Origin of the sequence: Streptomyces sp. NPDC048291, from assembly GCF_043201715.1 — a bacterium.
Lineage (GTDB): Bacteria > Actinomycetota > Actinomycetes > Streptomycetales > Streptomycetaceae > Streptomyces.
On sequence record NZ_JBICZC010000016.1, the window covers coordinates 57,040 to 112,067 of the forward strand.

At 71.9% G+C, this 55,028-nt stretch carries 54 protein-coding genes, 1 tRNA gene and 1 riboswitch (2 of these 56 only partly in view); of the genes, 22 read left to right on the forward strand and 33 right to left on the reverse strand.

Features of this window, described 5'->3' with window-relative positions; genetic code table 11:
- From ACGF5O_RS38130 to ACGF5O_RS38150, 5 genes are all read right to left on the reverse strand, one after another.
- Nucleotides 1-1,083: the 5' portion of a hypothetical protein gene (locus tag ACGF5O_RS38130; protein WP_393814718.1), read on the reverse strand. Its footprint begins 18 nt before the window's first position; only the first 1,083 of its 1,101 coding nucleotides appear in the window; the start codon lies at nt 1,081-1,083; the stop codon falls past the left edge of the window.
- Nucleotides 1,084-1,100: 17 nt separating this feature from the next.
- Entirely contained in the window at nt 1,101-1,979 is an 879-nt protein-coding gene (locus ACGF5O_RS38135) for a hypothetical protein (protein ID WP_393814512.1), read from the reverse strand.
- Between the two features lie 28 nt (nt 1,980-2,007).
- A complete protein-coding gene (locus ACGF5O_RS38140) occupies nt 2,008-2,727 on the reverse strand; it encodes an LPXTG cell wall anchor domain-containing protein (protein WP_393814513.1) in 720 nt (239 codons plus the stop codon).
- 222 nt (nt 2,728-2,949) lie between these two features.
- Nucleotides 2,950-3,468, reverse strand: a complete 519-nt coding sequence (locus tag ACGF5O_RS38145) for an ATP-binding protein (RefSeq protein ID WP_393814514.1) — start codon at nt 3,466-3,468, stop codon at nt 2,950-2,952.
- Nucleotides 3,469-3,652: 184 nt separating this feature from the next.
- On the reverse strand, nt 3,653-4,063 hold the full coding sequence (locus ACGF5O_RS38150; protein ID WP_393814515.1) for an STAS domain-containing protein: 411 nt from the start codon (nt 4,061-4,063) through the stop codon (nt 3,653-3,655).
- A 322-nt stretch (nt 4,064-4,385) separates the two neighbouring features.
- Between ACGF5O_RS38150 and ACGF5O_RS38155 the strand changes: the two genes are divergently transcribed.
- Nucleotides 4,386-5,279, forward strand: a complete 894-nt coding sequence (locus ACGF5O_RS38155) for an RNA polymerase sigma factor SigF (RefSeq protein WP_362600197.1) — start codon at nt 4,386-4,388, stop codon at nt 5,277-5,279.
- 169 nt (nt 5,280-5,448) lie between these two features.
- Nucleotides 5,449-6,960: an RICIN domain-containing protein gene (locus ACGF5O_RS38160; RefSeq protein ID WP_393814516.1), complete on the forward strand. Its 1,512-nt coding sequence runs from the start codon at nt 5,449-5,451 to the stop codon at nt 6,958-6,960.
- A gap of 1 nt (nt 6,961) precedes the next feature.
- Here ACGF5O_RS38160 and hutI read toward each other — a convergent pair whose 3' ends face one another.
- From hutI to hutU, 4 genes are all read right to left on the reverse strand, one after another.
- The gene (hutI, locus tag ACGF5O_RS38165; protein WP_393814517.1) at nt 6,962-8,140 is read right to left on the reverse strand and encodes an imidazolonepropionase; all 1,179 of its coding nucleotides are present in this window, start codon (nt 8,138-8,140) and stop codon (nt 6,962-6,964) included.
- A 35-nt stretch (nt 8,141-8,175) separates the two neighbouring features.
- Nucleotides 8,176-9,522 (reverse strand): formimidoylglutamate deiminase, encoded by a 1,347-nt coding sequence (locus ACGF5O_RS38170; RefSeq protein ID WP_393814719.1) that lies wholly within the window; start codon nt 9,520-9,522, stop codon nt 8,176-8,178.
- On the reverse strand, nt 9,513-10,715 hold the full coding sequence (locus ACGF5O_RS38175) for an allantoate amidohydrolase (protein WP_393814518.1): 1,203 nt from the start codon (nt 10,713-10,715) through the stop codon (nt 9,513-9,515). Before ACGF5O_RS38175 ends, ACGF5O_RS38170 begins: the two co-directional genes overlap by 10 nt.
- Nucleotides 10,716-10,876: 161 nt before the next feature.
- A complete protein-coding gene (gene hutU, locus ACGF5O_RS38180; protein WP_393814519.1) occupies nt 10,877-12,541 on the reverse strand; it encodes a urocanate hydratase in 1,665 nt (554 codons plus the stop codon).
- Nucleotides 12,542-12,679: 138 nt separating this feature from the next.
- Here hutU and ACGF5O_RS38185 point away from each other — a divergent pair, with 138 nt between their 5' ends.
- The 5 genes from ACGF5O_RS38185 to ACGF5O_RS38205 all read left to right on the forward strand — a co-directional run bounded on the left by ACGF5O_RS38185 (nt 12,680) and on the right by ACGF5O_RS38205 (nt 16,386).
- On the forward strand, nt 12,680-14,113 hold the full coding sequence (locus ACGF5O_RS38185; RefSeq protein WP_393814520.1) for a diaminopimelate decarboxylase: 1,434 nt from the start codon (nt 12,680-12,682) through the stop codon (nt 14,111-14,113).
- Nucleotides 14,114-14,285: 172 nt separating this feature from the next.
- Nucleotides 14,286-14,675, forward strand: a complete 390-nt coding sequence (locus tag ACGF5O_RS38190) for a hypothetical protein (protein ID WP_046731666.1) — start codon at nt 14,286-14,288, stop codon at nt 14,673-14,675.
- The gene (locus ACGF5O_RS38195; protein ID WP_393814521.1) at nt 14,672-15,463 is read left to right on the forward strand and encodes a transcriptional regulator; all 792 of its coding nucleotides are present in this window, start codon (nt 14,672-14,674) and stop codon (nt 15,461-15,463) included. Before ACGF5O_RS38190 ends, ACGF5O_RS38195 begins: the two co-directional genes overlap by 4 nt.
- Nucleotides 15,464-15,494: 31 nt before the next feature.
- Nucleotides 15,495-15,995 (forward strand): roadblock/LC7 domain-containing protein, encoded by a 501-nt coding sequence (locus ACGF5O_RS38200; RefSeq protein ID WP_393814522.1) that lies wholly within the window; start codon nt 15,495-15,497, stop codon nt 15,993-15,995.
- A gap of 16 nt (nt 15,996-16,011) precedes the next feature.
- Nucleotides 16,012-16,386 carry a hypothetical protein gene (locus tag ACGF5O_RS38205; protein ID WP_355717317.1) on the forward strand — a complete coding sequence of 125 codons (375 nt, stop codon included), beginning with the start codon at nt 16,012-16,014 and terminating at the stop codon, nt 16,384-16,386.
- A 7-nt stretch (nt 16,387-16,393) separates the two neighbouring features.
- Here the strand turns inward: ACGF5O_RS38205 and ACGF5O_RS38210 are convergent, their stop codons facing one another.
- The 3 genes from ACGF5O_RS38210 to ACGF5O_RS38220 form a co-directional block, all read right to left on the reverse strand.
- Nucleotides 16,394-16,996 (reverse strand): hypothetical protein, encoded by a 603-nt coding sequence (locus ACGF5O_RS38210; RefSeq protein WP_393814523.1) that lies wholly within the window; start codon nt 16,994-16,996, stop codon nt 16,394-16,396.
- A 95-nt stretch (nt 16,997-17,091) separates the two neighbouring features.
- Nucleotides 17,092-17,934, reverse strand: coding sequence for a MurR/RpiR family transcriptional regulator (locus tag ACGF5O_RS38215; RefSeq protein ID WP_362600215.1), 843 nt, complete (start codon nt 17,932-17,934; stop codon nt 17,092-17,094).
- The gene (locus ACGF5O_RS38220) at nt 17,931-19,439 is read right to left on the reverse strand and encodes an aromatic amino acid ammonia-lyase (protein ID WP_393814524.1); all 1,509 of its coding nucleotides are present in this window, start codon (nt 19,437-19,439) and stop codon (nt 17,931-17,933) included. Before ACGF5O_RS38220 ends, ACGF5O_RS38215 begins: the two co-directional genes overlap by 4 nt.
- A 141-nt stretch (nt 19,440-19,580) precedes the next feature.
- On the opposite strand from ACGF5O_RS38220, the gene ACGF5O_RS38225 reads away from it, so the two are divergent.
- The 6 genes from ACGF5O_RS38225 to ACGF5O_RS38250 all read left to right on the forward strand — a co-directional run bounded on the left by ACGF5O_RS38225 (nt 19,581) and on the right by ACGF5O_RS38250 (nt 24,113).
- On the forward strand, nt 19,581-20,618 hold the full coding sequence (locus ACGF5O_RS38225) for an ABC transporter ATP-binding protein (protein WP_393814525.1): 1,038 nt from the start codon (nt 19,581-19,583) through the stop codon (nt 20,616-20,618).
- Nucleotides 20,615-21,256, forward strand: a complete 642-nt coding sequence (locus ACGF5O_RS38230; RefSeq protein WP_362600220.1) for an ABC transporter permease — start codon at nt 20,615-20,617, stop codon at nt 21,254-21,256. The genes ACGF5O_RS38225 and ACGF5O_RS38230 overlap by 4 nt, the downstream gene beginning before the upstream one ends.
- Before the next feature lies 1 nt (nt 21,257).
- Complete coding sequence (locus ACGF5O_RS38235; protein WP_393814526.1) at nt 21,258-21,920, forward strand: ABC transporter permease; 663 nt, start codon at nt 21,258-21,260, stop codon at nt 21,918-21,920.
- Between the two features lie 10 nt (nt 21,921-21,930).
- Nucleotides 21,931-22,860, forward strand: a complete 930-nt coding sequence (locus ACGF5O_RS38240) for an ABC transporter substrate-binding protein (protein ID WP_393814527.1) — start codon at nt 21,931-21,933, stop codon at nt 22,858-22,860.
- A gap of 143 nt (nt 22,861-23,003) precedes the next feature.
- On the forward strand, nt 23,004-23,627 hold the full coding sequence (locus ACGF5O_RS38245) for a carbonic anhydrase (protein WP_393814528.1): 624 nt from the start codon (nt 23,004-23,006) through the stop codon (nt 23,625-23,627).
- A gap of 72 nt (nt 23,628-23,699) precedes the next feature.
- Nucleotides 23,700-24,113, forward strand: a complete 414-nt coding sequence (locus ACGF5O_RS38250) for a hypothetical protein (RefSeq protein WP_393814529.1) — start codon at nt 23,700-23,702, stop codon at nt 24,111-24,113.
- A gap of 29 nt (nt 24,114-24,142) precedes the next feature.
- On the opposite strand, the gene ACGF5O_RS38255 is transcribed toward ACGF5O_RS38250, so the two are convergent.
- Nucleotides 24,143-24,904, reverse strand: coding sequence for an SDR family oxidoreductase (locus ACGF5O_RS38255; protein ID WP_393814530.1), 762 nt, complete (start codon nt 24,902-24,904; stop codon nt 24,143-24,145).
- 147 nt (nt 24,905-25,051) lie between these two features.
- On the opposite strand from ACGF5O_RS38255, the gene ACGF5O_RS38260 reads away from it, so the two are divergent.
- Nucleotides 25,052-25,915: a helix-turn-helix transcriptional regulator gene (locus tag ACGF5O_RS38260; protein WP_393814531.1), complete on the forward strand. Its 864-nt coding sequence runs from the start codon at nt 25,052-25,054 to the stop codon at nt 25,913-25,915.
- A 342-nt stretch (nt 25,916-26,257) separates the two neighbouring features.
- On the opposite strand, the gene ACGF5O_RS38265 is transcribed toward ACGF5O_RS38260, so the two are convergent.
- The gene (locus ACGF5O_RS38265; protein WP_393814532.1) at nt 26,258-27,649 is read right to left on the reverse strand and encodes a cystathionine beta-synthase; all 1,392 of its coding nucleotides are present in this window, start codon (nt 27,647-27,649) and stop codon (nt 26,258-26,260) included.
- 335 nt (nt 27,650-27,984) lie between these two features.
- On the opposite strand from ACGF5O_RS38265, the gene ACGF5O_RS38270 reads away from it, so the two are divergent.
- From ACGF5O_RS38270 to ACGF5O_RS38280, 3 genes are all read left to right on the forward strand, one after another.
- Nucleotides 27,985-29,037: an SGNH/GDSL hydrolase family protein gene (locus ACGF5O_RS38270; RefSeq protein WP_393814533.1), complete on the forward strand. Its 1,053-nt coding sequence runs from the start codon at nt 27,985-27,987 to the stop codon at nt 29,035-29,037.
- A gap of 279 nt (nt 29,038-29,316) precedes the next feature.
- Nucleotides 29,317-30,537 (forward strand): acetyl-CoA C-acetyltransferase, encoded by a 1,221-nt coding sequence (locus ACGF5O_RS38275; RefSeq protein WP_393814534.1) that lies wholly within the window; start codon nt 29,317-29,319, stop codon nt 30,535-30,537.
- Between the two features lie 280 nt (nt 30,538-30,817).
- Nucleotides 30,818-31,600, forward strand: a complete 783-nt coding sequence (locus ACGF5O_RS38280) for a hypothetical protein (RefSeq protein ID WP_393814535.1) — start codon at nt 30,818-30,820, stop codon at nt 31,598-31,600.
- A gap of 136 nt (nt 31,601-31,736) precedes the next feature.
- Here ACGF5O_RS38280 and ACGF5O_RS38285 read toward each other — a convergent pair whose 3' ends face one another.
- Complete coding sequence (locus ACGF5O_RS38285) at nt 31,737-32,048, reverse strand: hypothetical protein (RefSeq protein ID WP_362596279.1); 312 nt, start codon at nt 32,046-32,048, stop codon at nt 31,737-31,739.
- A 118-nt stretch (nt 32,049-32,166) separates the two neighbouring features.
- Here ACGF5O_RS38285 and ACGF5O_RS38290 point away from each other — a divergent pair, with 118 nt between their 5' ends.
- Nucleotides 32,167-32,397 carry a DUF4287 domain-containing protein gene (locus ACGF5O_RS38290; protein WP_093502087.1) on the forward strand — a complete coding sequence of 77 codons (231 nt, stop codon included), beginning with the start codon at nt 32,167-32,169 and terminating at the stop codon, nt 32,395-32,397.
- 74 nt (nt 32,398-32,471) lie between these two features.
- On the opposite strand, the gene ACGF5O_RS38295 is transcribed toward ACGF5O_RS38290, so the two are convergent.
- From ACGF5O_RS38295 to ACGF5O_RS38320, 6 genes are all read right to left on the reverse strand, one after another.
- Complete coding sequence (locus ACGF5O_RS38295; protein ID WP_393814536.1) at nt 32,472-33,353, reverse strand: Bax inhibitor-1/YccA family protein; 882 nt, start codon at nt 33,351-33,353, stop codon at nt 32,472-32,474.
- A 195-nt stretch (nt 33,354-33,548) separates the two neighbouring features.
- Entirely contained in the window at nt 33,549-34,727 is a 1,179-nt protein-coding gene (locus ACGF5O_RS38300) for a 4-hydroxybenzoate 3-monooxygenase (protein ID WP_393814537.1), read from the reverse strand.
- Nucleotides 34,728-34,943: 216 nt separating this feature from the next.
- Nucleotides 34,944-35,618, reverse strand: coding sequence for a hypothetical protein (locus ACGF5O_RS38305; RefSeq protein WP_393814538.1), 675 nt, complete (start codon nt 35,616-35,618; stop codon nt 34,944-34,946).
- Nucleotides 35,619-35,670: 52 nt separating this feature from the next.
- A complete protein-coding gene (locus tag ACGF5O_RS38310) occupies nt 35,671-37,581 on the reverse strand; it encodes a hypothetical protein (RefSeq protein ID WP_393814539.1) in 1,911 nt (636 codons plus the stop codon).
- Nucleotides 37,582-37,670: 89 nt separating this feature from the next.
- Complete coding sequence (locus tag ACGF5O_RS38315) at nt 37,671-37,889, reverse strand: hypothetical protein (RefSeq protein ID WP_351710579.1); 219 nt, start codon at nt 37,887-37,889, stop codon at nt 37,671-37,673.
- 75 nt (nt 37,890-37,964) lie between these two features.
- On the reverse strand, nt 37,965-38,180 hold the full coding sequence (locus tag ACGF5O_RS38320; protein ID WP_293994153.1) for a hypothetical protein: 216 nt from the start codon (nt 38,178-38,180) through the stop codon (nt 37,965-37,967).
- A gap of 230 nt (nt 38,181-38,410) precedes the next feature.
- On the opposite strand from ACGF5O_RS38320, the gene ACGF5O_RS38325 reads away from it, so the two are divergent.
- Together ACGF5O_RS38325 and ACGF5O_RS38330 are read left to right on the forward strand one after the other, a co-directional pair.
- A complete protein-coding gene (locus ACGF5O_RS38325; RefSeq protein WP_393814540.1) occupies nt 38,411-38,806 on the forward strand; it encodes a helix-turn-helix transcriptional regulator in 396 nt (131 codons plus the stop codon).
- 155 nt (nt 38,807-38,961) lie between these two features.
- The gene (locus ACGF5O_RS38330) at nt 38,962-39,213 is read left to right on the forward strand and encodes a hypothetical protein (protein WP_393814541.1); all 252 of its coding nucleotides are present in this window, start codon (nt 38,962-38,964) and stop codon (nt 39,211-39,213) included.
- 30 nt (nt 39,214-39,243) lie between these two features.
- Here ACGF5O_RS38330 and ACGF5O_RS38335 read toward each other — a convergent pair.
- Nucleotides 39,244-39,326 (reverse strand) — tRNA-Leu (locus ACGF5O_RS38335).
- A 449-nt stretch (nt 39,327-39,775) separates the two neighbouring features.
- Between ACGF5O_RS38335 and ACGF5O_RS38340 the strand changes: the two genes are divergently transcribed.
- Both ACGF5O_RS38340 and ACGF5O_RS38345 read left to right on the forward strand, forming a co-directional pair.
- Nucleotides 39,776-40,540, forward strand: a complete 765-nt coding sequence (locus ACGF5O_RS38340; RefSeq protein ID WP_393814720.1) for an ABC transporter ATP-binding protein — start codon at nt 39,776-39,778, stop codon at nt 40,538-40,540.
- On the forward strand, nt 40,540-43,068 hold the full coding sequence (locus tag ACGF5O_RS38345; protein WP_393814542.1) for an ABC transporter permease: 2,529 nt from the start codon (nt 40,540-40,542) through the stop codon (nt 43,066-43,068). Before ACGF5O_RS38340 ends, ACGF5O_RS38345 begins: the two co-directional genes overlap by 1 nt.
- Nucleotides 43,069-43,170: 102 nt before the next feature.
- Here ACGF5O_RS38345 and ACGF5O_RS38350 read toward each other — a convergent pair whose 3' ends face one another.
- The 11 genes from ACGF5O_RS38350 to ACGF5O_RS38400 all read right to left on the reverse strand — a co-directional run.
- The gene (locus tag ACGF5O_RS38350; RefSeq protein WP_393814543.1) at nt 43,171-44,469 is read right to left on the reverse strand and encodes a class I SAM-dependent methyltransferase; all 1,299 of its coding nucleotides are present in this window, start codon (nt 44,467-44,469) and stop codon (nt 43,171-43,173) included.
- A 225-nt stretch (nt 44,470-44,694) separates the two neighbouring features.
- Nucleotides 44,695-46,074 carry an NAD(P)/FAD-dependent oxidoreductase gene (locus ACGF5O_RS38355; RefSeq protein ID WP_393814544.1) on the reverse strand — a complete coding sequence of 460 codons (1,380 nt, stop codon included), beginning with the start codon at nt 46,072-46,074 and terminating at the stop codon, nt 44,695-44,697.
- Nucleotides 46,075-46,514: 440 nt separating this feature from the next.
- Nucleotides 46,515-47,456, reverse strand: coding sequence for an exopolyphosphatase (locus ACGF5O_RS38360; protein WP_393814545.1), 942 nt, complete (start codon nt 47,454-47,456; stop codon nt 46,515-46,517).
- A gap of 180 nt (nt 47,457-47,636) precedes the next feature.
- Complete coding sequence (locus ACGF5O_RS38365; RefSeq protein WP_393814546.1) at nt 47,637-48,161, reverse strand: DUF501 domain-containing protein; 525 nt, start codon at nt 48,159-48,161, stop codon at nt 47,637-47,639.
- 29 nt (nt 48,162-48,190) lie between these two features.
- A complete protein-coding gene (locus ACGF5O_RS38370; RefSeq protein WP_393814547.1) occupies nt 48,191-48,667 on the reverse strand; it encodes a septum formation initiator family protein in 477 nt (158 codons plus the stop codon).
- Between the two features lie 107 nt (nt 48,668-48,774).
- Nucleotides 48,775-50,061 (reverse strand): phosphopyruvate hydratase, encoded by a 1,287-nt coding sequence (eno, locus tag ACGF5O_RS38375; protein WP_089102262.1) that lies wholly within the window; start codon nt 50,059-50,061, stop codon nt 48,775-48,777.
- 346 nt (nt 50,062-50,407) lie between these two features.
- The gene (locus ACGF5O_RS38380) at nt 50,408-51,091 is read right to left on the reverse strand and encodes a transglycosylase family protein (protein ID WP_393814548.1); all 684 of its coding nucleotides are present in this window, start codon (nt 51,089-51,091) and stop codon (nt 50,408-50,410) included.
- Nucleotides 51,092-51,095: 4 nt separating this feature from the next.
- Nucleotides 51,096-51,269: riboswitch (cyclic di-AMP (ydaO/yuaA leader) on the reverse strand.
- A 194-nt stretch (nt 51,270-51,463) separates the two neighbouring features.
- Nucleotides 51,464-52,462 carry a transglycosylase family protein gene (locus ACGF5O_RS38385; RefSeq protein ID WP_393814549.1) on the reverse strand — a complete coding sequence of 333 codons (999 nt, stop codon included), beginning with the start codon at nt 52,460-52,462 and terminating at the stop codon, nt 51,464-51,466.
- A gap of 177 nt (nt 52,463-52,639) precedes the next feature.
- Nucleotides 52,640-53,896: a cytochrome P450 gene (locus ACGF5O_RS38390; protein ID WP_393814550.1), complete on the reverse strand. Its 1,257-nt coding sequence runs from the start codon at nt 53,894-53,896 to the stop codon at nt 52,640-52,642.
- Nucleotides 53,893-54,918, reverse strand: coding sequence for a nucleoside triphosphate pyrophosphohydrolase (locus tag ACGF5O_RS38395; protein ID WP_393814551.1), 1,026 nt, complete (start codon nt 54,916-54,918; stop codon nt 53,893-53,895). Before ACGF5O_RS38395 ends, ACGF5O_RS38390 begins: the two co-directional genes overlap by 4 nt.
- A gap of 109 nt (nt 54,919-55,027) precedes the next feature.
- On the reverse strand, nt 55,028 holds a 1-nt sliver of the coding sequence (locus ACGF5O_RS38400; RefSeq protein WP_393814552.1) for a SurA N-terminal domain-containing protein. The gene runs 647 nt beyond the window's last position; only 1 of the gene's 648 nt is visible here; the start codon falls outside the window, past its right edge — the gene reads right to left on this strand; the stop codon is cut by the window's right edge — 1 of its three bases falls inside, at nt 55,028.

The window sequence follows — 55,028 nt, forward strand, 5'->3', positions numbered from 1 at the left end:
CGTCGGAGTCGTCGGCGTCGTCGGACTCGTCGGCGTCGTCGGAGCCGTCGGAGCCGTCGGACTCGTGGAACTGTCGTCGTGCGGTGCGGAGAGCCGGCCGCCCGTCGCGCCCGGACCGGAGTCCGGCGTGAACCACGGCAGGGTCGAGGTGGTGGCGGCCGCCGAGGGCGTGGGCTCCGGGGCGGCGCGCAGGTGCGGCACGCGGAAGACCGGGCGGGGCACTCCCCGGTGCCGGATGCCGCCGGCGCGGGGCGGCCGTACCCGGTCCACCACCGCCATGCCGATCCGGAAGACGGCCGCCGGTACGACCACGCAGAGCAGCAGCCAGAACAGGGTCACGCCCCAGGGGCGGCCGACGCCCCAGGGCTGTTCGGCGAGGACCTTGCCGTCGTACCTCAGGGAGACGGCGTAGTCGCCGTGTGCCCCGGCGGAGAGCTCGACGGGCAGTTTGACCTCCGCCTTCTTGCCGGGTGCGAGGGTGCCGTGCCACTGCTGCTCGTCCCACTCGGGGGCGAACACGCCGTGCGCGGTGCCGACCTGGAAGACGGGGTCCTTCAGGGTGGAGGTGCCCGCGTTGCCGATGGTGAAGACGAGGGTGCGGGAGGGCGGCGCGCCGAACCAGGTCAGCAGGCCCGAGGACCCGTCGAGGCGGGTGTCGGTGAGCATCGACAGGCGACCGCCGGTGGACGCGGGGGGCAGCGCCTTGACGGGGTGTCCGGCGACCTGGAACGCGGCGTCCGCGTCGGCACTGGCCCCGGTCACGGTGGCCACGTGCACCACGCACGGGCAGGGGACCGGCGGTTCGGCGACCGGGAGCTGCTTGCCGAAGGAGCCGTTCGCGTCGGTGGTGACGGCCCGTCCGTCGGCGTTGGCGCAGGAGTTGGTGCCGCCGATCACGCCCCGGGACGGACTGGACTGACCGCAGACCAGCATCATCAGCAGGGTGTGCGGCCGCCAGCCGGTGCCGCTGACGGTGACCGAACCGCCCGTGCCCGCCTGGGACTCGGACACCTTCACGGTCGGCCCGCCGGCGGCTGCCGCCATGGGCGCCGCCAGGAGCAGCGCGCACACCGCCGTCAGCATCAGGAACACCCGCACCCTCACCTCACCGCTCCCGTCAACTCGACCTCCGTGGAGGTGGGTTCGGCCGCCCGGTGGGCACGCCGCCTGCGTAGTCGTACGGCCGTCACGGCGGCCCCCGCCGTCAGCGCGCCCGCGGTCCCCGCCACCGCGTCCCAGGGCACGAACCGGGCCCGCGTGCTCGCCGTGTCCCGTGCGCCGCCCGCCGCCGTCGCCGTCAGCCGGACATCGGCCGCGTCCAGGGCGGGGTGGCCGGGCCAGGGCTCGCTGAGCCGGGTACGGGTGCCCGGGGCGAGGCGGACCGGGAGGGTGCGCGGGGACCGGTCCAGGAGGACCCGGCCGAAGACTCCGTAGGCGTGCACCGCGAGCCTGGGTACGAGCACGGTCGTACCCCGGTTGACCAGTTCGTACGTGATGCGGTCGCCGTGGACGGCGAGGTGTTCGACGGTCAGCGCGGAGAGCGCGGGGCCGCCGACGCGCAGCCGGATCCGGACGGTGGCGGTGCGGCCGGCGCGGTCCTCGGCGACGAGCCCGCCGACCCGGTCCCCGGGCGCGGCACCCGCCGGGACGGTCACGGTGAAGGGGACGTCGGCACGGGTCCGGGCGGGGACGCGCACGCTGTCCTCGGCGAAGGTGACGGGGACGCGGGCGCCGGTGCCGGTGCCTGTGCCTGTGCCTGTGCCGGACAGCCGTAACGTGAGCGGGTGTCGGCCGGAGTTGGTCACCGACACGGTGTCCTGGAGGACCGTCCCGGGGGTGCCCTCGGCGTAGAAGGACGGCCGGCCGCCGCCCGCGGGCGCGAGGGACCAGCCCTCGGCGGCCGACGCGCGCGGGGCGCTGGCGAGCACGGTCAGCGCGGCGAGGCCGAGGACACGGGCGGCGGACTGGGCGGACGGCATGGGCGGCTCCAGCGGTCGGACCCGGAGGTCAGCGGCGTACGGTCTGGTTCCGCCGGGTCAGCCAGAGGGTGCCGGCCGCGCCCGCGAGGAGCACGGTGCCGCCGAGGGTGCCGAGGGCGACGAACGAGTCCTCGGGACCGGTCTTGGGGAGGGTGCCGCCGGAGTCGGTGCCGGTACCGCCGGACGACGACGAGCCCGAACTGCCGGAGCTGCCGGAGCTGCTCGAACCGCCGCCCGCCGCGGTCACGTCCAGAGAGAGGGACGGGCCGGGGTTGTTGGTGGGGGTGCAGGTGGTCGTCGTACCGAGCGCCTTGATGGTGAGCGTGCCCGCCGTGAACGTCACCTTGCCGGACTTCTCCGGGGTGTAGGTGCCGCTCAAGTCGTTGATCTTTATGGGGGTGTTGGCGGGGATCGCGGCCTGGTTGGCGGGGCCGGTGACGTTCAGGGTGCCGCTGTCGGCGCCGCCGAGTTTGATGGTGGCGCTCGGGTTCATCGCGCCCTTGCCGAGTTCGACGGGGCTGGAGGAGACGCCCTTCTGCCAGGACATCGTGATCTTGTAGCCGCTGCCGCTCTTGACGCCCGTGATGTCGATCGGGGAGACGGCGCTCTTGTCGCCGATCGGCGTCTTGCAGTGGTAGTTGACGTTGACGACGGAGGCGTGCGCCGCGGGGGCGGCGAGCAGCACCGCCGATCCGGCCAGGGCGGCGGCGGACGCGAGCACGGCGGTACGTTTCGGGTACGACGACACGGTCGGTCCACCCCATTCGTTACTGACGAGGTATCAGATTCGGCCGTCAAGGTACGCCGGGGCTCATAAGGAGGGAAGAGAAAGGGCGTGGCGGAAGTGTGGGGATGCAGAAGCGCCCCGTACGTCTGAAAGCGTCCGCGACTGAAGCGCCCCGAAAGGGGCGCGGGGAACTGCGCGATCAACCCCCACCGGCCGTCAGCCGAAAACCAACGCGGCGCCCCCTTACGCCGGCGCCCCCAACTCCGCCCACACGGTCTTCCCGGCCGCCCCGGCGGTCCGCACAACCCCCCAGTCCAGACACAACCGCTGCACGATGAACATCCCGTGCCCCCCCGGCCGGCCCGCCCGATGCGGCGTCCGCGGTGCCGGCTCCCCGACCCCGCGGTCGGACACCTCCACCCGGATCACCTTCCGGTCGCAGGCCAGGAACAGCTCGTCCGGCCCCTCCGCATGCAGGCACGCGTTCGTGACGAGTTCGGAGACGACGAGCAGCACATCCTCGGCGGCGGCCCTGCGGTCGGCCGTCGCGGCCGGCAGCCACCCCCACGCGTGCAGCGCCTGGCGGGTGAAATCGCGGGCGAGCGGTACGACCCCGCTCTCGCCGTGGAGGCGCAGACTGCGGACCTGACGACCCCCCGTCGAGGCCGGCAGCTCGTCGGACGCCGCCTCCTCGGACATCCCCGAAGCGCCGCTGGGCTCCGGGCCGCGGTCGCCCGGCGGGTAAGGCCGGGTGGTGCTCATCAGCGCTTCACCTCACCGATTCACCGGTTCACATGGAAAATATCGGGTTGCTGCGGTTCGTACGGACCTGCCTGCGCGCCCGGCTCGAACGGTCCGGGCCGGGCGGCGACAGATCCAGAATCTCTCCTGCCCGAGCGATCCACGGGAACACCCCCCGGTTTCCGGACGCCGGGCCGGCCGGGGCTCAGCCCTTGCCGCCGGTCGCGCCGCCCCCACCGCCACCGTCGTCGTCGGCCAGCGCCGCCTCGACGGAGTCGTGGACGGTGAAGACCGCCTCGGCGCCGGTGATCTCGAAGACCCGGGCGACGACGGGCAGCATCCCGGCGAGGTGCACCCCGCCCCCGGCGGCCTCGGCCCGCAGCCGGGCACCGAGCAGCACGTTCAGCCCGGTGGAGTCGCAGAACTCCAGGCGTGAGCAGTCGACGACAAGGCGCGAGAAGCCCTTGTCGAGGAGATCGTCGAGCGGCTCGCGCAACAGGTCGGCGGTGTGGTGATCGAGCTCACCCGCCGGAATCACGACGGCGCTGGAGCGCTCTTCCCGCACCTCCACCAGCAGCCGGCCCGACTGTGCGCTGCCGACCGTCCCGTGGTCCATTGCCGTCTCTCTCCCGAGGTCGTGACCGCTTTTGCCACCGTCCGGCCGTTGCCCGACGATGCCCACCGATGTCCGCCCGAACGCCGTGCCGACGCCCTCGAACATTACGCCTTCTGCACGCAACCCGACACCCGAACAACCTCTCAGAACAGGACAAACCCTAATAGAACGGACTTGCGACCGGCTCGCCGGAGCGGGTAGGGCTAGTAGGGACACGTACAGGCAGGGACTCGTAACCGACACGGCCGGCTTTGGAGGCGCCGCACACCGCAGTGCACGCACGGCTCCGGCAGCCTCATTGCCGAGAACGATGGAGGACACCATGTCACCCCGGCTCGACGCCTCGCACGCCCACACGGCGACGTCGACACCCCCACCGGAACAACTGGATGCCATCGAGGGATTCTTCGCGGAACTCGGACTTCCGGAGATCCCCCCGTACGACGAGGTCGACGCGGTCGACGCGCGAGCCCTGTCCAAGACCCTCTTCGAGCGGCTGGAGTCGCTGGAGGAAGGCACGCACGAATATTCGTACGTCCGCAACACCCTCGTCGAGCTGAACCTCGCGCTGGTCAAGTTCGCCGCCTCCCGCTTCCGCTCCCGCAGCGAGCCGATGGAGGACATCATCCAGGTCGGCACCATCGGCCTGATCAAGGCGATCGACCGCTTCGAACTCTCCCGCGGCGTCGAGTTCCCCACCTTCGCGATGCCCACGATCATCGGCGAGATCAAGCGCTTCTTCCGCGACACGTCGTGGTCGGTACGCGTCCCGCGCCGCCTCCAGGAGCTCCGCCTCGACCTCGCCAAGGCGGGCGACGAACTGGCCCAGAAGCTGGACCGCGCCCCCACCGTCACGGAACTCGCGGAACGCCTCGGCCTGTCCGACGAGGAGGTCGTCGAGGGCATGGCGGCGTCCAACGCCTACACCGCCTCCTCCCTGGACGCGCAGCCCGAGGAGGACGAGTCCGAGGGCGCCCTGGCGGACCGCATCGGCTACGAGGACCACGGCCTGGAGGGCATCGAGTACATCGAGTCCCTCAAGCCCCTCATCGCCGAACTCCCGGCCAGGGACCGCACCATCCTCTCCCTCCGTTTCGTCGCGGGCATGACCCAGTCGGAGATCGGCGACGAGCTCGGGATCTCCCAGATGCACGTCTCCCGGCTGTTGTCCCGCACGCTCGTGCAGCTGCGCAGGGCCCTGACAGTGGAGGAATGACCCCGGCCGGACCGCCGCACCGCCGGGGCGACGGGGATCCCCCGCCCTCCTTCGCCCCCGCCCCGGCCCCGGTCCGTGACGTCTTTGGCCAAAGCTCCCCCGATACCGCGAGTCACACCCCAAACTGGCCGGTACGTCAGGAAGGACGGCCCGCGAGAAGGGGTGCACGATGGTCGAGGACATCGAGGGCGGTCCGCCCTCGGACACACGCCTGACCGAGCTCCTGCGCACCCCCACCGCCACCGCCTACCCCGCTCTCCAGGAACTCCGGGCCCGCCACCACCCGGCGGTCCTCGGCTACGCCCGCCTCTGCTCGGCCGGCGACGCGGCGGCCCGCCGGCTCACCGCGCAGACCTTCACCACCGCCGCCCGCGACATCGCGCGCGGCGCCGAGCCGGTCGTCCCCCTCCGCCACCACCTGCTCCTGCTCACCGCCCGGCTGGCCGCCGGCTGGTCCGGCGACGAGAACTCCGCCGCCCTCGACCCCACCCTCCTGCTGGTCCTGAACTCCTCGGGCGTCCCCGGCGGCCCGACCCCGCCCCTGCTCCCGGCGTTCCAGTCCCTGCCGTCCCGCACCCAGGGCCTGATCTGGTACGGCGTCCTGGACCAGGAGCCCGCCGAGCGGACCGCCACCTACCTCGGCCTGACCCCCGAGGACGTCCGGTACGACACCCCGCCCGCCCTCCAGTCCCTGGCCCAGGCCTGCCTGCGCGCCCGCCTGGCCGCCTCGGACGACCCGCGCTGCGCGGACTTCCGCCGCCTGATCGAGGAGTCGGTCCGCCCGGAGAACCCCCGGCACAGCCCCGACCTGCACGCGCACATGGCCCACTGCCCGCACTGCACGGCCGCGTTCGAGGACCTCACCGCGCTCCGGGACAGTCCCCGCGAGACCCTGGCCGAGGGCCTGCTGCCGTGGGCCGGCACGGCGTACGCACGCCACGATCCGACTCCACCACCGGCGCCGCCCGCCGCCCCCGGCCCGCACCGGCAGCGCCGCATGCCGTCCCGGCGCCTGCTCCTGACCTCCACGGCGCTGGGCGTGGCCCTCGTGCCGCTGCTGCTGTTCCTCGTGACCCACCAGGACACGGGGACCCCGGACCCGGCCGCGGCCACCCCACCGGCCCCGAGCACCCAGGTGACCGTGACGGCGACGGCGACCGTCTCGCCGGGGCCGTCCCGTGTCTCACCCACCCCCACGCCCAGCGCCAGTGCTATGTCACATACCCCCACCCGGTCCGCCCGTCCGACCCCCTCCCCCAGCCCCACCCCCAAGCCCCCGGGCACGTCCTACGCCCAGGTCGTGAACCTCGCCACCGCCCGCTGCCTGGACGTCCAGGACGCCGACTTCGACAACGGCACCGACGTCGTCACGGCCCCCTGCTCCGGCTCCGACACCCAGCGCTGGCGCGTCGACGAGTCCCGGGGCGTCCTGCAGTCCGCCGCGGACCCCGACTTCTGCCTGGACAGCCGGGGTTCGGTCGACAAGGGCGTCGGCATCTGGAGCTGCGACTCGGTGGACGGCGACCACGGCGACAACCTCCGCTTCACCGTGACCCCCGACGGCGAGATCCGCCCCGAGATAGCCCTCGAAACGGCCCTCACCCCGACCGGCGCCGACCAGCTCTCCCTGACCCCGGTGAACGACGGCACGGGCCAGCGCTGGCGGGCGGGGGCAGGCTGACTCAGCCGACGACCCGGACGCCCTTCCGCCACACCCCGCCGACCAGCGGCACCCCGGGCCGGTAGGCGAGGTGGACGTGGCTCGGGGCGTCCAGCAGGAGCAGGTCGGCGTGGGCGCCGGGGGTCAGGCGGCCGATGTCGGTCCTGCGGAGGGCTGCCGCGCCGCCTGCCGTCGCCGACCAGACCGCCTCGTCGGGGGTCATGTGCATGTCCCGGACGGCCAGGGCGATGCAGAAGGGGACGGAGGAGGTGAAGGACGAGCCGGGGTTGCAGTCGGTGGAGAGGGCGACCGTCGCGCCGGCGTCGAGGAGGCGGCGGGCGTCGGGCCATTCGGCGCGGGTGGAGAACTCGGCGCCGGGGAGCAGGGTGGCGACGGTCCCGCTGTTGGCGAGCGCGTCCACGTCCTCGGGCGTCAGGTGGGTGCAGTGGTCGGCGCTGGCCGCGTCGAGTTCCACGGCGAGCTGGACGCCGGGGCCGTAGGAGAGCTGGTTGGCGTGGATGCGCGGGGTCAGCCCCTTGGCCTTGCCCGCGGTGAGGATCGTCCGGGCCTGGTCGCCGTCGAAGGCGCCCTTCTCGCAGAAGACGTCGATCCAGCGGGCGTAGGGGGCGCAGGCGTCGAGCATCTCGCCGGTGACGAGGTCGACGTAGGCGGCCGGGTCGTCGGCGTGGTCGGGCGAGACGATGTGGGCGCCCAGGTACGTCACTTCGTCGGTGTGCCGGGCCGCGATGCGCAGGGCGCGGGACTCGTCGGCGACCGTCAGGCCGTAGCCGGACTTCGTCTCGAAGGTCGTGGTGCCCTGGCGGAGGGCCTCGGCGAGGTAGTGCGTGAGGTTCCGCTCCAGTTCCTCGTCCGTGGCGGCGCGGGTGGCCGCGACGGTCGTGCGGATGCCGCCCGCCGTGTAGGAGCGGCCGGACATGCGGGCGTTGAACTCCTGGGTGCGGTCGCCCGCGAAGACCAGGTGGGAGTGGGAGTCCACGAAGCCCGGCAGCACCGCCCGGCCGCCCGCGTCGACCCGATTGTCAGTGGCGGGTGCTTTGCTGGATTCACCGGTCCACACGACACGGTCGCCGTCGATGACGACGGCCGCGTCCTGGATCAGACCGAGAGGGGAGTTGTCACCGAGGGAGGGGTCGTTGGTGACCAGCGTGGCGATGTTGGTGATGGCGGTGCTGCTGCTCATGATGGCCTCGTCGGAGTCCTTGTGGGGGCTGGTCGTCAGGTGCGGAGGGCCTCGACGGCCCGCGCGAGGGCCTGCGGCACGTCGGGGACGAGGGTGTGCGCGCCGTCGCGTACGACATGACGGCCGCCGACGACCGTGTGCCGTACGTCGGCCGCCGTCGCGGCGAATACGGCCGTCTCGGCGCCGAGTCGCGGTACCGGCCCCGCCGTTCTGACGGAGTCCAGCGCGATCGTCGTGAGGTCGGCGAGCATGCCGGTCTCGATGCTGCCCGCGTCCTGCCAGCCGAGGGCGGCGTGGCCGTCGGCGGAGGCGGCGCGCAGCAGGGCGGCGGCCGTCCAGTGGCCCCGGGTGCGGGTGCGCAGCCGCTCGTTCAGCTCCATCGCGCGCGCCTCTTCGAGCAGGTCGATGACGGCGTGGCTGTCGGAGCCGAGGGAGAGCGGGGAGCCGGCGTGCTGCAGGGCGACGGCCGGTCCGATGCCGTCGGCCAGGTCGCGCTCGGTGGTCGGGCACATGCAGGTGCCGGTGCCGGAGCCGCCGAGCAGGGCGATGTCCTCGTCCGTGAGGTGGGTGTTGTGGACGCCGGTGGTGCGCGGGCCGAGGACGCCGTGGTCGGCGAGCAGCCGGGTGGGCGTGCGGCCGTGGGCGGCCAGGCAGGCGTCGTTCTCCGCCGTCTGCTCGGACAGGTGGACGTGCAGCGGGGCCCGCCGCTCCTCGGCCCAGCCGGCCACGGTCGCCAGCTGCCCGGCGGGCACGGCCCGTACCGAGTGGATGGCCGCCCCGATCCGTGCGTGATCCCGTTCCTTGAGAACTGAACACCGTTCGGCCCAGGACTCCGCGCTGCCGTCGGAGAAGCGTCGCTGGTGGGCGTTGGGCGGCTCGCCGAAGCCGGAGGAGAGATAGGCGGTGTCGAGGAGGGTGATGCGGATACCGGCGTCGGCCGCCGCCGCGATCAGCGCCTCGCCCATGGCGTTGGGGTCGGCGTACCGGGTGCCGCCGGGGGCGTGGTGGACGTAGTGGAACTCGCCGACGCAGGAGACGCCCGCCAGCGCCATCTCGGCGTACACCGCGCGGGCGAGTGCGTGGTAGGTCTCCGGGGTCAGCTCGTCGGCGAAGGTGTACATCAGCTCGCGCCAGGTCCAGAAGGTCCCCGAGCCGACCTGGACGGTGCCGCGCAGGGCGCGGTGGAAGGCGTGCGAGTGGGCGTTGGCCAGGCCGGGCAGGGTGAGGCCGCGCAGCACCTCGGCGCCCGGCGGCGGCACCGGCACCTCGGTCCGCACCGCCGTGATCCGGCCGTCGGCCACCTCCACGGCGACGCCCGGCTCGACGTGCGTGTCCAGCCAGGCGTGCTCCAACCAGTACGTCGTCCGTGTCGTCACGCGCAGGCCAGCCCTTCCAGTACGTCGGCGAGTGCGCTCACCCCGGCCACGCAGTCGTCCTCGGCCGCGAACTCGGCCGGGGAGTGCGAGACGCCGGTGGGGTTGCGCACGAACAGCATGGCGGTCGGGATGCTCCCCGAGAGGATCCCGGCGTCGTGTCCGGCACCGGTGCCGAGGACGGGCACGGTGAGACCGGTGTCGCGGCCGAGGATGCGGCCCAGCTCGTCGCGCAGGGCGTGGTCGAACTCCACGACCGGCGTGAACGACTCGCGGACCACGTCCAGGTCGATGCCGTGCGCCTCCGCGTACTCCCGGGCCGCCTTCTCGATGCCGCCGACGACGGTGTCGAGGGTGGCCTGGTCGGCGGCGCGGGAGTCGAGCCAGCCGCGCACCAGGGAGGGGATGGCGTTGACGCCGTTCGGCTCGACGGCGATCTTGCCGAAGGTGGCGACGGCACCGGCGAGTTCGGCCTCGCGGCGGGCGGCGAGCACGGTCTCGGCGTACGACAGCATGGGGTCGCGCCGGTCCACCAGCCGCGTCGTGCCGGCGTGGTTGGCCTCGCCGCGGAAGTCGAACCGCCAGCGTCCGTGCGGCCAGATGGCACTCGCGATGCCGACGCGGTCGCCGGACAGGTCCAGCGCCCGGCCCTGTTCGACGTGCAGTTCGACGAAGGCGCCGATGCGGGCGAGCCGTTCGGGGTCGGGCCCGATGGCGTCGGGGTCGTAGCCGGCGGCCTCCATGGCCTGCGGGAGCGTGATGCCGTCGCCGTCGGTGAGCCGGTGGGCCTGCTCGACGGTCAGGTGCCCCGCGGTCAGCCGGGACCCGACGCAGGCGAGCCCGAACCGGGCGCCCTCCTCGTCGCCGAAGTTGACGATGGCGAGGGGCCGGGTGAACGCGGCTCCCCTCCCCCGGAGTTCGTCGAGCGCGGCGAAGGAGGACACGACGCCGAGGGGGCCGTCGAAGGCGCCGCCGTCCGGCACGGAGTCCAGGTGCGAGCCGGTGACGACGGCGTCCCCGGCCGCCGGGTCCCCGAGCCAGGCCCACTGGTTCCCGTTCCGGTCGACCTCGTACGCCAGCCCGCGCCCCTCGGCCTGCTCCCGGAACCACGCCCGGCACTCACCGTCGGCCCCGGTCCAGGCGAACCGCCGGTAGCCCCGGGAGTCGGCGTGCCGGCCGACGGGAAGCAGCTCCCGCCACATGGAATGGAAGGAGGCCGCGCTACTCCCCGAACCCTGTCCAGGCTGTACACCAGGCTGTGGGCAGTCGTTCCGCAGGGCGGAACGACTGCCCACAGCCGCACCCGCACCCGCACCCGCACCCGGCGACGAGAGCTCGGCCCCCACCGAAGAGTCCCCGTTCGTCACGCCGACTCGCCCTCGCGCATCGGCACCCGCACGCCCCGCTCCTCCGCGACCGACTCCGCGATGTCGTACCCCGCGTCCACGTGCCGGATGACACCCATCCCGGGGTCGTTGGTCAGCACCCGGCGGATCTTCTCGCCGGCGAGCTTCGTACCGTCGGCGACGGTCACCTGCCCGGCGTGGATGGACCGGCCCATGCCGACCCCGCCGCCGTGGTGGATGGAGACCCAGGACGCGCCCGACGCCACGTTGACCATCGCGTTCAGCAGCGGCCAGTCGGCGATCGCGTCGGAGCCGTCCAGCATGGCCTCGGTCTCGCGGTAGGGGGAGGCGACGGAGCCGCAGTCGAGGTGGTCGCGGCCGATGGCCAGCGGCGCGGCCAGCTCGCCGCTCGCGACCATGTCGTTGAACCGGTCGCCGGCCTTGTCCCGCTCGCCGTAGCCGAGCCAGCAGATACGCGCGGGCAGGCCCTGGAAGTGGACCCGCTCCTGGGCCATCTTGATCCAGCGGGCGAGGGACTCGTTCTCCGGGAACAGGTCGAGGATCGCCTTGTCGGTCTTGGCGATGTCCGAGGCCTCGCCGGACAGGGCCGCCCAGCGGAAGGGGCCCTTGCCCTCGCAGAAGAGCGGGCGGATGTAGGCGGGGACGAAGCCGGGGAAGGCGAACGCCCGGTCGTATCCGGCCAGTTGTGCCTCGCCGCGGATGGAGTTGCCGTAGTCGAAGACCTCGGCGCCGGCGTCCATGAAGCCGACCATGGCCTCGACGTGGCGGGCCATGGACTCGCGGGCGCGGGTGGTGAAGCCGGCCGGGTCCTTGGCGGCGGCGTCGGCCATGTCCTCGAAGGCGACGCCGACCGGCAGGTACGACAGCGGGTCGTGGGCCGAGGTCTGGTCGGTGACGATGTCGATCGGGGCGCCCTCGGCGAGCATCCGCGGCAGCAGCTCGGCGGCGTTGCCCAGCAGGCCGACGGAGAGCGGGCGGCGGGCGTCCCGGGCCTCGGTGGCCAGCTGGAGGGCGTGCTCCAGGCTGTCGGCCTTCACGTCGAGGTAGCGGTGCTCGATGCGGCGCTCGATGGCGCGCGGGTCGCAGTCGATACAGATCGCGACGCCGTCGTTCATGGTGACGGCGAGGGGCTGGGCGCCGCCCATGCCGCCGAGGCCGGCGGTGAGGGTGATGGTCCCGGCGAGGGTGCCGTTGAACTTCTTCGCGGCGACGGCGGCGAAGGTCTCGTAGGTGCCCTGGAGGATGCCCTGGGTGCCGATGTAGATCCAGGAGCCGGCGGTCATCTGGCCGTACATGGTGAGGCCGAGGGCCTCCAGGCGGCGGAACTCCTCCCAGTTGGCCCAGTCGCCGACGAGGTTGGAGTTGGCGATGAGGACGCGCGGGGCCCACTCGTGGGTCTGCATGACGCCGACCGGGCGGCCGGACTGGACCAGCATGGTCTCGTCCTGCTTGAGGGTGCGCAGGGTGCGGACCATGGCGTCGAAGGAGCGCCAGTCGCGGGCGGCCTTGCCGGTGCCGCCGTAGACGACGAGCTTGTCGGGGTGCTCGGCGACCTCGGGGTCCAGGTTGTTCTGCAGCATCCGCAGGGCGGCTTCCTGCTGCCATCCCAGGGCGCTCAGTTCCGTACCGCGCGGCGCTCGTACGGGGCGGGGTCCTGACATGGTCTGCCTCCTAGCGGATCCGGGATCAACGGCCAGTGAAGTGTTCCTGCGGTTATTCACATCCTGACTCTCTGAATAGAACTAGTCAATACATCCGGTCCGCCAGCACGGCCGCGTTCCGGATGTTTCGCTGGACGTATGGGCCTCAAGGGTGCGGACGATGACAAGTCGGGGGACGTCGTGGACGGGTGCAGGGACCGATACCGGGACGGGAACGGGGACGACGGCGAGCGGGGCGGGCGGCGGGACGACGCCGTGCGGGCGGCGGTGGAGCAGGGACTGCTGGGGCCGGACGCGCCGATCGTAGGCCTGCTGGACGTGGCGGGCATCCGCGCGTCGGCCGCGGCGCTGCGCCGGGCGTTCGGGGCGGTCGCGGCACCGGGCACCGCGATCCTGCACGCCTTCGCGGTGAAGGCGAACCCGCTGGTCCCGGTGGTGCGGCTGCTGGCCGAGGCCGGTCTGGGCGCCGAGGTGGCCAGCGCCGGCGAGCTGGCGCTGGCGCGGGCGGCCGGGACGCCCGCGGAGCGGATCGTGTTCGACGCGCCCGCGAAGACGGCGGCGGAGCTGCGCGAGGCGCTGGCGCTGGGCGTGGCGGTGAACGCGGACAACCCGCAGGAGCTCCGGCGCCTCGACGCCCTCGTGAGCGCGGGCGGCACCTCCTCGCCGCTCGGGATCCGGGTGAACCCGCAGATCGGGGCCGGGACGATCGGGGCCACCTCCACCGCGACCGCGACCTCGAAGTTCGGGGTGGGGCTGCGGGACGAGGGGGCCCGGGAGTGGGTCGTACAGGCGTTCACGGAGCGGCCGTGGCTGACGCGGCTGCATGCGCACACCGGGTCGCAGGGGATCTCGCTGTCGCTGCTGGCGCGGGGCGTGGCGGAGACGTACGCGCTGGCCGAGGAGATCAACGCGCGGGCCGGGCGGCGGCAGGTCGACACCCTCGACATCGGGGGCGGGCTTTCGGTCAACTTCGCGTCGGAGGCGACGGAGCCGACGTTCGCGCAGTACGCGCGGCTGCTGGCCGAGGCGGTGCCGGGGCTGTTCGACGGGCGGTACGGGCTTGTGACGGAGTTCGGGCGGTCGCTGCTGGCCCGGCACGGCACGGTGGTGGCCCGGGTGGAGTACGCGAAGAGCTCCGGCGGGCGGCGGATCGCGGTGACGCACGCGGGGGTGCAGGTGGCGCCGCGGACGGTGTACGTGCCGGGGGCGTGGCCGCTCCGGATCGCCGCGTACGACGCGAAGGGGCGACCCAAGGAGGGGGCGCCGGTGGTGCAGGACGTGGCGGGGCCGGCCTGTTTCGCGGGCGACCTGCTCGCCGAGGGGCGTCTGCTGCCGCCGCTGGAGCAGGGCGACCTCGCGGCGGCGCTGGACACCGGGGCGTACTACTTCGGCAGCCACTACTCCTACAACTCCCTTGCCCGGCCCGGGGTTTACGGCTTCGCGCCGGACGGCGGCGGGGGCGTGGCGTTCGCCGTCGTACGGGAGCCGCAGACGGTCGCCGAGGTCGTGGCCGAATCCGGAGGGGCGCACGTCGACGCGCTCACCACCCTGCACGCAACCGGAAGCCGTTGAGACACCTCGGACAGCACGGATCAACTGGTGCGAAACGCAGCTCAGTTGACCAACACTAGTCTGCCGGGCGCATGTTCCACTGGAAAATGCCAAACGACTCACCCCTCCCGCACACGTTGCGTAGTGTCTGCGTCACTCAACCGGAGAGCCACGCGGCGGGAGGGGAGCCACGGTGCCCGGAATCGACGAGTGCTTACTTGAAGCGATGCGGCTGCCCGGGGCCCGGGGCGCCGCGTTGGTCGACTGGACCAGCGGGCTGGCCCTGGGCACGGTCGGCGAGGCGCCCGGCGGTGACCACGAGACCACCGCCGCGGAGGCCGCCGAGCTGGCCCGGCTGGCCGCCGAGCACGGGGCGTTCAGCACGGAGGACGACACCGAGGTGAGTCCTCCGGTGGAGGACCTGATCGTCAGCAACCGGGACAGCTACCACCTGCTGCGGTTCGTGGTCACGTCCTTCGACGCCACCGTGTTCCTGCATCTGTGGCTGACCCGCGAGGACGGCAATCTCGCCCTCGCCCGGATCCGTCTCGGCGAGATGGCCGAGCGGCTGGTGCTGGGATGACCGTGGTCGAGACGCCGCCGCCGCTGCCGGTCCGCGACCGGACGGCCCTGCAGGAGAGAGCGCCCGGCGCGCTCTCCCCGATGCTGATACGCCTCGCCGAGGAGCGGGCCACCGGTGTGCTGGTCCGCGAACACGGCACCCTGCACCTGGCCGAGGGCCGCGTGGTGCACGCCGAGAGCCCGCTCGCCCCCGGCCTCGACGTGCTCCTCACGGCCCGCGGCACGCTCGACGCGGCGGCCTGGCCCTGGACCGACGACATACCCGCCGCCATCCGCCGGCTGCTCGCCGCCGGCCTGCTGCCGAGGGGCGCCCTGGAGGTGTGCAGGCTCAACGCCCTGTACGACGCCGGGTACTTCGCGCTGGCGCCCAGCAGCACCCCGGGCCGGTTCCGGTACGGCACCACGGCGGCCGTCAGCCCGCTGAGCGCGGTCCCCGTCACCGCCCTGGAGCGCGAGACCCTGCGCCGCCGCGAGCTGCTGCACCGCATCTGGCCCGACCCGTCGGCCGACGGCACCCCGCTGATCCGCGCCGACCCGGTCGCACCACCGCCGGTCACCCCCCGGCAGCGGGCGGTCCTGGACCGGGTGGACGGTGTCCGCACGGCCCCGCAGATCGCCCGGGAGCTGGGCCGGCCGGCCTTCCACACGCTGGTGGACGTACGGCGGCTGGCGGCGGCCGGACTCCTCGCCCCGAGGAACGCCGCGCCCGTCCCGCCCCCGCTTCCCCCGGTCACCGACCCCGACATCGCGCTGCTGAAGAGGCTCAGGGATGCGCTGGAGGCCCTTTGAACGGCACCGCCCCGCCGAGAGGAGACAGCTGATGGCGGCAGAACCCGGCAGCTCCGACAGAGAGGCCGTCCTCGACGAACTGCGCCGGTTACGTACCCGGATGCCCCAGCTCACCGGAGCCCTCGCGGCCGGGGTCGACGGCCTGGTCGTCGCCCACGACTGCCCGGGCGTCGACCCGGAGGGGCTCGCCGCGCTCACCGCGGCCGAGCTCGGCGTCGCCGTCCGGGTCTCCGACGCCACCGGCAAGGGCGAGCTCAAGGAGCTGCTGGTGCGCGGCGAGGACGGCTATGTCGCCACCTACGCGGCCGGCCGCAGCGCCGTGCTCACGCTGCTCGCCGAGGACCGGGTGAACGTCGGCCGGCTCCACCTGGAGGGCCGCCGGGCCGCCGCCCGGATCGGCGAGGTGGTCGACGCCGCCGAGGCCGCCGCCAAGGCCCTGCGCCCGGCCCGCACCACAGCCACACGGACCAGAACCGCACGCACGCCGCGTACCAGCACCACCACCGACGCGCGCACCGCAACCGACAGTTGAGAGGAACCAGAAAGTCATGGCCAACACCGAAACCGCGCTGAAAGAGTGCCTGACCTCCATCGAGGGCGCCACCGGCGTGGCGCTCGTCGACTACACCAGCGGGATGGCGCTGGGCACGATGGGCGGCAGCAAGTCCTTCGACCTGAACGTGGCCGCGGCCGGCAACACCGACGTGATCCGCGCCAAGATGCGCACCATGGAGCACCTCGGCCTCAAGGGCGACATCGAGGACATTTTGATCACGCTCTCCAACCAGTACCACCTGATCCGGCTGCTCAAGGGCCGGGGCGGCAACGGCCTCTTCCTCTACCTGGTGCTCGACCAGGCCCGCGCCAACCTGGCGATGGCCCGGCACCAGCTGAAGCGGATCGAAGAGGACCTGGAGGTCTGAGCGACCCTCAGACCAGTGCCGCGGTGCGGCGGCGGGCCCCGCCCGGGGCCGCGTCGCCCGCCGCGATGCCGGTACCGCGGTAGGCCCTGACGGCCTTGCGGGCCGGGCCGCCGCCGCGCTTGTCGAGCCAGTCGACGCGCAGCCACACGAGCTGTTCGCCGGTCTTCTCCCGGCGGCCCAGCCAGGCCGCCTTCAGGCGCAGCCCGGTGCCGGTCCCGGCGAGCAGCATGCCGCCCGCCGCGGGCACCACGAAGGCCGAGCCGAGGGCGACGGCGAAGGCCGACAGCAGCCACCAGCGGTGCCCCCGGCGCCAGTTCCGCACGGTCACCGCCCGGTCCTGGAGCACGTCGTGCTTGCCGGCCCGGGCGGCCCCGTGCACCAGGGCGGTGTACCGCTTGCGGCGGGTGAGCGCCACGACGGCGGCGCCGACGACGAACAGTGCGGCCCCGGCCATGACGCCGATGCGGCGTCCGGTGAACCCCGGCGGCAGCACCCCGACGCCCGCGGCGAACACCCCGCACCACCACAGCGGCGCGGCCCCGGCCCGTACCACCACGGCCACCCGGGCCAGTCCCTGTCCGCCGCGCCCTTCCCGTACCCCACGCGCCATGTCCGCGGCCTCCTCGCCGGTGTCGGTCCAGTCCGTACGGCGGGACGCTAACCAGCGAACGTGAGACGAGCCTTAAAGAACCTTTCGGTGCGGATTCACTCCACGAACAGCCCGCGCGCCGCCGCCCGTGTGTCGAACTCCTCCAGGCGGGCCTGCGCGTCCGGCAGGTCGTCGCACATCGCCTCCAGGAGCACCCGGCCGAGCAGCATCGGCGCGCACGCCGTGTCGAAGGCGAGTCCGGTGCCGACGGCGGCCGGCAGCAGCAGGTCGGAGACCTTGGCGACGGGCGCGAAGGCCGAGTCGGCGACGGTGACGACGGTCAGCCCGGCCTCCTTCGCGTACCCGAGGGTGTCGACGACCTCGCGCGGATGCCGGGGCAGCGCGAAGCAGAGCAGCGCCGAGGCACCGGCGAGGACGGCCGCGTCGATCCGGTCGTGGATCATGGTGCCGCCCTCGTTGAGCAGCCGTACGTCCGGATGCACCTTGGCGGCGAAATAGGCGAAGCCGTACGCCTGCGAGGCGGCGGCGCGCAGGCCGAGCACCGGCAGCGGCCGGGAGGCGGCGAGCAGCCGGCCGGCCTGCTGCACCGGACGCGGGTCGGCGAGCACCTCGGCGAGGTGCCGCAGGTTCTCGATCTCGGCCTCGACGGCCTGCTGGTACTCGTTGTACGACCCGTTGCCCGCCGCCTGCTCGGGGGGCACGACCTCGCGCAGGTGCCTGCGCAGTGCCGGATAGCCGTCGAAGCCGAGGGCGACCGCGAACCGGGTGACGGAGGGCTGGCTGACCCCGGCGAGGTCGGCCAGCTCCACGCTGGACAGGAAGGGCACGTCGGCAGCGCGCCGCACCATGCTGTGCGCGATGCGCCGCTGGGTCGGCGTGAGCCGGTGCCCTTCGAAGAGCGCCTGCAAGCGAGTCGCAGGGCTGTCGGTCACGTTCATGACGTGCTCCCCCTCCAGATGTCCGTGAACCGGTCGAGCAGCCCGGCCGCCGCGGTGACGTCGTCCGTGAGCGGCCGGTCGGCCGGGTCCGCCTCCAGCGCCGCCTCGGCGAGCTCCAGCGCCCGCCCGGCCCCGAGCCCGGGGTCGGGACGCAGCTCGCGCTGGCGCAGCGCCCGTACGGCGGCGACGAGTTCGCAGCCGACCACCAGACGGTACGCACGGCAGGCGCGCAGCGTTTGACGGGCGGCGAGCGAGGCGAAACTGGCCTGCTCCTCGACGCCTCGGGAGAGTACAGCGTGCCCGAGGGAGGCGGGCGCGGAGAAGGCGCGCAGATCGCCGAGGGCGGCGCCGGCGGCGTACTCCAGGATCATCACGCCGGAGGAGGCGGGCTCCTGGTCGGCGAGGAAGGGGCGCAGACGGGTGAAGGCGGGCTCGTTGAGGGAGGAGAGGCGGGACGTGGACAGGCGCGCGACCTGGGTGACGGCGAGCCGGAAGTGGTCCAGGGCGAGGGCGAGTTGGGCCTGGTAGAAGCCGCCGTGGTGGTAGGCGGCCAGGTCCTCGGCGGAGATGAGCGGGTTCTCGGCGGCGGCGTTGATCTCGATGGCGAGGACCTGCTCCAGGGCGTCGGCGGCGTCGTGGGCCGGGCCGTGGATCTGGGGCAGGCAGCGGAAGCCGTAGGGGTCCTGGATCCGGCCGAGCGGCGGGGTCGGCCGGTCGGCGGCGCCGATCAGCTCCCGCATCCGGCGGGCGACCTCGACGCTGCCCCGGTGCGGGCGGGCCGCGTGCACGGGCGCCGCGAAGGCCTCGTGGGAGCCGTCGACGGCGAGCAGCGACAGGGCCGCCACCACCTGGGTGGCCTCGATCAGCCCGCGCAGTTCGTGCAGGGCGAGCGCCGACTGGCCGAGGGTGAGGGCGTTGCTGCTGATCAGGGCGAGGGCGTCGTTGTTGTCCAGCGGCTGGGCCTCCGGCGCCCCTGAGCCCCGCCAGGGGTGCTCCCCCACCAGGGCGAGGCCCACCTGGGCGAGCGCCGCGATGTCCCCGGTGCCGACCGAGCCGAACTCGTTGACGACCGGGTACGCGCCCGACTCCAGCGCCTCGCACAGGGCGGTGACCACGCTCGGCCGCAGTCCGGCGCCGCCCGCCAGCAGCTGGTTGGCGCGTACCGCGAGCATCGCGCGCACCTGCCGGGCGGGCAGTTCGTCGCCGATCGCCCCGGCGTGGCTGCGCAGCAGCCGCAGTCCGTGTCCGGCGGCGGCCTCGCTGGGGACGTCCTCGTTCCGGTTGGCGCCGACGCCGGTGGAGCGGCCGTAGACGCGGCCGGTCGCGGCGATCTGCCGGGCGGCGTTCCAGGACTCCTCCGCGCGGCGCATCGCCTCGGTGCCGGGGACCGGGCGGGCGGTGCCGTCGGCGAGGCGTACGACGTCCTCGACGCCCAAGCCGATGCCGTCGAGGACCACCAAGCCGGAATGTGTAATTCCGAGAGCGTCCAAGATATGAGACGACATCACGCCCAAACCTCCCTCAATCCGGACACTCGATCTTGTACACCGGTCATCCGTTACCTCGGATTAACGCGAGACCGTTGACAACCTATTCACCTACCGAGAACTCTGCATGACGTTATACAGCCGGGCAAGGGACATCTCATGATCCAGTTCGATGCGGTCCACAAGCGCTTCCCCAACGGCACGACAGCAGTCCACGATCTCTCCCTGGAGATGCCGGAGGGCGGGGTCACCGTCCTGGTCGGCTCCTCCGGTTGCGGCAAGACCACCACCCTGCGGATGATCAACCGGATGGTCGAGCCGACCTCCGGCACGATCAAGGTGAACGGCAAGGACGTCACCGAGCAGGACGCCGCCGAACTGCGCCGGTCCATCGGGTACGTCATCCAGCAGGCCGGCCTCTTCCCGCACCGCACGGTGCTGGACAACGTCGCCACCGTCCCGCTGCTGCTCGGCTGGAACCGGAAGAAGGCCCGCGCCCGCGCCGCCGAACTCCTGGAGACCGTCGGCCTCGCCGCCGACGCCGGCAAGCGCTACCCGCACCAGCTCTCCGGCGGCCAGCAGCAGCGCGTCGGCGTGGCCCGCGCGCTCGCCGCCGACCCGCCCGTCCTGCTGATGGACGAGCCGTTCGGCGCCGTCGACCCGGTGGTCCGCACCCAGCTCCAGGACGAACTGCTCCGGCTCCAGAAGGAGTTGAACAAGACCATCGTCTTCGTCACGCACGACGTCGACGAGGCCGTCCGGCTCGGCGACCGGATCGCGATCTTCCGCACCGGCGGCCACCTCGTCCAGTGCGCCCCGCCCGCCGAGCTGCTGGCCCGGCCCGCCGACGACTTCGTGGCCGACTTCCTCGGCGCCGAACGGGGCCTGAAGCTGCTCTCCCTGCAGACCCTCGCCGGCGTCCCGCAGGGCCCCGCGCCCCAGGGCGGCACCTGGACCCTCGCCCTCGACGCGGCCGGCAAGCCCCTGCACTGGGCCGCGAAGGACGCCGAACTCCCCGTACGGCCGCTGCGGGACGAGGACTCCCTGCTCGCGGCGCTCGACGAGTCGATCGCGTCCCCCACCGGACTCGTCGCCCGCGTCGACGCGGACGGCAGGCTCACCGGCGTCTCGTCCCGCGACGACATCCACGTGCACGCCGGCCAGGCGCACAGCGCGGCCCGGGAGGTGGCGGCATGACCGTCGACTGGTCGTGGATCGGCGACCACACCGACGACCTCACCTCCCTCACCCTCTCCCACCTCCAGGCGGCGATGACCGCGGTCTTCTTCGGCCTGGTGATCTCGCTGCCGCTCGCGGTGGTCGCCCACCGGGTCCGCCCGCTGCGCGGCTTCCTGCTCGGCCTGTCCAACGTGCTCTTCACGATCCCCTCGATCGCGATCTTCGTGCTGCTGCTCCCGATCAGCGGCCTGACCCGCACCACCACCGTCATCGGCCTGACCGTCTACACCCTGGTCGTGCTGCTCCGGAACACGGTCGAGGGCCTGGACTCGGTCCCCGCGAAGACCAAGGAGGCGGCGAAGGCGATGGGCACCCGCCCGCTGCGCACGCTCCTCACCGTCGAACTCCCGCTCGCCCTCCCGGTGATCATGGCGGGGGTCCGGATCGCCACGGTCATGTCCATCTCGCTGGTGAGCGTCGCCACCTACATCGGCGACGGCGGCCTCGGCCAGCTCTTCACCGACGGCTTCCAGCGCGACTTCCCGACCCCGGTGATCGTGGGCGTGGTCCTCACGATCCTGCTCGCGGTGGTCGCGGACGCCCTGCTGGTGGCCCTCCAGTACGTACTGACCCCGTGGCGGCGGAGGCGAGCCTGACATGTTCGAACTCTTCAAGAACCTCGGCACCTGGCTGACCAGCGGTTCCCAGTGGGCCGGGCAGGACGGCATCGCCCACCGGCTCGCCGAGCACCTCCAGTACTCGCTGCTCGCGACCCTCATCGCCGCCGCGATCGGCCTCCCGCTCGGCCTGCTGATCGGCCACACCGGCAAGGGCGCGTTCGTCGCCATCAACCTGGCGTCCTTCGGCCGCGCCCTGCCGACCGTCGGCCTGGTGGTCCTGGTGTTCCTCGCGGGCGGCCTGTCGATGCTGCCGGTGTACGTGGCGCTGGTCGCCCTCGCCGTCCCGGCGATCGTCACCAACACCTACGCCGGTATGACCGCCGTCGACCCGGACGTGAAGGACGCGGCCCGCGGCCAGGGCATGCGCGGCCACCAGGTCCTCCTCCAGGTCGAACTGCCGCTCGCGCTCCCCCTGATCATGACGGGTCTGCGCCTCGCGCTCATCCAGGTCGTGGCCACGGCCACCATCGCCGCCTACGTCTCCTTCGGCGGTCTCGGCCGCTACGTCTTCGACGGGCTCGCCCAGCGCGACCTCGTCCAGGTGCTCGGCGGCGCGGTGCTGGTCGCGGTCGTCGCCGTCGTCCTCGACCTGCTGCTGAGCAGCCTCCAGCGCTTCCTCTTCCGCCACCGCACTGCCTAGGGAACCCGAGATGAACCGTCGAACCCTCCTCGGTGGCCTGCTCGCCGCCGGCTCCGTCCCCGCCCTCGCCGCCTGCTCCAGCGGCATCACCTCGCTGAACGAGAGCAGCGGCTCGACCGCCGGCGGCGGCTCCAGCAAGGGCGGCATCACCATCGGCACCGCCAACTTCACCGAGAACCAGGTGCTCGGCTACCTCTACGCGGCCGTACTGGAGCAGGCCGGCGTGAAGGTGAAGGTCCGCCCCAACCTCGGCACCCGGGAGATCGTGATCCCCGCCCTCAAGGCCGGCGACATCGACCTGCTGCCCGAGTACCAGGGCGCCCTCCTCAACTACCTCGCCCCCAAGGACGCCTCCGCCGAGCCGGGCACCATGCAGAACGCCCTCACCCTGGCGCTGCCCGCCGGCCTCCAGGTGCTGCCGTACGGGCAGGCCGCCGACTCCGACTGCTTCGTCGTCACCCGGGCCACCGCCCGGAAGTACGGTCTGACCTCGCTCGCCGACCTCGCCAAGCAGAACGGCAAGCTGGTCATCGGGGCCGCGCCCGAGGTGAAGAAGCGCCGGGTCGGCGCGATCGGGCTGCAGGAGGTGTACGGCGTCGAGTTCAAGGAGTTCAAGTCGCTCGACTCGGACGGTCCGCTGGTCAAGGGCGCGCTGAAGAAGGGCGACGTGGACGTGGCGAACCTGTTCACCACCGACACCGACATCACCGCCAACGACTGGGTGGTGCTGACCGACCCGAAGAACCTGATCCCCAGCCAGCACATCGTCCCGCTGATCGCCGACCGCAAGGCCGACGACACCGTCCGCAAGGCCCTCGCCAAGCTCGGCAACGTCCTCACCACCGAGCAGCTCACCCAGCTCAACAGCCAGGTCGACAACGACAAGAAGGACCCGGAGGACGTGGCGGCCGCGTACGCGAAGCAGCACGGGCTGGCCTGACGGCCGCTCGCCGCCCGGGTCGGTATCGCACGGGCGATGATCCGCCCAAGAGCCGTTAAACCGACACCGAGCGTAACGTTTCCGCCGCGTACAGTGATGAGCACCAGATGGGAACCATCAGCGCCAGCACCTGAGGAAGCGACATGGCCTCGAACCCCAGGGCCCTTCCGACGGCCACCGCCGTCGGCGCACCGGCCGTCGCCCTCTCGCCGGCGGCCGTCGTCCCCGACTCGGCGAGCGCGGCCCTCGACGAACTGCTCCAGGGCAACCGGCGGTACGCCACCGGCCGCGCCCGCCGCGGCCTGGCCGCCGCACCGCGCCCGTTCGCGGTGGTGCTCGGCTGCGTCGACTCCGAGGCCGCCCCGGAACTCGTCTTCGACCAGGGCCTCGGCGACCTGCTCACCATAAGGACCGCAGGCCAGGTGCTGGACGAGGCGGTGCTCGGTTCCCTCCAGTACGGCGTGCAGGAACTGCGCGTCCCGCTGGTCGTGGTCCTCGGGCACGAGGGCTGCGAGGCCGTCGCAGCCACCCTCGCCCTGCTGCGCACCGGCGCGCCCGTCCCCGGCCACCTGGAACTCCTCGCCGCCGAGATCGCCCCGGCCGCCCGCCGCACCAGGGCGCTGGACGGCGACTGGGCCGAGCACGCCATGCGGGCCCAGACCGTGTGGGCGCGGGACGCGATCCGGGCGGACCCCGGGTTCGCGGGGGCCTCGGTGGTCGCGGCCCGCCTCGACGCCGGCAGCGGGCTGGTCTCGCTGCTGCCCTGAGGGCGGACCCCCCGCCGGATCCGGGGGATTGCCCCAGTGCGGCGGGCTCCCGCGGCCCCTACCGTGGACGCCATGACGGACGTTCACGACACCGACCTGAAGAAGGACCTCGCCGCGACCCTGCACGCCCGCAGGGACCTGGGGCCGGAGTACGAGTCGGAACTGGTCGACTCCTTCCTGGAGAAGATCGACCAGCGCATCGACACCGCCGTCGAGCGCCGACTGCGCCGGGGCCTGGCCGAGCAGCAGATGCAGGCGGCCCGAGGGGCCCGCAGGTCGAAGGGCACCGACTCCTGGGGCGAGCGCTTCGGCTTCGGGATCGTCTCGCTGGTGCTGGCGATCCCGCTCTCGGCGATCAGCGGCGCGTTCGGCGGGATGACCGGCGTGATCGTCACCTGGATCGGCATCGTCGGCGTCAACACGACCCAGGCCGTCCGCCTCAACCCCGGCCTGTTCCACCGGGCCGACCGCGACCCCGAGGACTGACCCGGGGACCGGCCCGGGTCCGGGCCGCCTCACACCTGCCGGGTCGGCTGGACGACGACCTGCCGCAGGTTGACGTTCCGGGGACGGCTCACCACGTAGCCGACCAGGTCGGCGAGGTCCTCGGCGGCCAGCGCGCCCATCCCGTCGAACATGCCCGCCACCTGCTCGCGCAGCTCCTCGCCTTCGATGTGCGTGCCGAGCTCGGTGTCCGTCAGCCCCGGCTCGACGTTGGTGACCCGCACGTCACGCGGCCCGAACTCGGCGCGCAGGGACTGCGAGAGGAAGCTGACGGCGGCCTTGGTGGCGCCGTACACCGCGAAGGTGGGGAAGACGACGTGCGCGCCGATCGACGACACGTTGACGAGATCCGCGGTACGGCCCTCGGCCGCCGCCTCCACGAGGTCCCCGGTGAAGGCCCGCAGCACCCGCAGCACCCCGGTCACGTTGGTGTCGAGCATGCGCTGCCACTCGTCGATACGGCCGTGGTCCACCGGGTTCGGCAGCATGACGCCGGCGTTGTTGACGACCAGGTCGACGCTTCCGTAGGCCGCGTGCACGGCGTCGGCCGCCGCCTGCACGGAGGCGTCGTCGGTGACGTCCGCGACCACGGCGAGGGCCTCCCCGCCGTTCGCCCGGATCTTCGCCACGACCGTCTCCAGCCGGTCCGCGCGCCGGGCGAGCAGCGCCACCCGGGCCCCCGACCCGGCCAGCCGCTGGGCGACGGCCGCCCCGATCCCGCTGGCGGCGCCGGTGACGACGGCGGTACGGCCGGACAGGTTGTCGTACGACATGAGGTACTCCCTGATGAAGTGCCGCCGGGACCGCCCCGGTGGCGTGTCTCCACACTCGCCGGGGCCGGGCGGCCTACCCAGGGCTGAGCTTTTCCTGGGTCTGGCAGAACCAGGTTGGGCGGGCGCGACTCCCCTACGATCGAACCCATGGACGGGGAACTCGGAGACTTCCTGCGCTCGCGCCGCGCCCGCATCCAGCCCGAGGAGGTGGGGCTGCCCTCGCACGGCCGGCGCCGCGTACCGGGCCTGCGCCGCGAGGAGGTGGCGCAACTGGCCGGGGTGAGCGTCGACTACTACATCCGGCTCGAACAGGGCCGGGGTCCTGGGGGCCCCTCCCGGACGAAGTCTGGGGGAGTGTCGGACGCCGTGCTCGACGCCATCGCCCGGGTCCTGCGCCTGGACGAGACCGAGCACGCGTATCTGCTCACGGTGGCCCGCCCGCAGCGCAAGGGCACCGGGCGCCCGTCCCGGCCCCGGATCCGCCCCGGCGTACAGCTGCTGCTGGACGGCATGGAGCGGACGCCCGCGTTCGTGCTCGGCCGCAGGATGGACGTGCTGGCCTGGAACACGCTCGGCGACGCGGTCAACGGGTTCAGCGCCCTGGCGCCGGCCGAGCGGAACATCCCGCGCCAGGTCTTCCTCGACGCGGCGGCCGGGGACTTCTACCCGGACTGGGCCGCCGTCGCCGCCCAGGCCGTCGCCAACCTGCGCATCGACGCGGGCCGGCACCCCGACGACCCCCTCATGGCCGCGCTGGTCGGCGAACTCTCCGTGAAGAGCACGGACTTCCGCCGGCTGTGGGCGGACCACGAGGTCAAGGAGTGCGCGTACGGCATGAAGCGGATCCAGCATCCGGTGGCGGGCCTGCTGACCCTCCCCTACGAGACCCTCACGGTCCCGACCGACCCGGACCAGACGATCGTGGCGTACACCCCGGAGCCGGGCTCGGAGACGGCGGAACGGCTGACGCTGCTGGGCAGTTGGGCGACGACGGCACGAACCGGGAAGTGAGCCGGGAAGCGGGCCGGGAAAAGTAATGCGCGGGGACCGCCGCACCCCCTAAAAGGGGGGCGGGACGACGGCGGTCCCCGCGAGGGACATGGACCGGGTCAGGGCCGGGTCTCACGTCCGGGCGTCCATGGAGGTCCGGGAGCCGCTCCGGAGGTCCTTGGACGTTCGGTGCCGGCCGGGACGGGGAGCCGCTCCCGCCCTGCCGACACCCACTAATCTGCCGGACCCGTGTTAAGCGGGTGCTGCGCGCACGTGACACGCTCGTACCACTTCCGCGAAGTCCACCACTTGGACAGGAAACAGCAAGTTCCCCGGGGTCACGGGCCGTTCACCGGAGGTTCGCTACTGCTTGCCGCCCTTGGCGAGAAACGCCAGCAGGTCCTGCCGGCTGATCACGCCGGTGGGCTTGCCCTCGACGAGGACGATCGCGGCGTCGGCCGTGCCCAGCACCGTCATCAGGTCGCCGACCGGCTCGCCGGAGCCGACCTGGGGCAGCGGGGCGCACATGTGCTTCTCCAGCGGGTCCTCCAGGGAGGCGCGCTTGCTGAACAGCGCGTCGAGCAGCTCGCGTTCGACGACCGAGCCGACGACCTCGGCGGCCATCACGTCCGGGTGGCCGGCGCCGGGCTTGACGACGGGCATCTGCGAGACGCCGTACTCGCGCAGCACCTCGATGGCCTGCCCGACGGTTTCGTCCGGGTGCATGTGGACGAGGGAGGGGATGGAGCCGCCGGCCTTGTCGCTGAGCACGTCGCCGACGCGGGCGCTCGGGCCCTCGTCCTCCAGGAAGCCGTAGTCGGCCATCCACTCGTCGTTGAAGATCTTGCTGAGGTAGCCACGGCCGCTGTCCGGGAGGAGGACCACGACCACGTCGTCCGGGCCGAGCCGCTCGGCCACCCGCAGGGCGGCCACGACCGCCATGCCGCAGGAGCCGCCCACCAGCAGCCCCTCCTCCTTGGCCAGCCGCCGGGTCATCTGGAAGGAGTCCTTGTCGGACACGGCGACGATCTCGTCGGCCACGGTCCGGTCGTAGGCGGTCGGCCAGAAGTCCTCGCCGACGCCCTCGACGAGGTAGGGCCGCCCGGAGCCGCCGGAGTACACGGACCCCTCCGGGTCGGCGCCGACCACCTGGACGCGGCCGTCACTGGCGTCCTTCAGGTAGCGCCCGGTGCCGGAGATCGTCCCGCCGGTGCCGACGCCCGCCACGAAATGGGTGATCTTCCCCGCCGTCTGCTCCCACAGCTCGGGGCCGGTGGAGTGATAGTGCGAAAGGGGGTTGTTCGGGTTGGAGTACTGGTCCGGCTTCCACGCGCCGGGCGTCTCACGGACCAGCCGGTCGGAGACGTTGTAGTACGAGTCCGGGTGCTCCGGGTCCACGGCCGTGGGGCAGACCACGACCTCCGCGCCGTACGCCCGCAGCACGTTGATCTTGTCGGTGCTCACCTTGTCGGGGCACACGAAGATGCACTTGTACCCCTTCTGCTGGGCCACGATCGCAAGCCCGACCCCGGTGTTCCCGCTGGTCGGCTCGACAATCGTCCCGCCGGGCCGCAACTCCCCGCTCTTCTCCGCGGCCTCGATCATCCGCAGCGCGATGCGGTCCTTCACGGACCCGCCCGGGTTGAAGTACTCGACCTTGGCGAGCACGGTGGCCTGGATGCCCTGGGTGACGCTGTTGAGTCTCACCAGCGGGGTGTTGCCGACGAGACTGATCATCGAGTCGTGGAATCGCACCGTTGTCTCCGGTTGCTTGCAAAAGGTGTGGTCCTAGTGGTGTGGCCAGCCTAGGGCCTGTCCGGCGGGTCAGGTCGCAGGAAAGTAACCGCACCCATCAGCGCAGGTGAGCGGGGTGTGGTGCGTGCAGCTGCAAGGCGGAGGAGGGAGTCGACGCGGAGCGTCGGCGAGTGACGACAATGCGGCAGATGTGCGTGCCACACCCCGCGTCTGCGACAGGACCCGCCGGACAGGCCCTGGGCCCCGCTCCGGAGGTTCACTCCCCGTTGAGATTGACGCACGGGCTGTACGGGGCAAGGAGTGGATGAGCGGCAACGAGGAGGTGGCGGCGACGCATGACGAACATGTCGAGGGCGCGGGTGGCCCGGCGGATCGCGGCCGGGGCGGCGTACGGCGGCGGCGGGGTCGGGCTGGTCGGCGCGGCCGCGGTGGGCCTGGTGCTGGCCGAGGTGCGGATGGCCAGGACGGCGGTGCACAACGGCAACAGCGGCGGCCGGGTGCCGGTGGCGGACGGCCGTTACGGCGTCGGCTACGACGCCTCCAACGAGCCGCCCATCCGCCTGACCATGCTCGGCGACTCCACGGCCGCCGGGCAGGGCGTGCACCGCGCGGCCCAGACACCGGGCGCACTGCTGGCGTCCGGTCTCGCGGCGGTCGCGGAACGCCCGGTGGACCTCACCAACGTGGCCCTGCCCGGCGCCCAGTCCGACGACCTGGACCGCCAGGTCGCCCTGGTGCTGGGCACGGCCTCGCCCGTCCCCGACGTCTGCGTGATCATGATCGGCGCCAACGACGTCACCCGCCGCATGCCGCCGACCCGCTCGGTCCGCCACCTCTCGGCGGCCGTCCGGCGGCTGCGCACGGCGGGGGCCGAGGTGGTGGTCGGCACCTGTCCCGACCTGGGCACGATCGAGCCGGTACGGCAGCCGTTGCGCTGGCTGGCCCGGCGGGCGTCCCGGCAGCTGGCGGCGGCCCAGACGATCGGCGCGGTGGAGCAGGGCGGGCGCACGGTGTCGCTGGGCGACCTGCTCGGCCCCGAGTTCGCGGCCAACCCGCGTGAGCTGTTCGGCCCCGACAACTTCCACCCCTCGGCGGAGGGGTACGCCACCGCGGCGATGGCGGTGCTGCCGACGGTCTGCGCGGCGCTCGGGCTCTGGCCGGCGGAGGAGGAGCGTCCCGACGTCTCCCGCCGCGAGGGTTTCCTGCCGGTCGCCCGGGCCGCGGCGGAGGCGGCGGCCGAGGCCGGCACGGAGGTCACGGCGGCGATGCCGACGGGGCCGCGTGGGCCGTGGGCCCTGCTGAAGCGCCGGCGGCGCCAGCACGTGGAGGCGCTTCCGTCCGACCCGGCTTCCGAGGAGGCGAGGTCTCGGGCGGGCAGCACCGACTAGGGCGGGGGTGGCCCGGGGGGCGCTTGCCGGCGCTGGCCGGGTGCCCGCAGCTGGGCTTTCAGGGGCGCGGGGAACTGCGCGAGCAACCCCCACCGGCCGGCAGTCGAAAAGCAAGCGCTTAGAAAGTGCGGCCAGTGTCACACCCCGACACCGGTGACCGATGACATACGTACCGGTAACTTCCGAAGCGGCCCTGCCAACCTTCGTACGCCCACCCGTCGCCCGGCCGCCACCCCTCAACGAGGCGCTGCGCGCCGCCCAGTCTTCATTGGAGCCGTGATGCCCGAAGCCGTCATCGTCTCGACCGCCCGTTCCCCGATCGGCCGCGCCGTCAAGGGCTCCCTGAAGGACCTGCGCCCCGACGACCTCACCGCGACGATCATCCAGGCCGCCCTCGCCAAGGTCCCCGAGCTGGACCCGCGGGACATCGACGACCTGATGCTCGGCTGCGGTCTCCCCGGCGGCGAGCAGGGCTACAACCTCGGCCGGATCGTCGCCGTGCAGATGGGCATGGACTTCCTGCCCGGCACCACGATCACCCGGTACTGTTCCTCGTCCCTGCAGACCAGCCGCATGGCCCTGCACGCCATCAAGGCCGGCGAGGGCGACGTCTTCATCTCGGCCGGCGTCGAGATGGTCTCCCGCTACGCCAAGGGCAGCTCGGACGGCCTCCCGGGCACCACGAACCCGCTCTTCGACGAGGCACAGGCCCGCACCGCCGCCACCGCCGCGTCCGAGGGCTCGACCTGGCACGACCCGCGCGAGGACGGCCTGCTCCCCGACCCGTACATCGCGATGGGCCAGACCGCCGAGAACCTGGCCCGGATCAAGGGCGTCACCCGCCAGGACATGGACGAGTTCGGCGTCCGCTCCCAGAACCTCGCCGAGGAAGCCATCAAGAACGGCTTCTGGGAGCGGGAGATCACCCCGGTGACGCTGCCCGACGGCACGGTCGTCAGCAAGGACGACGGCCCGCGCGCCGGCGTCACCCTGGAGGGCGTCTCCGGGCTGAAGCCGGTGTTCCGCCCCGACGGCCTGGTCACGGCCGGCAACTGCTGCCCGCTGAACGACGGCGCCGCCGCGGTCGTCATCATGAGCGACACCAAGGCCCGCGAGCTCGGCCTCACCCCGCTCGCCCGCATCGTGTCCACCGGCGTCACCGGCCTCTCCCCCGAGATCATGGGCCTCGGCCCGGTGGAGGCGAGCCAGCAGGCGCTGCGGCGGGCCGGCCTGACCATCGACGACATCGACCTGGTCGAGATCAACGAGGCGTTCGCCGCGCAGGTGATCCCCTCCTACCGCGACCTGAACATCCCGCTGGAGAAGCTGAACGTGAACGGCGGCGCCATCGCCGTCGGCCACCCCTTCGGCATGACCGGCGCCCGCATCACCGGCACGCTCATCAACTCCCTCCAGTTCCACGACAAGCAGTTCGGCCTGGAGACGATGTGCGTCGGCGGCGGCCAGGGCATGGCGATGGTCATCGAGCGCCTCAGCTGAGTCCCTGAGCCCCTGAGTGACCGTCACGGGACCCAACGTGACGACCCGGCCCGGTGTTCGAGAAAACCCCGAACACCGGGCCGATTTGTGATCCAATCTCCCCCAGGATGTGACCTATCTCCCTCTGAGGAGATATCGCCGCAGGTCAACGCCGTTGTCCCGGTAAACCCCAGGGCCAAAGTCCTGTCCGGTTCGTGACGTTACGCACTGACAGCTTGATAGTCCACCCTTCAAGCTGATGTAGGAAGTCGGGGGTCGACTTTGAACCGGGAGTACGTCAGTGAGCGCCATGCCGATCGCCTTGCTGCTCACCACGGCCGCCACGGGCGCCGTGGGCGTCGCTGTCCTGCGCACCGTACTGAAGCTGCGCCGTCAGGTCGCCGAGCTGCACACCCAGCTCGCCCAGAACCAGGCCGCGACCTTGCGCGCCCTCATGCCGGCGGCTCGCAGCCATGCCGACGCCGAGGAGATACGCGCCGCTGTGGCGGAGGCGCTGGCCGAGGAGCGGGAGCGGGAGCTGGCCGAGGCACGTGCCTTCTGGGCCGCGCAGGAGGCGCGTGACGCCTCCGACGCGCCGTCGCTGCTGGGGCTGGCGGACGGGGAGCCGTTCCTGCCCCGGCAGACGGACTTCGTGGGCCTGGAGCCGGTCGCCGAGCCGACGGCGGACGCCGACGAGTTCGCCGGGGACTCCCCGGAACTGGCGGCGGCCCGCCGCCGCCACCCGTCCCACCCGGACTTCGTGCCGGTGCAGTCGCCGGTGGTCAACGACCACGAGCGGACGGTCGCGACGCTGGAGCAGCTGGCCGAGTCGCAGGTGGAGCTCTCCGATGTCCGCCCCGGTCCGCTCGGCACGCTGGACGTCTATGTCTTCGCCGACGGCACGACGCTGTGCATGACGCCGGGGCACCGGGAGACGGCGGAGCGGCTGGCTGCCGCCCTCGGCGCGGGTGAGACGCCGTACCTGCTGGGCGGGTCGGGGATCTCCGGCGCGTACACGCTGACGTTCGCGTGCGGCGAGGAGAACGTCTACATCCTGGCGGACCGGGTCATAGCTTCACTCTGACTTTTCGGGGTGCGTCGTCGGGTGCCGGTGCGTGGGGGCTGGTCGCGCAGTTCCCCGCGCCCCTTCTTTTGCCTTCAGGGGCGCGGGCAACTGCGCGAGCAACCACGACGGCGCCGCACCCGACCACCCACGGCCCTCACACCCCCGCCCTCTTCTGCGCCTCCTCGACCAAGCGCACCGCATCCCCGACCTCGGCGTCGTTCTTCAGGATCACCGCCAAGTCGTTCCCGGCCACAGTGATTTGGTCGGCCACCGCGAACATCCCCGCGTCCGGCATCTCCCGGCTCTCCGCGCCCGGCTCCTCGACGGCCTGCGCCCAGCGGGCCAACTCCCTGGCCAGTCCCAGCGCCTCCGCGGCGGCGCCCCGCTGCAGCCGGCTCTGCGGTGCCGCCCTCAGCTTGTCGGCGAAGTGTTCCACTGCACGGGTGAGAGGCGTCGTATCAACCACGCCGTGAGCGTAACGCGTGCCACGGGCTGTCCTGTCACGACTGTTGCCAACACGCCAACACTCAGGCACGGTGACGTGAAGGACCGGCTACAACCCCCTTTGCGCACCGGAGGCGCCGATGTCCCAAGTCTTCTCCGAGGAGACCCATCGCAACATGCTCGCCCGCATCCCCCACTGCACCGGTCGTGAAGTGTCCGACTGGCTGCGTACCGTCGACGAAGGCCCGGCCCTCTTCCGCTTCGAGGAAAAGGTCAGCTGGCTCCGCCACGAGCACAACCTCGCGTACGGCCACGCGAAGGCGTTGATCCATGAGTACGACCTGAGGAGGGCCGCGCGCAAACTTCTCTAGGCGCGCACGCACACAGACGGCGAAGGGCCCCGGGGTGACGACCCCGGGGCCCTTCTTCAGCCTGTCTCGCGCGGCTAGTCGTTACTGCTGAAGATCGCCACCAGGCGCAGCATCTCGACGTAGATCCACACCAGCGTCATGGTGAGGCCGAACGCGGCCAGCCAGGCCTCGTTCTTCGGGGCGCCGTAGGCGATGCCGTCCTCGATCTGCTTGAAGTCGAGGGTCAGGAAGAACGCGCCGAGCAGGATCGCGATGATGCCGACGATCGCGCCGAGCGGGCCGAAGCTGCGCAGTCCGCCGTTCTCTGCGACGCCGAACGCGACCAGCAGCAGGTTGACCGCCATGACCAGCACGAAGGCGATGGCGATGGCCATGCCGATGCGGGCGTAGCGGGCGGTGACGCGGATCCAGCCGGCCTTGTAGACCAGCAGCGTCGCGGCCGAGACCGCCAGGGTGCCGAGCACCGCCTGGAACGGGGCGCCGCTCCACTGGCTGTTGTACATCTCGCTGATGACACCGAGGAAGACGCCCTCGAAGGCGGCGTATCCCAGGATCAGCGCGGGCACCGGGGTCCGCTTGAAGCTCTGGATCATGGCCAGGACGAACGCGATGATCGCCGAGCCGACGGCCAGGCCGTAGCTGGTGGACGAGATCGGCAGCAGGGCCCAGGCGAGGATCGCGCCGACGGCGACCGTGCCGAGCGTCATGCCCGAGCGCATGACGACGTCGTCCATCGTCATCCGGCCGGTGGTGGCCGGGGCCTGCGGCGGGGCGCCCTGCTGGAGGTCCTGCTGGGCGTACGGGTTGTTCGCGTAGGGGTTCTGCGCGTACGGGTTGCCGTCCTGGGCGTACGGGGCGCCCTGTGCGTACCCGGCCTGCGGCGCGGTGTTGAAGCCCGCGTAGCCGTTGTCGCGGCTGAACCCCCGTCGCGAGAAGACCGGGTTGCTGCTCCTCATTTCACTCCTCCATGGCCACCCTGAGCGGCCTTGGCATCAAGAGTAATGGATTGGCAAAAGACTGACCCTACTACCTGCGGAGGATCTTTCCCTCACCGTGCTGCGCAACACGCTACGCGGAGCCCTGATTCCCGGCCACGGAGGGCTTCATTCCATGACGAAGCCGGAACATGACCGGAACCGGCCGGAGATCCCTCAGGCGTCCAGCGGGAAGCCGGTGTAGGCCTCGGCCAGATCGGTCTCGGCGGCCCGGGAGGAGGCGATCCGGCCGAGCCGGGCCAGCTGGAGCCGGGCGTCGAAGGGGGTGTCGGCGGGGCCGGGGTGGAGCATGCTCGTCATGTCGTAGGAGAACCGCTCGGCCTGCCAGACGCGGCGCAGGCAGGTCGCCGAGTAGGCGTCGAGGAGGTCCCGGGAGCCCGTCTCCTTCTCGTGGACCAGGGCGCGGGCGAGGGTGACGACGTCGCCCACCGCCAGGTTCAGCCCCTTGGCCCCGGTCGGCGGCACGATGTGGGCGGCGTCCCCGGCGAGCAGGACCCGGCCGTGCCGCATGGGCTCGTGGACGTACGACCGCATGGGCGTGACCGACTTCTGGGTGATCGGGCCGCGCGCCAGGCGCCAGTCGTCGTCGGTCTCGAAGCGCCGTTCCAGCTCGTCCCAGATCGCCTCGTCCGTCCACTCCTCGGCGTCGGTGCCGGCCGGGACCTGGAGGTAGAGGCGGGAGACGGTCGGGGAGCGCATGGAGAGCAGGGCGAAGCCCCGGTCGTGGCGGGCGTAGACCAGTTCGTCGTGGGAGGGGGCGACGTCGGCGAGGATGCCCAGCCAGGCGTAGGGGTAGGTCCGCTCGAAGACCCGGGAGAGGGACTCGGGGAACGCGGTGCGGGCCACCCCCCAGAAGCCGTCGCAGCCGACGGCGTAGTCGCACTCCAGGACGTCCTCGCGGCCCTCGTGCCGGAACCGGATCCGCGGCCGCTCGCTCTCGGCGCCCTCCACCGCCAGCGCCTCCGCCTCGAAGAGCAGCGGGCCGCCCTCCTTGAGCTGGAGGGCGATGAGGTCCTTGCAGACCTCGGTCTGGGCGTAGACCGTCACGGACCGGCCGCCGGTGAGGCCGGGGAAGTCGACGCGGTGGCGCTGTTTCGCGAACCGCAGCTCGATGCCGTCGTGGCGCAGGCCCTCGCGGTCCATGCGCTCCCCGGCGCCGGCCGCGCGCAGCACGTCCACCGTGCCCTGCTCCAGGATCCCGGCGCGCTGGCGGTGCTCGACGTAGGCGCGGTCGCGGCTCTCCAGGACGACCGAGTCGATGCCCGCGTTGTGCAGCAGCCGCGCGAGGAGGAGCCCGGCGGGTCCGGCTCCGATGATGCCGACGGTGGTGCGCATCGGTCGTTCCCTTCCGTGGCCGGGCGTCGTCGCCCGGGGTTCCGAGGGTAGGCTGTTCGTCTGGTGAAATTTCCTTCACCGATTTCCTCCGAGTCTCCGTCCGGTCGTATCCCCTGTCAATGGACGTGGGGCACGGGTCGTGGCACGCGGCCGGCCGCCGGGCCCGCGGATGGCGGTCGTGGGCCCGGCGGCCGGTGTGCGGAACGGCGGGACGGGTCAGCGGCCCGGCCAGCCGTCCAGGTGGCGGTGGAGCGTGACGTCCTTCTGCGGGTCGCCCTTCGGGGCGTTCGCGACCGCGTCGTGCAGGACGGCGGTGACCTCGGCGGCGAGCCCGTCGGCCTTCGAGCGCAGTTCGTCGGCGGGCAGGGTGGAGCGGGTCAGCGCGTCGAGCCGGCGGTGGATGTCGGCGAGCTTGCCCTGGGTGGCCTTGTCGAAGCGCAGCGCGGTCGGCGTGGAGACCACGAACTGGTAGGCCCCGGCGAGGGTCTGACAGCCCGTGCACTCCTTGTTGGCGGCGTCGCTGAGGTTCACCGCGTTCAGGTGGGTGTGCTCCCCGCCGATCGTGACGATCTGGAAGGAGAGGGCCACCGAGCGGCAGTGGTCGTCCGCCGAGCAGCCGGCCGAGACGGCGTTGGCCTGGTTGCGGACGGCGGCGGCGTTCACCGTGCCGAACTGGCGGATCGTGAAGGAGTCCCGGGCCTGGGTGTGGTGCCCGCGGTCGGCGTGGCTGAAGACGTGGTCGGAGGCGAACGCGGCGTGCGGGGCGGCGGTGGCCGCCTGTGCGGGTACGGCGGTGGCCGCACCGGCCAGCCCGGCGGCGAACAGGCCGATCCGGACGGCCCGTCGGGTGAGCGGGCTCGCGGTCGCGCGTGGTTTTCGGTGACTGCTCATGGCGTGCTCCTGTGCTCCGGTGCTGCTGCGGTAGGTGATGGGGTGTCGCCGGTCAGGACGTGGCCGGGGCCGGGCTCGCCGAGTCGCTGGCCGGCGGCGGGGACGGGCTGGGGGTCGGGGACACCGGGACGCTCTCCGACGGAGTGGGCGTCGGGGACGCGGGCACGCTCTCCGGCGGCGAGGACACCGGTTCGGTGACCGGTCCCCCGCTGGCCGGCGCCTGCGACGTGGCGGGTCCGCTCTTCCCCGGGCCGCCCGGCACCGAGGCGGAGGGCGACGCCGAGGCGGACGCGCCGCGCGACGCCTCCCCGGCCGAGGGCCCGGCGCTCGCTCCGGCCGACCCGGACGGCCCGCCGGGCACGGTGTCCGAGGGGGCACCGGAGTCCGTCGGCCGGTCCGGGGTCGAGGCCTGCCGGGCCGGCGGCGGTTCCGTGGTCGGCACCCCCGGCTGGAGGATCGGCGCGATCGGCGGCTGCTTGGGCAGCGGCTTCGGGGTCACCCCGGACATCCAGGCGTAGCTGAGCCCGGTGAGCCCGGCGAGGGCGAGGGCGCAGATCGCCAGCCGGAGCTTCGGCCGGCCCGCCGTGGAGCGCTGAGCGGCCCGGAAGATCCGGCCGCCGATCTTCACGGACAGGTAGACGACACCGGCCATCGGGCACAGCAGCATCACGCAGCCGATCGTGCCGACCAGCCCCTCGACCACCTGGCCGTGCACGAACGCGCCGCCGGTGCCGAGGAGTTGCTCGGTCAGCGAGCGGGTCATCGTGGTGAGGATGCGCGGCAGGTTCCACAGCGCGTACCCGAGTTCGCCGATGATCAGCGGGACCATCGTCAGCACCCAGGTGGCGACGATGGCCCGCGCCGACTTCTTCAGCCCGGCGACCTCCTGGCGGGCCCGGTCCCCCCTCGGTCCCGGTACCAGGCCCAGCAGGATCGGCTTGATCTTGCCGTACAGGTCCGGGACCCCGGCCAGGTCGCCGAGGATGTAGTAGCCGTCCAGCCGTACGGCCGGCATCAGCTGTTCCATGATCTCGAAGTGCCCGAGATACACCGTGGCCAGGAAGAACTGGGCCCCGGTGGCGAAGTAGGCGCCGACCATGGCCAGCATGAAGACGACGTTGAAGTAGACGCCGCCCAGGTCGGTGCGGAGCCGGCCGCCCCGTCCGATCCGGTAGACGTCGGTGACGTCGGTGTACATCGAGGGCCAGATGAGGAAGAGCCCGCACCCGATGCAGCCGGGCCGGGCTCCTCCGTATCGGCACGCGGAGGCGTGTCCGAACTCGTGGAAGACGAGGGAGGCCACGGTGAGCACGAAGACGACGAGGATCAGGACCGGCTGGTCGAGCACCTCCAGGACGGGCTCGATCGCCCCGAAGAACCCGAACAGCCAGACGTCCATGGCGACGGCCGAGCCCAGCACCAGCGCGACCACGGCCGGCCGGTGCAGCCACGCCAGCGAACGCGCGATCTTCGCCGTCCGCTTCTCGTTGAAGATGACCCGGTGGCCCTTGAGGGCGAGCAGCAGGTCGGAGCGCGGGGCGTCGACCTCGTCGTCCTCCTGGCCCTCCGGGACCGTCACGCCGAGCGGTTCCAGCTTCTTCTCGACGAGGTAGCGGATGTTCTCCCCGCTGACCTCGCGTCCGAAGCGGGCGCTGACCCGGTGGGCGATGGCCTCGGCATCGCGGACGCCGTCGACCGACGACGCCACCAGGTACAGCAGCCTGGACAGCTGCACGACCTGCCCGTCCCCCCGACGGGCGATGTACTTGGGCTCGGTGAATCCCGACCCCTGGTACTCACCGTGCAGCCGCAGTCCCGCGCTGAGCCTCGGAACCGGCGACGGCGGGTCGACCACCGGCAGGTTGCCCGTCGCCACCTGCTCGTAGGTCACCGGCCAGCCGCCGGGTCCGGGCACCGGGCCCGTGTCGTAGAGTGCGGCGGCTCCGTCCCCGAGCACCGTCATGTGTGGTCTCCCCCCGGATACCCATGGTGTTCCCCCCCGAACTGCCGGGAGCGCCACCGCCGGGGCGACGGCGGTGGCGCTCCTGGGGACTACTGGGTGACGCTGATCGTCTGCGCGGCCGACGACTCGGCGGACGACCAGGCGCTGTGGTCGTTCAGCGCGGCGGACTGGTTGGACGCCTCGATGTTCGCGACGTGCTTGGTGACGTTGACCGTCTTGCCGAAGCTGAACTTCAGACGCCCGAGGGCCTCACGGCCCGGGAGCAGCTCGGCGGACTCGTTCTCCAGCTCGTTCATGTCCATGCTCATGACGGATGTCCCTTCGTTTCGTGTGCGGTGGGGTCGAGGTCGAACTCGGTGCCGGCGCCGTGCGCCAGGGCGGTACTACTGGTGGACGCTGATGGTCTGACCGGCGCCGGAGTCGGCCACCGACCACGACGAGTGGTCGTTCAGCGCGGCGGACTGGTTGGACGCGTCGATGTTCGCGATGTGCTTGGTGACGTTGACCGTCTTGCCGAAGCCGAACTTCAGCCGGCCCAGGGCCTCACGGCCCGGCAGCAGCTCCGCGGACTCGGCCTCGAGCTCGTGTGCATCCATCATGATTTTTCCCCCTCAGGGATAGACATTTCCGATCGGAACGAGTCAGGTTCCCCCCGGACTCTGTCCAATCTGGTCGGACGTGCTGTCCAACGAGATTGGACACTACGGGCTCGGGAACCCGTCGCGCAACCCCTTCGGAAAATCACCCTCTCGGCCGATCGCCTACCCGCCCGTAGAATCGGCCGCGACATGGCAGGACCCCGCAGGCGGCGAGCAGGAAGTGACGGTCAGTGGCCAACGCACTGCAGCAGTTGATCCGTGAGCACCTCGACCGCAAGGGCTGGTCCTACGGCGACGTGGCACGGCGCGGCGGCGTGCCCCGCTCCACCGTGCACCACCTGGCCACCACCGAGCGCGTGGTCCGGATGCCCCAGGCGACCACCCTGGAAGGCCTGGCCAAGGGGCTGGAGCTGCCCCTGGAGACGGTGCGCCGCGCCGCCGCCGAGGCCTGCGGGATCCACGTGTACGACACCTCGCCGGCCGCCGGCCCGGACGGCGCGGCCGGCCCCGCCGACCCCGAGGTCGCGCTGCTCATCGCCAGCGTCCAGAAACTGTCGGCCGACGACCGCCGGCATGTCACCGCGCTCGTCGAGTCGCTGCTGGACCGCGCACCCCGGGAGAAGTGAGCGGCGCCGGACCGCAGCCGGGCACTCTTCCGTCAAGTCGGAAAAAGAATCCAACTCCGCACGAAAGCGGCAAGATCCGCCGCTAGTCTCTGCCTCACTGCCCGGGAACGCGAGAGCCGCACGACCACGGGCTCTCAGGGGGACATGTGTTGTTCGTGCACGGCGGACCCGCGACGGCCGTGGTCCGCAAACCCGACGGCGAGTCCGTCGTCCTGCTGTCCGGGGAACTGCCCGAGGTGCTGACCGACACCTCGGTCGCCGAACTCCTGGACCTGGCCGCGGCCATCCTGGACCCCGGCGAACTCGCCCTCTTCCAGGAGTGCCTGCGCACCCTGCGCCGCAACGGCATGCGCGCGGGCCGCCGCATCGAGGTCGACGGGGCGGTCCTGACCGTCTACGAGGGGTGAGTCGGCCCCACCCGAGCGAGGTGCGGGAAGTGCCCGGAACCGGACTTGAACCGGTACGCCCGCGAGGGGCAGCGAGGTTTAAGCTCGCCGTGTCTGCATTCCACCATCCGGGCAGGCCATGGGCTCCGCTACGAGATTCCGACCCTATCGGGAGGCGTCCCCCGAACAGCGGACGGACGACCCGATGTTGTCTTATTTTATTGACGTCTGAGGGAGCATCAGCACCTGGAACGAGCCATCCGCACTTGCCAATAGCGTTACGCGGGGTGGATGCACGCGTACACGGAATGACGGAATTTCACCGTCCGAACAAGGGGGCTCCACCTGTTCTCGACGACCGGGAGCGCCCGGTTCCGGATCCGGGTCTCGGGGTTCGCCGTCATCCCCAGGTATGACTCGGCACCCCTTCGGTCCCCCCTTGGTCGCCCCCCGGAACCGGAACTGCGGCTGACTACACGGGCCGGTTCGGCCGAGACGATGGAGCACGTCCCCACGAACGCCGTCGTCCCGACAGGAGCGCCCTTCCGTGTCCACCACACCCTCCCCCAAACTTCGTCCGGGGGTGCCCCCAGCCGACCGGCGGACCACTTCCGTGGCCGCACGTGCCACGGACCTCTCGAAGATCTACGGCCAGGGCGAGACCCAGGTGGTCGCCCTGGACCGGGTCACCGTCGAGTTCCGGCAGGCCGAGTTCACCGCGATCATGGGGCCGTCCGGCTCCGGCAAGTCCACGCTGATGCACTGCGTGGCCGGCCTCGACACCTTCTCCTCCGGATCCGTACGGATCGGTGACACCGAGCTCGGCACCCTGAAGGACAAGCAGCTGACCAAGCTGCGCCGGGACAAGATCGGCTTCATCTTCCAGGCGTTCAACCTGCTGCCCACGCTGACCGCACTGGAGAACATCACCCTCCCGATGGACATCGCGGGTCGGAAACCGGACAAGCAGTGGCTGCAGAACGTGATCGAGATGGTCGGCCTCCGGGACCGGCTCGGCCACCGCCCCTCGCAGCTCTCCGGCGGCCAGCAGCAGCGCGTCGCCGTGGCCCGCGCCCTCGCCTCCCGGCCGGAGATCATCTTCGGCGACGAGCCGACCGGAAACCTCGACTCCCGCTCCGGCGCCGAGGTGCTCGGCTTCCTGCGCAACTCGGTGCGGGAGCTCGGCCAGACCGTCGTCATGGTCACCCACGACCCGGTGGCGGCCGCGTACGCCGACCGCGTGGTCTTCCTCGCCGACGGCCGGATCGTCGACGAGATGTACCGGCCGACGGCCGAGGGCGTCCTCGACTTCATGAAGCAGTTCGACGCGAAGGGCCGTACCAGCTGATGTTGCGCACCGCGCTGCGCAACGTCCTCGCGCACAAGGCCCGGCTGCTGATGACCGTGCTCGCCGTCATGCTCGGCGTCGCGTTCGTCTCCGGCACCCTGGTCTTCACCAACACCATCTCGGACGCCTACCAGAACAGCTCCGCCAAGGGCTTCAAGGGCGTCGACGTCGCCGTCCAGGCCAAGTACCAGGACTCCAAGGGCGATCAGGTCGGCAAGGTGCCCGACCTCACCCAGGCCCTGCTCGACAAGGCGGCGAAGGTCCCCGGGGCCGCCTCCGCCACCGGGGTCGTCTCCGGCTTCACCGCCATCGCCGACAAGGACGGCAAGCTGATCGGCGGCGGCTGGCAGTCCGAGGGCGGCAACTACTGGGGCACCGAGGACGCCCGCTACCCGCTGGTCAGCGGCCACGCGCCCAGCGGGAAGAACGAGGTCCTGATCGACTCCAGGACCGCCGGGCGGGCCGGCTACCAGGTCGGCGACACCGTACGCATCTCCGTCGACGGCCCGGTCCTCACCCCCACCGTCGCCGGCATCTTCACCACCGACGACGGCAACGTCGCGGCCGGCGGCAGCCTCGCCCTGTTCGACACGGCGACCGCGCAGCAGCTGTTCGGCAAGAAGGGCGCGTACGACGAGATCGACGTGACCGCGAAGTCCGGCACCGGGCAGGCCGCCCTCAAGTCCCAGCTGGACGCGGCCCTGCCGAAGAAGCTCGTGGAGACCACCACGGGTCAGAAGCTCGCCGACGACCAGGCGGAGCAGATCTCCAGCAGCATGAGCGGCCTGCGCTCGGGCCTGCTGGTCTTCGCCGGCATCGCCCTGTTCGTCGGCACGTTCATCATCGCCAACACCTTCACCATGCTGGTCGCCCAGCGCACCAAGGAACTCGCGCTGCTGCGCGCGGTGGGCGCCTCCCGCCGCCAGGTCACCCGCTCGGTGCTGATCGAGGCGCTCGTGGTCGGCGCGGTGGCCGGGGTGACCGGCCTGGTCGCCGGTATCGGCATCGGCGCCGGACTGCGCGCGCTGCTGGGCTCCTTCGGCGCGGCCGTCCCGGACGGACCGCTGGTCGTCAGCCCCGGCACCGTGGCCGCCGCCCTCGCGGTCGGCGTCGTCATCACCATGCTGGCCGCCTGGCTGCCCGGCCGCCGGGCCGCGAAGATCCCGCCGGTGGCCGCGATGAGCGCCCTGCACGCCGCCCCGACCACCAAGTCGCTGGTGCTGCGCAACACGATCGGCGCCCTGTTCTCGGCGGCGGGCGTGGTGGTGATCCTGGCCGCGACCACGATGAGCGGCAGCGACGGCCAGGCCCCGATGGGCCTCGGCGCGGTCCTGCTCATCATCGGCGTCTTCGTCCTGACCCCGCTGCTGTCCCGTCCGCTGATCGCGGCCGCGGCCCCGCTGCTGCGCGGGTTCGGCGTCTCCGGCAAGCTCGCCCGCCAGAACTCGGTGCGCAACCCGCGCCGTACCGCCGCCACCGCCTCGGCGCTGATGATCGGGCTGACCCTGATCACCGGTATGACGGTGATGGCGGGCAGCCTGCAGAAGTCCATCGACAGGATGGCGAGCTCGGCGATCCGCGCGGACTACATCGTCTCGATGGCCAACGGCAACGCGCTCTCCCCCGACGTGGCGAAGAAGGTCGCGGCCACCGACGGCGTGACCGCCTCCAGCCCGCTCAGCAACTCGGTCTCCCGGATCGACGGCGAGACCGAGTTCCTGACCGGCGTCGACGGCTCGTCGATCGGGAAGCTCACCGACCTCACGGTGGACAGCGGCTCGTTCAAGGTCGGCGGCTCGGACGTCGCCGTGGACGACGACACCGCCAAGTCGCACGGCTGGAAGGCGGGTTCGAGCTTCACCGTGCACTACGAGGACGGGAAGGCGCAGCAGCTGACGGTCGCCGGGGTCTACCAGGGCAACGAGGTGATCCGCGGGATCATGCTCGACAGCACCACCCTCACCCCGCACGTGACCGACCCCGCCGACATGCAGGTCATGGTCAAGACGGCGGACGGCGCGTCGAGTGCGACCAAGGACAGGCTGGAGAAGGCGCTCGGCTCCAACCCGGCGATCAAGGTCCAGGACAAGCAGGACCTGTCCGACTCCATCGCGCAGGCGTTCACGCTGATCCTGAACATGGTCTACGGCCTGCTCGCGATGGCGGTGATCGTCGCGGTCCTCGGGGTCATCAACACCCTGGCCATGTCGGTGTTCGAACGCTCCCAGGAGATCGGCATGCTCCGCGCGATCGGCCTGGACCGCAAGGCGGTCAAGCGGATGGTCCGCCTGGAGTCCCTGGTCATCTCCCTCTTCGGCGGGGTGCTGGGCCTCGGCCTGGGCGTGTTCTTCGGCTGGGCCGCCGGTCAGCTGGTCGGCTCGCGGATGCCGACGTACGAACTGGTGCTGCCCTGGGGCAGGATGGCGGTCTTCCTGCTCCTGGCCGGCACGGTCGGCGTCCTGGCGGCCCTGTGGCCGGCCCGCCGCGCGGCGAAGCTGAACGTGCTGGCGGCGATCAAGGCCGAGTAGCGGGCGCGGCGCACGCAACAGGTACGGCGAAGGGGCCCCACGGCGAGCGTGGGGCCCCTTTCGTGTGCCGTCGGCTGTTCCAGGTATGAGCCGTTCCAGGTATCAGCCGTTCCAGGTACGGGTGCGCAGGGGCAGCCCGGAGGCGCCGGAGTCCGGGGTACGGACGGCCAGCACCTGGTTGACGCCGATGCGGTTGTGTTCGAAGGCGAGGGCGGAGGCGGCCATGTAGAGCCGCCAGACGCGGGCCCGGCCCGGGCTGGTCAGCCGCATGGCCCGCGGCCACTCGGCCTCCAGGTTGACCACCCACCGGCGCAGGGTGCGGGCGTAGTGCTCGCGGATGGACTCCACGTCCCGCACCTCGAACCCGGCCCGCTCCAGCTGGGTGACGGTGGTGCCGACCGGGGCCAGCTCGCCGTCCGGGAAGACGTAGGCGTCGATGAACTCGTCGACGTTGTACGCCGACTCGTCGCGCTGCGGCCGGCGCGCGATCTGGTGGTTGAGCAGCCGCCCGCCGGGCTTGAGGAGCCGGTACAGTTCCCGCGCGTACTCCAGGTACCGTTCGGCCCCGACGTGCTCCGCCATCCCGATCGACGAGATCGCGTCGTACGGCCCGTCCCTGACGTCCCGGTAGTCCTGGACCCTGATCTCCACCCGGTCCGTCAGACCCTCGTCCGCGACCCGTTTACGGGCGAACGCGGCCTGCTCCTGGGAGAGGGTGACCCCGACGACGCTCACGCCGTGCTCGCGGGCCGCGTGGATCGCCATGGAGCCCCAGCCGCAGCCGACGTCGAGCAGCCGCAGGCCGGGTCTCAGGCCGAGCTTGGCGCATACGAGTTCGAGCTTGTCGCGCTGGGCGGTCTCCAGCGTGTCCGCATCGTCGACGGCCCCCCAGTACGCGCACGAGTAGACCATCGACGGCCCGAGGACGATTCCGTAGAAGTCGTTCCCCACGTCGTAGTGGTGGCTGATGGCCTGCCTGTCGCTGCGGCGGGTGTGCAGATGGCCCCGCCGGCGCGCCTCCTCGCGGGGCGGGGCGGGCGGAACGGGCGGCCCGGCGAGCCTCACCAGCTCCCGGACGGCGGCCCGCACGCGCGGGTCGCGCAGCGCCTGCGCGAGGGTACGGCCGCCCTCGTCGCGCTCCCAGATCAGCCCGGACATCACGGCGAGGGCGCCGTAGAGGTCGCCCTCGATGTCCAGGTCGCCGGCGACCCAGGCGCGGGCCAGGCCCAGTTCGCCCGGCTTGAACAACATGCGGCGCAGGGCGCGGCGGTTGCGCACGACGAGCGTCGGCGCGCCCGGCGGCCCGGCCTCCGATCCGTCCCAGGCCCGCAGCCGTACCGGGAGCGGGACTCCCAGCACCTGCTCGGCAACACTCCTCAGCCGCGATGCGGCTTCGGCCATGGCGCACACCTCCAAGACATCGATCCCGGATGCCGGTTACCACGTAAACACCGTGCGGGCGGCAGCGCAGTCCCGCAAAGGAGTTACGACTGGGCAAAAAAGATGTAGCCAACATGTAGTTGCGCGGGCTCCCGGGAACGCCGGGAACGCCGAAGGACCTCCCGCACCACGGATGGCGGGAGGTCCTTCGGCTGGTTCAGCTGGTTGTGCGACCGGTGCCCGGGGTCAGGAGGCCTTGGCCTTCTCCTCGGACTTCGGGGCGGCGACCGGAGCGGGCTTGGCGGCCTCGTAGAACTCCTCGCGGGGGTTCTCCATGGCACCCAGGGACACGACCTCGCGCTTGAGGAACATGCCGAGCGTCCAGTCGGCGAAGATGCGGATCTTGCGGTTCCAGGTCGGCATCGCCAGACCGTGGTAGCCACGGTGCATGTACCAGGCGAGACGGCCCTTGACCTTGATCTTCGTCTTGCCCAGGACGATCATCGCGACGCCCTTGTGCAGACCCAGACCGGCGACCGCGCCCTTGTTGGCGTGGCTGTACTCCTTCTGCGGGAAGCCCCGCATGCCGGAGACCACGTTGTCGCCGAGGACCTTGGCCTGGCGCAGCGCGTGCTGCGCGTTCGGCGGGCACCAGGCGTTCTCGACGCCGGCCTTGCGGGCGGCGACGTCCGGGACCTGGGCGTTGTCGCCCGCGGCCCAGATGTAGTCGGTGCCCTGCACCTGGAGGGTCGGCGCGGTGTCGACGTGGCCGCGGGGACCGAGCGGCAGGCCGAAGCGGGACAGCGCCGGGTTCGGCTTGACGCCGGCCGTCCACACGATCGTGTTGGAGTCGACCTCGAGGCCGTTCTTCAGCACCACGTGGCCGTCGACGCAGGAGTCCATCGAGGTGGAGAGGTAGATCTCCACACCGCGGCTCTCCAGGTGCTCCTTGCCGTACAGGCCGAGCTTGGGGCCGACCTCGGGCAGGATCTTGTCGGCGGCGTCGACGAGCACGAAGCGCATGTCCTCGCGGGACACGTTCTTGTAGTACTTGGCGGCGTCACGGGCCATGTCCTCGACCTCGCCGATGGTCTCCGCACCCGCGAAGCCACCGCCGATGAAGACGAAGGTGAGCGCCTTGCGGCGGATCTCCTCGTCGGTCGTGGAGTCGGCCTTGTCCAGCTGCTCCAGGACGTGGTTGCGCAGGCCGATGGACTCCTCGATGCCCTTCATGCCGATGCCCTGCTCGGCGAGGCCGGGGATCGGGAAGGTGCGGGAGACCGCGCCGAGCGCGATGACGAGGTAGTCGAAAGGCAGCTCGTACGCCTCGCCGACGAGCGGCGCGATCGTGGCGACCTTGCGGTCCTGGTCGATGGTGGTGACCCGGCCGGTGAGGACCTCCGCCTTCGGCAGCACGCGTCGCAGCGGGACGACGACGTGCCGAGGGGAGATGCTGCCGGCGGCGGCTTCGGGGAGGAAGGGCTGGTAGGTCATGTACGACCGGGGGTCGACGACCGTGACGGTCGCCTCGCCGTAGCGCATCTTCTTGAGGATGCGCCGAGCTGCGTACAGGCCTACGTACCCACCGCCTACTACGAGGATCCTGGGACGCTCCGTGGTGCTCATGGCATCGAGTATCCACCCGCCCCAGGGGGGCCGCTCGTGCGCCCCTTCACAAGCTTCCACAGGGGTCGTGCTACACTCCGCCGCCCACGTGACACAGGTCATGGTCATCGGCGGGAACCCACTTCCGATACGACCCGTTGTCAATGCCGCGTGAGCTGCCCGTCCAGGCTTCCGGGGGCATCGTGAAGGCACCGGATGTCACCCTCACGAGCACCTCCCGGAACACCCCCGGATTGCTCTCCTGAGCACGCGCTCGGGCCCGTTGAGCCCCCGATCGGCCCAAGAGCCCCCACCGGACCCCTCACCTGCACCGAATTCCTTGTGAAGAACTTCACGAAGTTTTCCGACGGAGTGTCGTGGCACGGCGTGTCGCAGGCCGTTCGGGCGCTCACCCGTCGTTTCACATGCTCATCCGAGGATGGATCACGCCGACCTGCGGGTCAGGCGACGGACCAGGCGATGCCGTCCAGAATGTCGTGCTCGCTCACCACGACCTCCTCCGCCCCCACCCGTTCCATGATCGACTGGAGGACGAGGGCGCCCGCGGCGATGACGTCGACGCGGCCGGGGTGCATGGAGGGGATCGCCGCGCGCTCGGCGTGGGTCGAGCGCAGCAGCCACTCGGTGATCTCCCGGACCCGGGCGTAGGGGATGCGGGAGTGGTGGATGGCGGCGGAGTCGTACTCCGGCAGGTCCTGGTGGATGGCGGAGAGCGTGGTGACGGAGCCGGCGAGACCGACCAGGGTGCGCGCCTCGCGCAGCGGCACGGTCTCCTCGGCGAGGTCCAGGGCGCGTTCGATGTCGGCCCACATGGACGCGGTCTCGGCCTCGGTGGGCGGGTCGCTGACGTGTCCCTCGTGCACGAGGTGCCGCTCGGTCATCCGCACGCAGCCGACGTCCACGGACCGCGCGGCCCGCACGTGCGCGTCGCCGACCACGAACTCCGTCGACCCGCCGCCGATGTCCACGACGAGGAACGGCCTGGCGAGGTCGTCGCGCCCGGTCAGCTCCCGCGTCGCGCCCGTGAAGGAGAACTCGGCCTCCTGGTCGCCGCTGATGACCTCCGGCTCCACGCCGAGGATGTCGAGCACACCCCGCACGAACTCGTCCCGGTTCTCGGCGTCGCGGGAGGCGGAGGTGGCCACGAACCGCAGCCGCTCGGCGCCGTACTCCTTGATCACCGCCGCGTACTCCCGGCAGGCCGCGAACGTCCGCGCCAGCGCCTCCGGCGCCAGCCGCCCGGTCCGGTCCACCCCCTGCCCGAGCCGCACGATCACCATCCGCCGGTCCAGATCGACGAGCTCCCCGGTCTCGGGGTTCGCGTCGGCGACGAGCAGCCGGATGGAGTTGGTTCCGCAATCGATGGCGGCGACGCGGGTCATGGCGGTGGTTCCTTGTCTGTGTCTGTTCGTGACTTGTCGACGGACCGGGCCGACTCGGCGACCGAATCGGGTCGGCGACCACTCGGCGACCGAGCCGGGTCGGCGACTGTTCAACCGGCCGAGTCGGGTGGTGGGTGGGCGAAGGTCTCGGGGGTCCAGGGGGCGGAGCCCCCTGGTACGTCAGCCGTCGGCGGAGGGCACCACACACGCCCCCTTGGCCCACCACTCCGGCAGCATGGCGATCGCCTCGTCACCGAGGGGGTTCACGCCGGGGCCCGCGGCCAGGGAGTGCGCCACGAGCACGTGCAGGCACTTCACCCGGTCCGGCATCCCCCCGGCGCTGGGAAAGCCCGTCAGCTCCTCGATCTCGTCCCGGCGCCGGACGTAGTCCTCGTGCGCGGCCCGGTACGCCGCCGCCAGCTCCGGATCGCTCTCCAGCCGCGCCGTCATCTCCTTCATCACGCCGTTGGCCTCGAGGGTCCCGATGGCGGACGCGGCCTTCGGGCACGTCAGGTAGTACAGCGTCGGGAACGGCGTCCCGTCCGGCAGCCGCGGCGCGGTCTCCACGACGTCCGGCTGCCCGCACGGGCACCGGTGCGCGATGGCCCGCAGCCCGCGCGGCGGCCGGCCGAGCTGCTGCTTGAAGGCCTCGACGTCCGCGTCGGTCGGCTCGGTGCGCGGGGTGGAGGGCGGAGGCGTTTGCATGACTGTGTTCTGTGTGGCTTTCTGTCGGTTCACTGGTCGGACGCGTCGGACTTGTCGACGCCGTCCCAGACGTTCGCGTACCAGGGCCGGTCGGCCGCCCCCAGGTAGGCGTGCGCCTGCTTGGCGGCACCGGGGTCGATCACCACGAACCCGGTCTCCCCCGGCATCACGTAGTGCAGCCGCTGCCGGATCTGCTGCTCGGCGTAGGAGTCGTCCTGCCACCGCGCCTTGAGGTCCCGCAGCTGCTCGACCCGCTGCCGGGCCTGCTGCTGCTGCCGTTCGAGGTCGGAGATCTCGGCGCGCTGGGAGACGTACTGCCGCATCGGATAGGCGAGCGCGACGACCATCGTGCACAGCACGATCGCGAGCAGCGCGGCGCGGCCGGTGAGCCGGGAGCGGCGGGCCTGGCGCCTGGTCTGGGAGCGGTAGACCCGGGCCGCCGTCTGCTCGCCGAGCAGCTTGAGCCTGGTCGCGGTGGAGAACCGGTCCCGGTCCTTCACGGCCATGTCCCCGCCTCCCTGGTCGCCCTGACACGTGCGTACGTCCCCGGACACGGTACGGGACCGGGTACGGGGACGTACGTACGACTGGCTGAGCCTTGACTCTGTGAGGCTCAGCCCTTGAAGCGCGGGAAGGCGCTGCGGCCCGCGTACACCGCCGCGTCGTCGAGGATCTCCTCGATGCGCAGCAGCTGGTTGTACTTGGCGACGCGCTCGGAGCGGGCCGGGGCGCCGGTCTTGATCTGGCCGCAGTTGGTGGCGACGGCGAGGTCGGCGATGGTGACGTCCTCGGTCTCGCCGGAGCGGTGCGACATCATGCACTTGAAGCCGTTGCGCTGGGCGAGCTCGACGGCGTCCAGGGTCTCGGTCAGCGAACCGATCTGGTTCACCTTCACCAGCAGGGCGTTGGCGGTGCCCTCCTCGATGCCGCGGGCCAGGCGCTCCGGGTTGGTGACGAACAGGTCGTCGCCGACGATCTGCACCTTGTCGCCGAGCTTGTCGGTGAGGACCTTCCAGCCCGCCCAGTCGTCCTCGAACAGCGGGTCCTCGATGGAGACCAGCGGGTACGCGGCGACGAGCTCCTCGTAGTACTCGGTCATCTCCGCGGCCGAGCGGGACTTGCCCTCGAACTCGTACTTGCCGTCCTTGTAGAACTCGGACGCGGCGACGTCGAGCGCGAGCGCGATCTGCTCGCCGGGGACGTAACCGGCCTGCTTGATCGCCTCCAGGATGAGGTCGAGCGCGGCGCGGTTCGACTCCAGGTTCGGGGCGAAGCCGCCCTCGTCGCCGAGGCCGGTGGCCAGGCCCTTGCTCTTCAGGACCTTCTTCAGGGTGTGGTAGACCTCGGCACCCCAGCGCAGCGCCTCGGAGAAGGACTCCGCGCCGATCGGGGCGATCATGAACTCCTGGATGTCGACGTTGGAGTCCGCGTGCGAGCCGCCGTTGAGGATGTTCATCATCGGAACGGGCAGCAGGTGCGCGTTCGGGCCGCCGAGGTAGCGGAACAGCGGCAGGTCGGACGCCTCGGAGGCGGCGTGCGCGACGGCGAGGGAGACGCCGAGGATGGCGTTGGCGCCGAGCGAGCCCTTGTTGTCGGTGGCGTCCAGGTCGAACATGGCCTGGTCGATCAGGCGCTGCTCGGTGGCGTCGTAGCCGACGAGCTCCGGGCCGATCTGCTCGATGACGGCGAGGACGGCCTTCTCGACACCCTTGCCCAGGTAGCGGTTGGGGTCGCCGTCACGGAGCTCGATGGCCTCGAAGGCACCGGTGGAGGCGCCGGACGGGACGGCGGCACGACCCGTGCTGCCGTCGTCGAGGCCGACCTCGACCTCGACCGTGGGGTTGCCTCGGGAGTCCAGGATTTCCCGGGCTACGACGACGTCGATGGACGGCACGAGCATCTCCTTCTTGGGATGTGACGCTGGTTGTGCGGGGCGCACGCGGGCCTCGTCGGCCCTTGCTCAGCCTTGCGACTAGAGCCTAACCGTCCGAGGGCCGTCGGCCGGCACGACCGACCGGCCCGTGGACACACTGACGGTACTCATTGTTCACGCGCGGAACAAAGGGGGTCCCGATGAAGAACGGAAGAAGAGCGGGCCACGGAGCCTGACCGCAAAGAGAAACCCCGCCCCGGTGCGTTCGGGGGAAAACGCACCGGAGCGGGGGCTCGTGGGGGACGGGGGTGACCCTCACGTGGTCCCCACTATGGGGACCACGGCTGTGTGGGGGCTGTGGTTCAGCTGGGTCTTACTTCAGGTGCAGCTGCTGGCCCGGGTAGATGAAGTCGGCGTCGTCGACGATGTCCTTGTTCAGCTTGAACAGCGCCTGCCAGCCGCCCTTGACCTTGTGCTTCTCGGCGATCGAGCTGAGGGTGTCGCCCTTGACGACCTTGTACTCGCCGTCGCCCTTCTTGACCTTCTTGCCGGTCGGGGTGGTGACGGTCTTCTTGGCGGCCGGGCGCTCGGCGGAGCGGGAGGCGGCCTGGGTGTCGGTCGAGCGGGTGCCGGTGCTGCTGCTCGACGAGGAGCTGGTCGAGCCGGCGCTGCCGCCGGTGTAGGCGGCGCCGGACAGGCCCGTGCCGCAGACCGGCCAGGCACCCTTGCCCTGCGCGGCGAGGACCTTCTCGGCGATCGTGATCTGCTGCGCCTTGCTGGCCTGGTTGGCCTGCGCGGCGTACTGCGTGCCGCCGTACGCGGCCCAGGTGGAGGCGGAGAACTGGAGACCGCCGTAGTAGCCGTTGCCGGTGTTGATGGACCAGTTGCCGCCGGACTCGCACTGGGCGACGGTGTCCCACTCGGAGGCGGTGGCGGCGGAGGCGCTGCCGGCCGCCATCAGCGGCGCGGCGACGGCGACGCCGGTGACACCGGCGACGGCGATGGCGCGGACGGCCTTGGACGGACGGCGGTGCTTGCCCTTGCCGGAGAACAGCATGGATCGATCCCCTCACCGACGCCTGCGAGGTGAGCTGTCGGGTTCGGGCCGGTTGAGTTGCCCGGCCGCACACCGTGTGTCGGTGCGCGGCTTCACCCCGAGCCGGATCGGCGGCCTCAACCACCGGTCCCGGCACTTACCTTGGGTCCCCCGCTCCTGCCTACGGCGCATGACGCGACGACTGTTCCCGGACGGCCGCTGGCAGGACTCGGCGTTGCGACGGCCGGGGCTCGTGGTGACGAGCGGCCTTGACCGTAAACAGGCGATCCGGTGAATTTCAAAGATGATCAGGGCTTCTGAGACTCATCCCACACTTTCACCAAAACGGACATTCGGCTCGAAGCGGGGCGCCAACTCCCGCCGCTTTTCGCCCTATTCGCTGCCGAGTTTCAGGGTCTGACCGGGAGCGATGGCGTTCGGGTCGGTGCCGATGTCGGCCTTGTTCGCGTCGTAGAGCGCGCGCCATCCGCCGTCGAGGTCAAGGGAGTCGGCGATGGAGGCGAGGGTGTCGCCGTCACGGACGGTGTAGGTGCCGCTGTCGCGGGAGGCGTGCCGGCCGTTGGAGGCGGAGCCCTGACCGTTTGTCACGCTTTCGTCCGCCGAGCCGCCACGGTGCTTGCCGCCACTGCCGACGGCGCCCGTGTCGACCAGGCTCCAAGAGCCACCGGTCTGCCACGAATTGTCCGAGTCGTCGGACTCGGAGACGGCAGGGCTCCCGCTCGCCTTCGAAGCGTCGGCATCCGAGCCGGACTTGGACGATTCCGACTTGTCCGTCTTGCTGGACTTGCCGGAGCTGTCCGCCTTGGAGTCGCTGTCGGCACTCGCGCTCGGCAAGGGGGTGGCGGACTCGCTCCCGGAGTCCGCGGCGCCCGAGGAGGAGTCGGAACCGGAGGACGAGGACGAGTCCGACAGCCCCGAGGACGAGTCCGACGAGTCGGAGGAACCGGACGAATCACTCGAGTCGCCGAGGCCCGTGTCGACGTTCACCGACGCGTCGTCGGACGAGAGTCCGGCGATCAGGGCGCAGGTCCGCCAGGCCTTGGTGCCCTGGTCGGCGAGCATCTTCTCGGCGACCGCGATCTGCTGCGAACGGCTCGCCTGGTCGGGGGTGCCGGCGTACTCCAGGCCCCCGTACTCGCTCCAGTCGTCCAGGGAGATCTGGAGACCGCCGTAGTAGCCGGTGCCGTTGTCGGCGCTCCAGGAACCGCCGCTCTCGCACTCGGCCACCTGGTCCCAGGTGGAGCCGTCGGCCGCGCTGGCGTTCACCGCGCCGAGGAGCGGGAGGGCGATGGCGGAGCCGGTCACCCCGGCCGCGACGAGGAGCGCCGGAGCCTGGCGGGGGCGACGGTGACGACCGTTCCCGGAGAGCATGCGGAAACCTTTCGAGCGACAGCGGTGACCGGCACGGCGGGTCCCGCAAGGGCGCCGTACTGAGGGGTGAACGTATCGGCAGACGATCACTTGTCACAAGTTAATGCCGCGCAGATCACGTGAAGATCACAGACTTGAACGCTAATCATCTTTTGCCCGTAGGGGCAGGTGGAGGCTTCAGCGGCCGGTCGGCGTGAACTCCACGGGCAGCGTGCGCAGCCCGCGCATGATGAGCCCGCCGCGCCACCGCAACTCGCTCTCGTCCACCGCGAGTCGCAGGTCGGGAAGGCGGGTGAGGAGACCGGCGAGCGCGGTCTGCCCTTCCAGGCGGGCGAGCGGGGCGCCCAGGCAGTAGTGGATGCCGTGGCCGTATCCGAGGTGCTGGTTGTCCCGCCGGGCGAGGTCGAGGGTGTCCGGCTCGGCGAACCGCTCCGGGTCCCGGTCGGCCGCGGCCAGGACGACCAGGACCGGGTCGCCGGGGGCGATGTGCTGCCCGCCGATCGCGACCGGCTCGGTGGCGAACCGCCAGGTGGCCAGCTCCACCGGCCCGTCGTAGCGCAGCAGTTCCTCGACGCCGGTCTCCAGCAGCCCGCGCTCGCCGGCGGCCAGGGACTCCTGCAGGCGGGCCCGCTGCCCGGGGTGGGTGAGCAGCGCGTACGTGCCGTTCCCGATCAGGTTGACGGTGGTCTCGAAGCCGGCGAACAGCAGGATGAACGCCATGGCCGCGGCCTCGTTCTCGGTGAGGTGCTCTCCGTGGTCCGAGGCCCGGATGAGCCCGGAGATGAGGTCCTCGCCGGGACCTGCCTCGGCGGGCAGCGCCTCCCGCTTCCGGTGGATCAGCTCGGCCAGATATCCGCGCATCTTCTTCACGGACCGCGCGACCCCGCCCCGCGGCCCGCCCCCGTGCCGGATCATCATCCCCGCCCAGTCCCGGAAGTCGTCCTGGTCCTCGGGCGGGACGCCGAGCAGGTCGCAGATGGCGTAGATGGGCAGCGGGAAGGCGAACTCGTGGATGAGGTCGGCCTCGCCCCGCTCCGCGAACCCGTCGATGAGCCGGTCGGTCAGCTCACGGACCCGCGGCGCGAACTCGGCCACCCGGCGCGGGGTGAACGCCTTGCTCACCAGCCGCCGCAGCCTGGTGTGGTCCGGCGGGTCGATGTTGAGCAGGTGCGTCATCAACTCGGCCTTGCGCTCCCCGGGGATGCCGGTCTTCCCCTTGGCGTGCGCGGGCTCGTCGTGATGCGCCGAGTTCTTGGAGAGCCTCGGGTCGGCCAGCGCCTGCTTGGCGTCCCCGTACCGCGTGACCAGCCAGGCCTCCACCCCGCTGGGCAGCCGGGTCCGCCGAACCGGCTCGTGCTCCCGCAGCCAGGCGTAGGCGGGGTAGGGGTCGGCGGCGAACTCCCAGGTGAAGAGGTCGGGGGCGGGGGCGGTCACTTCTCCACTCCCTCCGTGGCCCGCACCGCGTCCCGGTAGGCCCGGGCCGCCGCCCGGAGCGCGGCCTCCGGGTCGACGCCCTCCGCCTCGGCGCGGGCCGCCAGCGCGAGCAGCTCGTACCCGATGCCCGGCGCCTGCGGCAGCGGCACGTCGAGACCGGCCGTCCGCACCCGTGAGGTCAGCTTCGCGGCCAGGGCGAGGCCCGGCTGGGCAAGGGGTATCCCGTCGGTCACGGACGCGCGCCACTTCTCCACCGCCTTCGTGCGCAGCCAGTGCTCCTTGACCTCCTCCGGCGTCGACGCGGTCTCGTCGCCGAAGACGTGCGGGTGGCGGTGGATGAGCTTGGCGACGATGCCTCCCGCCACGTCGTCGATCGAGAAGGGGGCGTCCTGGTCCTCCTCCGCGATCCGCGCGTGGAAGACGACCTGGAGGAGCACGTCGCCCAGTTCCTCGCGCAGTTCGTCGCGGTCGCCCTCCTCGATCGCCTCGACGAGCTCGTACGCCTCCTCGATGCCGTACTTCGCGAGGCCCTGGTGGGTCTGCCGGGACGACCAGGGGCACTCCTCGCGGATCCGGTCCATGACCTGCACGAGGTCGAGGAGGCGGGCGCCGGGCAGGTCGTAGGAGGCGGGGAGCAGCTCCAGCTCGGGCATCCGGACCCGGCCGGAGCCGGCCAGGCGGGCCAGGCCGTCGGTGAGGGCTGACTCGCCCTCGCCCGTCGCCACGACCACCACGGTCCGGCCGCCGGCGCAGGCGTCGACCAGCTCCTCGGCGGTGGGGGCGGCCTCGTCCACGGCCGTCCCGGCCTCCCGCAGATACGGCAGCTGGGGATGGGCGCCGTCCGCGCACAGCACCCGGTCCGCCGCCCGCAGCGCCTGCCAGGCGGGCCAGGACAGCAGGCCCGGGGCGACCCGGTGGCTGGTGGTGAGCAGGACGACCCGGCCGGCGCCGGCGGTCGCAGGCGCGGGAGTGGGAGCAGGAGAGGGGTCCGGGGTGGTGGGTTCGGGCCTGGTGGTGTTCACGCTCCGAACGTAACGCACCGCCGCCGCCCACCTCGCGGTTTGTCCACAGGGTGGGGGCGATCAAGTGATCGTACGACCGCAGCGGAGGTGACTCCCCCGGTGGCCCGTCC

Bases quoted from the DNA above. Each gene is read 5' to 3' on its own strand.
- ACGF5O_RS38135 (WP_393814512.1), bottom strand. From the start codon at position 1,979: ATGCCGTCCGCCCAGTCCGCCGCCCGTGTCCTCGGCCTCGCCGCGCTG.
- ACGF5O_RS38145 (WP_393814514.1), bottom strand. From the start codon at position 3,468: ATGAGCACCACCCGGCCTTACCCGCCGGGCGACCGCGGCCCGGAGCCC.
- ACGF5O_RS38150 (WP_393814515.1), bottom strand. From the start codon at position 4,063: ATGGACCACGGGACGGTCGGCAGCGCACAGTCGGGCCGGCTGCTGGTG.
- ACGF5O_RS38155 (WP_362600197.1), top strand. From the start codon at position 4,386: ATGTCACCCCGGCTCGACGCCTCGCACGCCCACACGGCGACGTCGACA.
- ACGF5O_RS38160 (WP_393814516.1), top strand. From the start codon at position 5,449: ATGGTCGAGGACATCGAGGGCGGTCCGCCCTCGGACACACGCCTGACC.
- hutI (WP_393814517.1), bottom strand. From the start codon at position 8,140: ATGAGCAGCAGCACCGCCATCACCAACATCGCCACGCTGGTCACCAAC.
- ACGF5O_RS38175 (WP_393814518.1), bottom strand. From the start codon at position 10,715: ATGTGGCGGGAGCTGCTTCCCGTCGGCCGGCACGCCGACTCCCGGGGC.
- hutU (WP_393814519.1), bottom strand. From the start codon at position 12,541: ATGTCAGGACCCCGCCCCGTACGAGCGCCGCGCGGTACGGAACTGAGC.
- ACGF5O_RS38185 (WP_393814520.1), top strand. From the start codon at position 12,680: ATGGGCCTCAAGGGTGCGGACGATGACAAGTCGGGGGACGTCGTGGAC.
- ACGF5O_RS38195 (WP_393814521.1), top strand. From the start codon at position 14,672: ATGACCGTGGTCGAGACGCCGCCGCCGCTGCCGGTCCGCGACCGGACG.
- ACGF5O_RS38200 (WP_393814522.1), top strand. From the start codon at position 15,495: ATGGCGGCAGAACCCGGCAGCTCCGACAGAGAGGCCGTCCTCGACGAA.
- ACGF5O_RS38205 (WP_355717317.1), top strand. From the start codon at position 16,012: ATGGCCAACACCGAAACCGCGCTGAAAGAGTGCCTGACCTCCATCGAG.
- ACGF5O_RS38210 (WP_393814523.1), bottom strand. From the start codon at position 16,996: ATGGCGCGTGGGGTACGGGAAGGGCGCGGCGGACAGGGACTGGCCCGG.
- ACGF5O_RS38215 (WP_362600215.1), bottom strand. From the start codon at position 17,934: ATGAACGTGACCGACAGCCCTGCGACTCGCTTGCAGGCGCTCTTCGAA.
- ACGF5O_RS38220 (WP_393814524.1), bottom strand. From the start codon at position 19,439: ATGTCGTCTCATATCTTGGACGCTCTCGGAATTACACATTCCGGCTTG.
- ACGF5O_RS38225 (WP_393814525.1), top strand. From the start codon at position 19,581: ATGATCCAGTTCGATGCGGTCCACAAGCGCTTCCCCAACGGCACGACA.
- ACGF5O_RS38230 (WP_362600220.1), top strand. From the start codon at position 20,615: ATGACCGTCGACTGGTCGTGGATCGGCGACCACACCGACGACCTCACC.
- ACGF5O_RS38235 (WP_393814526.1), top strand. From the start codon at position 21,258: ATGTTCGAACTCTTCAAGAACCTCGGCACCTGGCTGACCAGCGGTTCC.
- ACGF5O_RS38240 (WP_393814527.1), top strand. From the start codon at position 21,931: ATGAACCGTCGAACCCTCCTCGGTGGCCTGCTCGCCGCCGGCTCCGTC.
- ACGF5O_RS38245 (WP_393814528.1), top strand. From the start codon at position 23,004: ATGGCCTCGAACCCCAGGGCCCTTCCGACGGCCACCGCCGTCGGCGCA.
- ACGF5O_RS38250 (WP_393814529.1), top strand. From the start codon at position 23,700: ATGACGGACGTTCACGACACCGACCTGAAGAAGGACCTCGCCGCGACC.
- ACGF5O_RS38255 (WP_393814530.1), bottom strand. From the start codon at position 24,904: ATGTCGTACGACAACCTGTCCGGCCGTACCGCCGTCGTCACCGGCGCC.
- ACGF5O_RS38260 (WP_393814531.1), top strand. From the start codon at position 25,052: ATGGACGGGGAACTCGGAGACTTCCTGCGCTCGCGCCGCGCCCGCATC.
- ACGF5O_RS38270 (WP_393814533.1), top strand. From the start codon at position 27,985: ATGACGAACATGTCGAGGGCGCGGGTGGCCCGGCGGATCGCGGCCGGG.
- ACGF5O_RS38275 (WP_393814534.1), top strand. From the start codon at position 29,317: ATGCCCGAAGCCGTCATCGTCTCGACCGCCCGTTCCCCGATCGGCCGC.
- ACGF5O_RS38290 (WP_093502087.1), top strand. From the start codon at position 32,167: ATGTCCCAAGTCTTCTCCGAGGAGACCCATCGCAACATGCTCGCCCGC.
- ACGF5O_RS38295 (WP_393814536.1), bottom strand. From the start codon at position 33,353: ATGAGGAGCAGCAACCCGGTCTTCTCGCGACGGGGGTTCAGCCGCGAC.
- ACGF5O_RS38300 (WP_393814537.1), bottom strand. From the start codon at position 34,727: ATGCGCACCACCGTCGGCATCATCGGAGCCGGACCCGCCGGGCTCCTC.
- ACGF5O_RS38305 (WP_393814538.1), bottom strand. From the start codon at position 35,618: ATGAGCAGTCACCGAAAACCACGCGCGACCGCGAGCCCGCTCACCCGA.
- ACGF5O_RS38310 (WP_393814539.1), bottom strand. From the start codon at position 37,581: ATGACGGTGCTCGGGGACGGAGCCGCCGCACTCTACGACACGGGCCCG.
- ACGF5O_RS38315 (WP_351710579.1), bottom strand. From the start codon at position 37,889: ATGAGCATGGACATGAACGAGCTGGAGAACGAGTCCGCCGAGCTGCTC.
- ACGF5O_RS38320 (WP_293994153.1), bottom strand. From the start codon at position 38,180: ATGATGGATGCACACGAGCTCGAGGCCGAGTCCGCGGAGCTGCTGCCG.
- ACGF5O_RS38345 (WP_393814542.1), top strand. From the start codon at position 40,540: ATGTTGCGCACCGCGCTGCGCAACGTCCTCGCGCACAAGGCCCGGCTG.
- ACGF5O_RS38350 (WP_393814543.1), bottom strand. From the start codon at position 44,469: ATGGCCGAAGCCGCATCGCGGCTGAGGAGTGTTGCCGAGCAGGTGCTG.
- ACGF5O_RS38355 (WP_393814544.1), bottom strand. From the start codon at position 46,074: ATGAGCACCACGGAGCGTCCCAGGATCCTCGTAGTAGGCGGTGGGTAC.
- ACGF5O_RS38360 (WP_393814545.1), bottom strand. From the start codon at position 47,456: ATGACCCGCGTCGCCGCCATCGATTGCGGAACCAACTCCATCCGGCTG.
- ACGF5O_RS38365 (WP_393814546.1), bottom strand. From the start codon at position 48,161: ATGCAAACGCCTCCGCCCTCCACCCCGCGCACCGAGCCGACCGACGCG.
- ACGF5O_RS38370 (WP_393814547.1), bottom strand. From the start codon at position 48,667: ATGGCCGTGAAGGACCGGGACCGGTTCTCCACCGCGACCAGGCTCAAG.
- eno (WP_089102262.1), bottom strand. From the start codon at position 50,061: ATGCTCGTGCCGTCCATCGACGTCGTCGTAGCCCGGGAAATCCTGGAC.
- ACGF5O_RS38380 (WP_393814548.1), bottom strand. From the start codon at position 51,091: ATGCTGTTCTCCGGCAAGGGCAAGCACCGCCGTCCGTCCAAGGCCGTC.
- ACGF5O_RS38385 (WP_393814549.1), bottom strand. From the start codon at position 52,462: ATGCTCTCCGGGAACGGTCGTCACCGTCGCCCCCGCCAGGCTCCGGCG.